The sequence below is a fragment of the Colwellia sp. MB3u-45 genome (assembly GCF_014077005.1).
Lineage (GTDB): Bacteria > Pseudomonadota > Gammaproteobacteria > Enterobacterales > Alteromonadaceae > Cognaticolwellia.
In genome coordinates, this window is the sequence record NZ_JACGVC010000053.1 from 461,372 (window position 1) to 502,301 (window position 40,930).

The 40,930-nt window shown below is 39.5% G+C and carries 42 protein-coding genes (1 of these 42 only partly in view); 28 read left to right on the forward strand and 14 right to left on the reverse strand.

The genetic code is table 11. The features are described 5' to 3' along the window. Window positions 1-356 carry the beginning of an EAL domain-containing protein gene (locus H4J41_RS17210; protein ID WP_182137339.1) on the reverse strand. The gene continues 2,617 nt to the left of window position 1, outside the view, so only the first 356 of its 2,973 coding nucleotides appear in the window; the start codon lies at window positions 354-356; its stop codon lies off the left edge, out of view. Between the two features lie 322 nt (window positions 357-678). On the opposite strand from H4J41_RS17210, the gene H4J41_RS17215 reads away from it, so the two are divergent. Beyond that, window positions 679-1,296 (forward strand): HAD family hydrolase, encoded by a 618-nt coding sequence (locus H4J41_RS17215; protein WP_182137340.1) that lies wholly within the window; start codon window positions 679-681, stop codon window positions 1,294-1,296. A gap of 74 nt (window positions 1,297-1,370) precedes the next feature. Further along, a complete protein-coding gene (locus tag H4J41_RS17220; protein WP_259364477.1) occupies window positions 1,371-1,982 on the forward strand; it encodes a CIA30 family protein in 612 nt (203 codons plus the stop codon). Window positions 1,983-2,368: 386 nt separating this feature from the next. On the opposite strand, the gene H4J41_RS17225 is transcribed toward H4J41_RS17220, so the two are convergent. The 8 genes from H4J41_RS17225 to H4J41_RS17260 all read right to left on the reverse strand — a co-directional run bounded on the left by H4J41_RS17225 (window position 2,369) and on the right by H4J41_RS17260 (window position 10,479). Then, window positions 2,369-3,115, reverse strand: coding sequence for an SDR family NAD(P)-dependent oxidoreductase (locus tag H4J41_RS17225; protein ID WP_182137341.1), 747 nt, complete (start codon window positions 3,113-3,115; stop codon window positions 2,369-2,371). Further along, the gene (locus H4J41_RS17230) at window positions 3,078-3,503 is read right to left on the reverse strand and encodes a thiol-disulfide oxidoreductase DCC family protein (RefSeq protein WP_182137342.1); all 426 of its coding nucleotides are present in this window, start codon (window positions 3,501-3,503) and stop codon (window positions 3,078-3,080) included. The genes H4J41_RS17225 and H4J41_RS17230 overlap by 38 nt, the downstream gene beginning before the upstream one ends. 131 nt (window positions 3,504-3,634) lie before the next feature. Further along, window positions 3,635-4,294, reverse strand: coding sequence for a flavin reductase family protein (locus H4J41_RS17235; protein WP_182137343.1), 660 nt, complete (start codon window positions 4,292-4,294; stop codon window positions 3,635-3,637). Between the two features lie 221 nt (window positions 4,295-4,515). Continuing rightward, window positions 4,516-6,273 carry an alpha-amylase family glycosyl hydrolase gene (locus H4J41_RS17240; protein WP_182137344.1) on the reverse strand — a complete coding sequence of 586 codons (1,758 nt, stop codon included), beginning with the start codon at window positions 6,271-6,273 and terminating at the stop codon, window positions 4,516-4,518. Window positions 6,274-6,288: 15 nt separating this feature from the next. Continuing rightward, window positions 6,289-7,515, reverse strand: coding sequence for a glycosyl transferase (locus tag H4J41_RS17245; RefSeq protein WP_182137345.1), 1,227 nt, complete (start codon window positions 7,513-7,515; stop codon window positions 6,289-6,291). A gap of 13 nt (window positions 7,516-7,528) precedes the next feature. After that, the gene (locus H4J41_RS17250; protein WP_182137346.1) at window positions 7,529-8,371 is read right to left on the reverse strand and encodes a mannosyl-3-phosphoglycerate phosphatase; all 843 of its coding nucleotides are present in this window, start codon (window positions 8,369-8,371) and stop codon (window positions 7,529-7,531) included. After that, window positions 8,368-9,249, reverse strand: coding sequence for a kinase (locus H4J41_RS17255; RefSeq protein ID WP_182137347.1), 882 nt, complete (start codon window positions 9,247-9,249; stop codon window positions 8,368-8,370). The genes H4J41_RS17250 and H4J41_RS17255 overlap by 4 nt, the downstream gene beginning before the upstream one ends. Window positions 9,250-9,606: 357 nt before the next feature. Continuing rightward, window positions 9,607-10,479 (reverse strand): LysR family transcriptional regulator, encoded by an 873-nt coding sequence (locus H4J41_RS17260; protein ID WP_182137348.1) that lies wholly within the window; start codon window positions 10,477-10,479, stop codon window positions 9,607-9,609. 107 nt (window positions 10,480-10,586) lie between these two features. Between H4J41_RS17260 and H4J41_RS17265 the strand changes: the two genes are divergently transcribed. The 4 genes from H4J41_RS17265 (at window position 10,587) to H4J41_RS17280 (ending at window position 12,022) form a co-directional block, all read left to right on the forward strand. After that, the gene (locus H4J41_RS17265; protein WP_182137349.1) at window positions 10,587-11,090 is read left to right on the forward strand and encodes a lactoylglutathione lyase family protein; all 504 of its coding nucleotides are present in this window, start codon (window positions 10,587-10,589) and stop codon (window positions 11,088-11,090) included. 184 nt (window positions 11,091-11,274) lie between these two features. Further along, on the forward strand, window positions 11,275-11,544 hold the full coding sequence (locus tag H4J41_RS17270) for a DUF6482 family protein (protein ID WP_182137350.1): 270 nt from the start codon (window positions 11,275-11,277) through the stop codon (window positions 11,542-11,544). Continuing rightward, entirely contained in the window at window positions 11,544-11,810 is a 267-nt protein-coding gene (locus H4J41_RS17275; protein ID WP_259363392.1) for a DUF3081 domain-containing protein, read from the forward strand. The genes H4J41_RS17270 and H4J41_RS17275 overlap by 1 nt, the downstream gene beginning before the upstream one ends. After that, on the forward strand, window positions 11,807-12,022 hold the full coding sequence (locus H4J41_RS17280) for a TIGR02450 family Trp-rich protein (protein ID WP_182137351.1): 216 nt from the start codon (window positions 11,807-11,809) through the stop codon (window positions 12,020-12,022). Before H4J41_RS17275 ends, H4J41_RS17280 begins: the two co-directional genes overlap by 4 nt. A gap of 426 nt (window positions 12,023-12,448) precedes the next feature. Here the strand turns inward: H4J41_RS17280 and H4J41_RS17285 are convergent, their stop codons facing one another. Both H4J41_RS17285 and H4J41_RS17290 read right to left on the reverse strand, forming a co-directional pair. Then, a complete protein-coding gene (locus H4J41_RS17285) occupies window positions 12,449-13,465 on the reverse strand; it encodes a GGDEF domain-containing protein (protein WP_182137352.1) in 1,017 nt (338 codons plus the stop codon). 426 nt (window positions 13,466-13,891) lie between these two features. Further along, a complete protein-coding gene (locus H4J41_RS17290; RefSeq protein ID WP_182137353.1) occupies window positions 13,892-14,308 on the reverse strand; it encodes a DUF3429 domain-containing protein in 417 nt (138 codons plus the stop codon). Window positions 14,309-14,469: 161 nt separating this feature from the next. On the opposite strand from H4J41_RS17290, the gene H4J41_RS17295 reads away from it, so the two are divergent. The 16 genes from H4J41_RS17295 (at window position 14,470) to H4J41_RS17370 (ending at window position 30,504) form a co-directional block, all read left to right on the forward strand. After that, window positions 14,470-14,982, forward strand: a complete 513-nt coding sequence (locus H4J41_RS17295; protein WP_182137354.1) for a DUF2878 domain-containing protein — start codon at window positions 14,470-14,472, stop codon at window positions 14,980-14,982. Then, window positions 14,972-15,607 (forward strand): chalcone isomerase family protein, encoded by a 636-nt coding sequence (locus H4J41_RS17300; RefSeq protein ID WP_182137355.1) that lies wholly within the window; start codon window positions 14,972-14,974, stop codon window positions 15,605-15,607. Before H4J41_RS17295 ends, H4J41_RS17300 begins: the two co-directional genes overlap by 11 nt. After that, window positions 15,604-16,155 (forward strand): DUF3833 domain-containing protein, encoded by a 552-nt coding sequence (locus H4J41_RS17305; RefSeq protein ID WP_182137356.1) that lies wholly within the window; start codon window positions 15,604-15,606, stop codon window positions 16,153-16,155. The genes H4J41_RS17300 and H4J41_RS17305 overlap by 4 nt, the downstream gene beginning before the upstream one ends. Window positions 16,156-16,565: 410 nt before the next feature. Beyond that, the gene (locus H4J41_RS17310; RefSeq protein WP_182137357.1) at window positions 16,566-17,132 is read left to right on the forward strand and encodes an LON peptidase substrate-binding domain-containing protein; all 567 of its coding nucleotides are present in this window, start codon (window positions 16,566-16,568) and stop codon (window positions 17,130-17,132) included. 76 nt (window positions 17,133-17,208) lie between these two features. Continuing rightward, window positions 17,209-17,835, forward strand: coding sequence for a sigma-70 family RNA polymerase sigma factor (locus H4J41_RS17315; protein ID WP_182137358.1), 627 nt, complete (start codon window positions 17,209-17,211; stop codon window positions 17,833-17,835). Further along, window positions 17,828-18,517, forward strand: a complete 690-nt coding sequence (locus H4J41_RS17320) for a ChrR family anti-sigma-E factor (RefSeq protein WP_182137359.1) — start codon at window positions 17,828-17,830, stop codon at window positions 18,515-18,517. Before H4J41_RS17315 ends, H4J41_RS17320 begins: the two co-directional genes overlap by 8 nt. An 11-nt stretch (window positions 18,518-18,528) precedes the next feature. Beyond that, entirely contained in the window at window positions 18,529-19,488 is a 960-nt protein-coding gene (locus H4J41_RS17325; RefSeq protein ID WP_182137360.1) for a DUF523 and DUF1722 domain-containing protein, read from the forward strand. Window positions 19,489-19,675: 187 nt separating this feature from the next. Next, entirely contained in the window at window positions 19,676-21,076 is a 1,401-nt protein-coding gene (gene phrB, locus H4J41_RS17330; RefSeq protein ID WP_182137361.1) for a deoxyribodipyrimidine photo-lyase, read from the forward strand. 169 nt (window positions 21,077-21,245) lie between these two features. Then, window positions 21,246-21,725 carry a nuclear transport factor 2 family protein gene (locus H4J41_RS17335; RefSeq protein ID WP_182137362.1) on the forward strand — a complete coding sequence of 160 codons (480 nt, stop codon included), beginning with the start codon at window positions 21,246-21,248 and terminating at the stop codon, window positions 21,723-21,725. Further along, the gene (locus H4J41_RS17340; RefSeq protein ID WP_182137363.1) at window positions 21,722-22,519 is read left to right on the forward strand and encodes an SDR family NAD(P)-dependent oxidoreductase; all 798 of its coding nucleotides are present in this window, start codon (window positions 21,722-21,724) and stop codon (window positions 22,517-22,519) included. The genes H4J41_RS17335 and H4J41_RS17340 overlap by 4 nt, the downstream gene beginning before the upstream one ends. After that, complete coding sequence (locus H4J41_RS17345) at window positions 22,516-23,799, forward strand: NAD(P)/FAD-dependent oxidoreductase (protein WP_182137364.1); 1,284 nt, start codon at window positions 22,516-22,518, stop codon at window positions 23,797-23,799. The genes H4J41_RS17340 and H4J41_RS17345 overlap by 4 nt, the downstream gene beginning before the upstream one ends. Continuing rightward, complete coding sequence (locus H4J41_RS17350; RefSeq protein ID WP_182137365.1) at window positions 23,792-24,625, forward strand: DUF1365 domain-containing protein; 834 nt, start codon at window positions 23,792-23,794, stop codon at window positions 24,623-24,625. The genes H4J41_RS17345 and H4J41_RS17350 overlap by 8 nt, the downstream gene beginning before the upstream one ends. A 30-nt stretch (window positions 24,626-24,655) precedes the next feature. Continuing rightward, window positions 24,656-25,882 (forward strand): cyclopropane-fatty-acyl-phospholipid synthase family protein, encoded by a 1,227-nt coding sequence (locus tag H4J41_RS17355; protein ID WP_310649818.1) that lies wholly within the window; start codon window positions 24,656-24,658, stop codon window positions 25,880-25,882. Window positions 25,883-26,267: 385 nt separating this feature from the next. Next, window positions 26,268-27,851, forward strand: a complete 1,584-nt coding sequence (locus H4J41_RS17360) for an alkaline phosphatase (protein ID WP_182137366.1) — start codon at window positions 26,268-26,270, stop codon at window positions 27,849-27,851. Window positions 27,852-27,875: 24 nt separating this feature from the next. Then, a complete protein-coding gene (locus tag H4J41_RS17365) occupies window positions 27,876-29,699 on the forward strand; it encodes an alkaline phosphatase (protein ID WP_182137367.1) in 1,824 nt (607 codons plus the stop codon). Window positions 29,700-29,796: 97 nt separating this feature from the next. Further along, window positions 29,797-30,504: a hypothetical protein gene (locus H4J41_RS17370; protein ID WP_182137368.1), complete on the forward strand. Its 708-nt coding sequence runs from the start codon at window positions 29,797-29,799 to the stop codon at window positions 30,502-30,504. Between the two features lie 224 nt (window positions 30,505-30,728). Here H4J41_RS17370 and H4J41_RS17375 read toward each other — a convergent pair whose 3' ends face one another. Then, window positions 30,729-31,694, reverse strand: a complete 966-nt coding sequence (locus tag H4J41_RS17375) for an NAD(P)-dependent oxidoreductase (protein ID WP_182137369.1) — start codon at window positions 31,692-31,694, stop codon at window positions 30,729-30,731. A 67-nt stretch (window positions 31,695-31,761) separates the two neighbouring features. Next, window positions 31,762-32,244, reverse strand: a complete 483-nt coding sequence (locus H4J41_RS17380; protein ID WP_182137370.1) for a putative 4-hydroxy-4-methyl-2-oxoglutarate aldolase — start codon at window positions 32,242-32,244, stop codon at window positions 31,762-31,764. 691 nt (window positions 32,245-32,935) lie between these two features. On the opposite strand from H4J41_RS17380, the gene prmA reads away from it, so the two are divergent. The 6 genes from prmA to purD all read left to right on the forward strand — a co-directional run bounded on the left by prmA (window position 32,936) and on the right by purD (window position 39,507). Then, complete coding sequence (gene prmA / locus H4J41_RS17385; protein ID WP_182137405.1) at window positions 32,936-33,817, forward strand: 50S ribosomal protein L11 methyltransferase; 882 nt, start codon at window positions 32,936-32,938, stop codon at window positions 33,815-33,817. 207 nt (window positions 33,818-34,024) lie between these two features. Continuing rightward, the gene (dusB, locus tag H4J41_RS17390) at window positions 34,025-35,002 is read left to right on the forward strand and encodes a tRNA dihydrouridine synthase DusB (protein ID WP_182137371.1); all 978 of its coding nucleotides are present in this window, start codon (window positions 34,025-34,027) and stop codon (window positions 35,000-35,002) included. Window positions 35,003-35,007: 5 nt separating this feature from the next. Further along, window positions 35,008-35,295 carry a DNA-binding transcriptional regulator Fis gene (gene fis, locus H4J41_RS17395; protein WP_044832893.1) on the forward strand — a complete coding sequence of 96 codons (288 nt, stop codon included), beginning with the start codon at window positions 35,008-35,010 and terminating at the stop codon, window positions 35,293-35,295. A gap of 184 nt (window positions 35,296-35,479) precedes the next feature. Further along, window positions 35,480-37,093, forward strand: a complete 1,614-nt coding sequence (gene purH / locus H4J41_RS17400) for a bifunctional phosphoribosylaminoimidazolecarboxamide formyltransferase/IMP cyclohydrolase (RefSeq protein ID WP_182137372.1) — start codon at window positions 35,480-35,482, stop codon at window positions 37,091-37,093. Between the two features lie 229 nt (window positions 37,094-37,322). After that, window positions 37,323-38,150 carry a class I SAM-dependent methyltransferase gene (locus H4J41_RS17405; RefSeq protein WP_182137373.1) on the forward strand — a complete coding sequence of 276 codons (828 nt, stop codon included), beginning with the start codon at window positions 37,323-37,325 and terminating at the stop codon, window positions 38,148-38,150. A gap of 70 nt (window positions 38,151-38,220) precedes the next feature. After that, on the forward strand, window positions 38,221-39,507 hold the full coding sequence (gene purD / locus H4J41_RS17410) for a phosphoribosylamine--glycine ligase (RefSeq protein ID WP_182137374.1): 1,287 nt from the start codon (window positions 38,221-38,223) through the stop codon (window positions 39,505-39,507). 83 nt (window positions 39,508-39,590) lie between these two features. Here purD and H4J41_RS17415 read toward each other — a convergent pair whose 3' ends face one another. After that, complete coding sequence (locus H4J41_RS17415) at window positions 39,591-40,334, reverse strand: hypothetical protein (protein WP_182137375.1); 744 nt, start codon at window positions 40,332-40,334, stop codon at window positions 39,591-39,593. Window positions 40,335-40,930 lie beyond the last annotated feature (596 nt).

The following is a 40,930-nucleotide window of genomic DNA, read 5'->3' on the forward strand; positions in this document are numbered from 1 at the left end:
AATCGATAATAGCTAAATGTTTTTAGTGTCATCAACCACATAACAATACTAGAGGCAAACATTACCGGTAGAATAGACACCATAGTTGTGGCTAGGTCATAGCTAACCGGTATTGGAAATGTTAACGATACCATGGCAATAAAATGCATTGCCCAAATACCGACACTCATCATTAAAGCACCGAATAAATTCCATAATATTTTTTGACTTTGTTGGGAAGCGGACATACTTCGTTCAACTATGCCAAAGGCACTGAATGAGGCTAACATGGCAATTAGCATGGAGAGAACGACTAATTTGAGATCATAAGTGGTCGTGAGCGCTGCAACAGTTATACCGTTATAGTCGTGATTCATTGATATTAAACCCTAAGCATAGTGTGAATATTTAGCGAACTTTTTTTCTGCAATATACAGGGTCTACACGTCATTTGATACAGTTGTGAATACTTTTGATGCGGTATATAAGTTAGCTAAAAGACAGTTATATATTTTCTATTAAACGAGCGTTTATTAATTTTATCGGCTGAGTCACAGGCCTAAAGCAGGGACAGTTTGATCTTAATTTCATTTTGTTGCGTATTTAGCTCTAGTTAAATAGATACTCGTTAGCTAGAGCTAAAAGTTAATTCACCGTTCTGATGAATGGTTCTATAAGAAAAATAGGAGTGATTGAACATTGTTAGCAGAGAAATTGTTAGGCGTTATATTTGATTTAGATAATACTTTAGTTTCTTCATCTTTAAATTTTGAAGAAATAAGAGCGTCTTTAGGTTGCGCAAAAGATATCGACTTATTAGATTTTGTTGATGCTTTGCCCACAGAGCAGCAGATTCATGCCAATAACTCGTTAGTTGAATTTGAAGTTAGTGACGCGCTTAATGCGAAAAAACTGCTCGGCACTGACCAACTTATAGCGCTATTGTCTGAATTGGATATACCTTGTGCCATTGTTACGCGAAACTGTCGTCAAGCGGCTTTGATAAAAATGCAAAATAATAATATTGCTATTACCCTGCTATTAACTAGGGCCGATCACGAGGCTAAACCTGCTCCTGATGCTTTATTGCATTTAGCACAATTATGGCAAGCACCTGCTGAAAATTTATTATATGTTGGTGACTATTTATACGATCTACAAGCCGCACAAAATGCTAATACTATGTCATGTCTGGTGACGCATGGCGAAACGCCTGATTATGCCAATTTAGCGAATATTGTAGTGAACGAACTGACCGAGTTAAGTGAGGTTATTAGGCAAATTTTTATTCGTGAGGCTGCTGGTGTCTCGGGCTAAAGTTCATCACTCAACAGTCACTAGTCACCGTTCACCAGTTAACATTCACCAGTCAAGAATAGGAGCGCAAGCCAATGCGAGTGACTGTTTACGCACTTTTATTATCGACTGTTTTTGCTGGTTATAGCCTTGCTAGCACTGAGTTTCAAATACAGGCCAAGCAAAATAAACAGCTTGCTGGTATGGCCAAAAAAGAGTCTGCCCTTATGATTAATTTTACTGAGCAACAAAGCCTTGATAGTTGGCGCATTACTAATGACGGTGTCATGGGAGGCAAATCTCAAGGTCAGATTTCATTACAAGTAAACAAAGCAATATTTTCAGGTGATATATCACTAGCAAATAACGGTGGGTTCAGCTCAGTATTTCGCCCAATAGAGCCTTTAGCTAAAGCGCTTGAAAGCGTAACAATAGATATTGAAGGTGATGGACTGACTTATCAATTAAGATTGATTGTTAACCTTGACGGTTATCGTATGGCTTATAAACAGAGTTTTGATACGGTGGCAGGCCAACAAACACAACTAAGTTTTATACTGGCTGACTTTCAAGCATCATTTCGAGGCCGTGAAATACCCAATGCGCCGGTACTAACATCTGAAAATATTCGTGAAGTGGGTTTTTTAGTGACTAGCAAAGTCGCTGGCCCATTCTCTTTAATTATTGCTAGTGTGTTTTTTAAATAAACTAGCTTATGGCTTTGGGCTATAGGTTGTTTTCTGTTCTATCACTAGGGGCTAACTAGGTAGTTATAAACTTAACTTTACCCGCTAACGCTCAGTTTACAGTGTATTCTGGCTAAACTACTAGGTGTGTAACTACCATAGTTTGAGCGCTTTGAAAAATCAGTTAGATAAAACTATACATAAACTATTAATAAAAGATAACTAATTGCTCTATAAACAATTACTGATTAATTATTTATCAATGACTTAATGAAGTTTCCCTGTCGATTTTTAAAAATAAAGCTTGTTATAAGCCTTGTAGTAGCAGTGTTGAGTGTTGATCTCATTAAGCACAATGCCTAGCAATAATGCTATTGACTAGGCATTGTTATAGCATTTATTCAATACTACCAGTTGATAGATTCTCCCTGCCAATCGAGATAGCTTGCTGTTTGATCTAACGCAGTGTTCTCAACAATGTCTAGTAGCTGTTTAGCGACAAATTCTGGGGTGAAAAGCTTATTAGCCGGAACATTTTTTTGAAACGGCTTTGATAATGGCGTATCAGTAGTGCCCGGATGAAAAGCGATTAGCTTGATATTTTTTGCTCGACGGGCTAACTCTATTGATGCGGTTTTAACTATCATGTTTAATGCCGCCTTCGACGCCCGATAACTATACCAACCGCCTAAACGATTCTCACTAATACTGCCTACTCGGGCACTAAATAGCACGAATTTGCAGGGTGATTTCCCGGTCAATAAAGGGGTTAATTTTTGTATCCACAACATTGGTGTTAAAGAATTTGCGGTCATAATTTCAATAAAGGCTTGGGCATCAAAGTCTTCTAAACGTTTTTCTGGACGAATATGATCATTATGCAGTATGCCATTACAGACAAATACCCGCGTTATTGGCGCATGCTTATGCTGAGCTAATTCTGCGATCGCTTGGTCGATTGATTCTGCTTGGTAGTCTTTAAGACTAATTTTTGTCACATTAGCGCCTATCAAGTCACTAGCAACAGGATTAGGCTGTGCTAAGTCTCGACTAATCAGTATTAAGCCAGTGTTTTCTGAAGCTTGTATTTGCGCAGCAATGGCTTGGCCAATATCGCTATTTGCGCCGATGATCAGTGTTTGTTCGGTTATCATGACAAGTTCCTGAATTACAGTGAGTGGTTTTAATATTAAATAATTTGGCGAGCAGTGCTGAAATTGGATGACGATATTTAGCTAAGCCTAAATAGACCCAGTGGCTGATAGTTTTAATGACTGGCCAATTAAGTGGTGCAACCCAAAAACCTTTGCCAACTAAAGTCCATGCTCGGTGTGTAACGGCTAGGCCCAATAATACTTGGCCGTTGTAATGGCCATGCAATATTTTCATTGCGCCATCAAAACTGACGCTAGGGTGGAGCGTAGCAAAATTGTCTTGGTGGATATCGACCAAAGTTATTAAATCGTTTTGATCATGTTTTTTTAGCTGAGCCATTTCTGTGGCACATAATGGGCAGTTACCATCATAAAATATTGTTAACATTAAATTAGCCCTAAAAGTTACTATATACGGCAGTTAAGCCTTGGAAAAATCTCAAAAAATTAAGCGGGTATAGCGAGGTGATTTTTACTTTACCCTTAATGCGCTCAACGTCAGATTAATGCTTAGCTCGATTACTTTTCTGCTTGGCCATCGACTGAAAGTTTTTGCTGCGATTCATCAGGTTTTGCATAACTTACACGCGATAACCGTTTACTGGTGTGATAGCTGTCGAGCCCAGAAACCATGACGGTATTTAATGACTCAATATCGATATAACCGTCACTTTTTATTGCGTCTTGTTCACAAAGAATATCCGTTATTTCGCCAATCACTAATACGGTGTTATTAAGTTGTATTGGTACTATTTCTTTTAGCGTTAAGGCATATTTAAGTCGACTTTCTTGCACAAATGGCGCATTAACTGCGTCGATAAAATGTGGCGTTAATCCAGTTTGTTTAAATTCACACTCATCATTGCCGTAGCGCGCAGAGGTTTGATGAGCTGCTTGCCAAAAGCTTTCATTGACTTGGTTAATCGTAAATTGTTTGGTTTGCTGAATATTGCGTAACGTATGTCGGTCAACACTGTCGGGGCGTGAAATAAAACCCACTAAAGCCGGTGAAGCACCCAGGTGAAATACCGAGCTAAACATGGCCAAGTTATTGATATTTTGCTCGTCGCGGGTGCCAATAAGATTAGCACTTTTAAAACCAGATAAGCTGTTGATAACCTGAGCTCTATAGCGAGGTTCCATATTAACCAGTTCGTCGTGATTGATAATATATTGCATTTAAGTGCTGTCATATAAGTTGACTTGTGTACCTAGTATACGTAATTAGCTGGGTTTACGATCACTTAACGTACTTAAACTTATCGATTTTTGTTGGTTAATAGCTAGGTTTATTTGTGGTTATAAGCTTTATTTGCCTGTAAAAAAGCTATTGTCAGTATAGCCTGATAGCCCAGAGCATTAATAACACAGAGCCATACCTGCTTGCACAAAATGGCGCGTTATATACGCTCTGCTTTGTTAGCTATCCATACGGTTTGATAAGGAGATAATATTATCTCTTGGCTTAACTCGGTAATGTTTTCCCCCGTGATTAATTCTACCCAAGTTTGGGTAACGATCAAATTAAGTTCGCTTAACGGCAAGGCGACAGCTTGGTCTGAGACGTTACTGACACAAAATATACTTTGTTTTCTGTTTTGGCTTTGTCGCCAAAAACCAAATAATTGTAAGCCTAAATGTAAAGTAAATTGGGTGGCGTTGGGATGAAATGCGGGTTGTTTAATACGAATATTTAACAATGTTTTTAAGCTTGAAAGCACTTTTGCGTGATGTAAACTACTATCAGCCAATGCGGCCTCTAGAGCCTCTTCATGCCAACAATGGCGATTGATTGAGCGGTTATTATGCGTGTTGGCCAATTTTTTATAGTCGTTTTGTGTTCCTAGCATGCTGTGAATATAAATTCCGGGTATACCTTCAAGGGCAAACATGACGGCATGTGCACAAATAAAACGTTCAAAGTTCCAGTGGTCTTTACCTGCAACCGTACCTTGTAGCGCATCATAAAGGGCAATATTCATTTCATAAGCTTTTTGCTCGCCAGTGTTTGAGGTTCGCCATGAAATTTTACCGCCAAAGCTCTCAATAGTATGAATTAAACTATCAAGCTCAGTGTCACTTAATAATCCTTCTGCTGGACGCAGACCAATGCCGTCATGTGAGGCAATAAAGTTGAAATACAGGGTACCGTCTTGTGAAGGTGGCATGCTCATTAGCCAGCGTTTTAAATATAAACAATTACCGGTCAGTAAAGTGTTTATGAGTAAGGGTGGCAATGAAAAGTTATAGATACCGTGGGCTTCATTAGCGTTACCAAAGTAGGTAAGGTTTTGGGTGTTAGGAATATTGGTTTCAGTAATGATAATCGCTTGCGGGTCTGCAGATTCAATTAAGGTGCGTAATAAGCGCACAATTTCATGAGTTTGAGGTAGGTTAATACTATCGCGGCCAACAATTTTCCAGATAAAGGCAATGGCATCAAACCTAAATATTTTCACCCCGCTATCAAGATATTGTCGAATAATTGCAGCAAATGCTTTTAATACTTCGGGGTTACGAAAGTCAAAATCGACTTGGTCGTGACTAAAAGTACACCAGACAAATTTTTGCCCTTTGCCGGTGTTCACTTCCTTTAGTAAGGGTGATGTCCGTGGTCTTACCACCGCAGAAAAATCATCGTCTAACTGCGCGGTAAAGAAAAAATCATGCCCTATTCCTTCGCCTTTGATGAAGTTATCAAACCAAGCACTGCGGCTTGAGCAATGATTAATCACCAGATCTGACATCAGTTGATAAGCTTGACTTATTTCAGTGATATCTTGCCATGTTCCCAGTGATTCATTAACCGATGAGTAGTCAATAACCGAAAAACCATCGTCAGAGCTATACGGAAAAAAGGGTAATATATGTACACTGTTGATGGTGTTTTTTAGATGATTATCTAAAAATACTTTTAAAGTGTGTAACGGTGGCTGAGCTGCTTTTATGATGCTATCACCATAGGTAATTAAGACAATGTCTGCTTCTGACCAATGATTGCTAAAAGGTGTTGGCGCCAGTACTTCGCTTGGTAAGCGCATAATATCAATCAGCGCATCGGCAATATCATCCGTTGCTTGCTCAAGTGCTACCTCGTGATAAATAGTTGAAAGCTGTTGAATTAACTTGTTTTTTAACGGTTCAATTTGTGCGGGCATCGGCGATATCTTCCTTTATTTTTGATTAAACTCTTCGTTGTCTAACTCTACGGCGGTTTTTAATTGAGATAAAATATCGGGAATAGCACTCACCACACGGTTCCAAGAGGGAATAAAAGGCGTTTCCATTGGGTTTGCTAAGAAAGTGTTGCCTGCAGTTAAAATATTTTGCGCGAACATTTCTACTGCTTTTTCTTCATTATGAATATCAAGTTCCAGTCCATTCATCATCGCGTCATTGCGATAGGTTTCAACATAATCTAAAGCAATGCGATAGTAAGTTGCTTTTAAGGTTCTAAACTTTTCAGCGCTGAAGGTTTCACCTTGAGTGGCAAGTTTACGAATGAAAGCTTTGCTGATATCAATCGACATTTTTGATAGACCACCCGCGGTATTATCTAACGATAAGTCTTGATGCTTATGATCATAAGTGGCGGCAATATCCACTTGGCATAAGCGGTTTGGTGAATAGTTGCGATACATTTCAGATAATACGCCAATCTCTAACCCCCAATCACTTGGAATACGAATGTCATTTAATACATCGCGTCGAAAAGAGAATTCACCCGCTAAGGGATACAAAAAACTGTCCATATATTCTAGGTAGTCGCAATGGCCAACCGTTTTTTTCAGCGCTTTGATCAAAGGGGTGACCAACAAGCGAGAAACCCGGCCATTTATTTTTCCGTCAGCAACACGAGCATAAAACCCCTTGGCAAATTCATAGTTAAATAATGGGTTGGCCACGGGATACAGCAGTCGGTCGAGTAACTCTGTTTCATAAGTGAGAATGTCACAGTCATGAAGGGCGATGGACTCGGCTTTACCTGAGGATAAAATATAGCCCATGCAATACCAAACATTGCGGCCTTTGCCGAGCTCTTTTGGTGCTAAACCTAAGGCCTGTAATTTTGCATCTATTGCTTGTAATCTGGGGCCATCATTCCATAACACTCGATGGTGTTGAGGTAGCTGAGAAAAAAATGATAACGCGTGTTGGTATTGCGCTAAATCTGCTCGGTCTAAGCCGATAACAATTTCAGATAGATACTTTACCTGTTTTATTTTATGAATAATATCGGGTAAAGCTTTACCCTCTAGCTCGGAAAACAGCGAGGGTAAAATGAGCCCTAATGAACGTTTTTTTGAAAACGCTAGTAACTCAGCGGCCATATTTTCTGGCTCGCGCTGGGCCAAGTTATGTAATGTTGTCACCGTACCATTTTGATAGAAGTCAGCCATGATTTACCTCAGATTAAGTTGCTTGTGAACCTAGTTGTTTTGCTAATAGTTGTTGAATCGCTTCTGCCCAGCCTTCGGGGCCATATAACTGGGTTTGACTGGTTTTGTATTGTCGATACAGCGGCGGAAAATCGTGCACCGGTGAGCGTATTTGCACGGCAATATCTGCGGCTTCTAACATGGGTGTGTCGTTTTCACCGTCGCCTAGGGCAATGGTGTAAACCGTGTGGCGGCTAAAATATTCGCGATATTGTTGGGTTAACCAAATAAGCGCTTGGCCTTTATCACAGTAACCACCGACATGAATAAAGCGTCCTCCTTGGACAACGCTGGCGCCTAATGCCACTAAATGTTCGATAAAGGCTTTTTTTGTGCTGTTATCACCTATCCATTGCACGGGTTCACTATAGTGTCGCTGTTTTGCCCGCTCAGCTTGCGCTAAATCTAAGCCCGTTATTTTGCCCACGGCGGCGGCTGAGAGGGTTGAAAAACCGTGGAAATATGGCTGAAATTTTTCACTGTGCTCGTTCAGTAACTTTAGCCAATATTGTCTTGGTAAACAGAATGATTTTACCCAATAGTTACCGATGAGTTCAGTCTCTGCCGGTTGGGTAATAAAGGTATTAATAGGGATGTAAACGGCAGCGCCATTTTCGATAATAAAGGGCGTATCAAGCTTAAGTTCAGCGCGAATAATCTCTAATTCAGCCAGTGTTTTACTGCTATTTAAGATCACCGGAATCTTGGCTTTGCTTAACTGTTGCAGTGTTTGACTTGCCGGCGTTGACTGATAGCTATAATGGTCAAGCAGCGTGCCGTCGAGGTCACTGAAAATAATGGTTTTTGTCGCACTCATAGATCTTCCATAAAGGGCGTTTTGGAAATATTTCTCGCGTAATCTAAGTAAAAAATAGCATCAGCAGTCTGTGAAATGCTCAGGCATGCTTGCACACTCAATCGTTGAAAATATTGCGTGAAATTTAAGATACCAGCAGATTTCATTATTTTTGAATTCGGTAAACCCATATTCTTGTCTTGCAATTTTTGCTCTTGCTCTAAGCGCCATTGGTAAACACAGTCGAATGACGGTGCTTGCAGTGCTAACCAGAAATTCATTGTTTTATATAAAGGTTGATAGTTATTTTTAAGTTGTTGATTAACATAATGGCGCCATTCACCCTTGCTGTCATGCTTGAGCTCAAGTTCATTAACCGGGGCTTTTAATTGCTCGTCAGTTTGTGGCTTTACGCCCCAACACCAGCCTTCTAGTAAAATAATGTCTGCTGGCTTGTTAACTATTGGCCACTGTTCTGCAGGGTATGGTTCGTCAGTGGCTTTATTAAACCTTGGGATAGCAAAGCCTGTTTGCTGGGCTTTTAACTTTGTTAAGGTACTTGCTAGCATTGTCATGTCGTGCGTGCCAGGCACACCACGAGTTGCTAATAACGGGTGAATGTCATTAGCAAGCTGCTGGCGTTTTTCACCGGTGAAATAAAAGTCATCTAACGACATCACTACAATGGTTAATTGATAGGTGGTGGCCAAATATTCAGCGATAAAATCAGTCAGTGTTGATTTACCGCTGCCTTGACAGCCATTAATACCGACAAAATAAGCGCCATTATTTTTCGTAAACTGACTGAATATTTGCTCGGCGAGCGGTTGGTAGTGCTCTTGTGCTGTTAGTTTAAAATTTTCTGGCAGTTTGTGGTGTTTAATAAAATTTGAGAGCATAATTTTTACTTTAGCTAAATAGTAATATAATTATACTTACAACTCTTATGCCATTAATTTAGTCACTGAATTTAGGGTGTAATCTATTGTAAAATAATGATTATTTTATTTTTGGTGCTGAATGTTAAAAAATGACAACACGGCGTAAAGGGCAGTAAATGAACAATTTGCTTTATTTTGGTGCAATTAGCTATTGTGCTTAACCATTGTGGCTAGCGAGTATATTCGTTAAGCGCGGCATTAAATATCACCTGGTTCACTGACCTAATTTCATCAGTTAGCATTTCATTAGTTAGTAGTGCATCACTGATAGCGGCTTTGTTTCAATAACTAAGAAAACTAAGATAATTAAGATAGCTAAGCGATAAAGTCAATAATGGCGCTTTTGATATATTTGCTGCGGTTGTTTTCAAGTGAGTGTCGGTTCTGACATAAATACAGGGTTTCATTCACCGAATGTGCTAATAAATGCATCTTTATTTTTTCTGGTTTACTAAAGGCTTTTACAGCATATAAGGGTAAAACGGTAAAACCAAGTCCGCGGCTAACCGGTTCAAGAATTAAGTTAATTTGATTAGAAAACCCTTGGTGCTCAAATTGGCTAATGTGTTCAAATTGAGCATAGTTTTTACTGAGCAGCGCTTGTGCATGGTGCTCACCGTCAGGATGGTCAATAAAGCCTAGTGTGGTTAGTGTTTGCCAAGTGATGGTACTAACCGTATTTGGAGTGACTAGCACCAGTGGCTCAACCGCGACTTTTTGGCTGATAATAGTGGCCGCCTTACTTAGCTCAGTGACCAAGCCAATATCGATTTTACGCTCAGTTAAGTCTTGCTCAATATTTTTATTCGGCGCAAATTTGTAGTTGATGGCTAATTGCCTGTGCTGTTGTTGAATATCGAGCATATAAGGATAGAGCTTTAAGCCAATACTGCCCGGCGAGGCAATTTTTACTGTACCTATGTAAGGATCATCTTGTTGGATTGCTTTTTCTAACTCTGCTGAACTTTGCAATAAGCTTTGTCCTTGTTGATGCAATTTTATGCCGGCGTCGGTAAGCGAAAAAGACTTGCCTTCGCGCATCACTAACAAGGTGTTTAGCTGCTGTTCTAGCTTTTTTACTTGTTGACTAACCCCAGACTGGGTCATAAAAAGCTGGTCAGCCGTTCTAGTGAAGTGGCCAACATCAACCAGTGTGCAAAAAGTTTTTAACCAAACAAGATTTATCATAACAAAACGTACTTAACTTCATAACTAATGATAATTTTTTATAATTTATAACATTGTCTATACTTTGTCCATCACATTAAAAAAAGTTATTAAAAGAGGTTATTAACATGAGCAAAGCCTATCCAAGAACATTTTCACATATTGGTATTTCAGTACCGAGCGTAGAAAAAGCGGTTAAGTTTTATACTGAGGTTTTAGGTTGGTATTTAATTATGGCGCCGACAGAAGTTATTGAAGACGACAGCGCCATTGGCGTAATGTGCACTGATGTTTTTGGTGCTAATTGGGATAAATTCAAAATTGCCCATATGTCGACTGGCGATCGTATTGGCGTGGAGTTATTTGAATTTAAAAATCAGCAAAATCCAGAAAATAACTTTGAATATTGGAAAACGGGTATCTTTCACTTTTGCGTGCAAGATCCAAATCTTGAAGAGTTAGTTGAGAAAATAGTCGCTGCCGGTGGTAAAAAACGTATGGCAGAGCCACGTTACTATTACCCAGGTGAAAAACCTTACCGTATGATTTATATGGAAGACCCCTTTGGTAATATCCTTGAAATTTACAGCCATAGTTATGAATTAACTTATGCTCAAGGCGCCTATCAATAATCAGTGTTTCTAGTGTATAGCCTTTCACTTCTAGCTTAGCTCCCTGTCGGCAAGCCGAGAAAGGGGCATTTTGAAGTGGAACGGTTATATAAGGTCAATCATATTGAACTTTATGTCTATTTAACTCGTATATGTTGTTAATAAAGGTATACGATTAATACGAGAAATAGACCAATGGAGGTTTATGATACAATCAAGTTCAATACCTTCTTCAGAGCCCATTATTATCGCTGTTGCAGGTGCTACCCATTATTTAGTAGGGGTTATCGACTCAAGTGATAACTTTGTTGGATTAGGAGAAGACTCGGTAGAAGTTGTTAATTCTATCGTCGAAGCAAAAGCGTATTTAAGAGGCAACAATATATTTTCTGCACTGCTTGAGATAGACAGTGCTTTTGATGAAATGTGTGGCCAATCAAAGAAAAGCCGTTACCGTCAGAGGATCTTGTGCTAATGATGAAAAATAATACTGTCGCCTTAAGTGATTTATTACAGGTGTTTAATTTAGTCACCACCCAAGGTAGCAAAACTGAGGGTAACTATGAGTATCAAGGTATAACCGCTTGGCATGACTTCGATGGTTATACCTGTTTTTTAGGCTATAAAGACTTAACCTTAACCTTGTTGTTTCATGGTCGTTATACTTTTGATTTCGAGCAGCAAGAAACTTTAGATGTGTTCTTATCTAAGGTAAATAAACTATTGCTTGCAAAAGCATGAACAGAGTAAATCCAAAAGTATTGCTGCATAGTAAGTGGACCAAGGTGAGTGTTGAAAACCGAGAAAAGCATTTTGTTATCACTGAGGTAGAATTTGATGAGCAGAAAAATGTTATTGAGTGTCTTATCACCGCGGTTATTAATCATAATGAATACTCAATAAACTGGCGAGATTTAAAACAGCCTACGCTCTGGCGCTTTGGCTGGCAGTAAGTCTTGGCAGACAGATGAGTTGAAGCTTTATTTTTTCATTTTTACCTATATAAATAAGATCTTAAAGCCAAAAAAACATTAAATCAACAAGATGAATTACTCATCTGATTAAGCGAGTGATAACAATACCAATATCCGCTAATCACCGCCAGTAGCGTCGCCTTCATCATTTGCACTCAAGTCTATTGCTAGCTTTAGTATTTCACTATATTGACGGAGCGCTGGTATTAATATGATTAATCTATCTAGATTTCTCTTATTTTGAATGAGAAATAGATATTACTACCCAGCATTGCTTTGCCAGCACATATTCATCGGAGTAAAAATGTGCTCAAAGATAAATATCCACTTTGATAGTCCTATAACAAATTTTTATGCCGGGCATAAAAGTTAAGTGACGCTTATTTATCTTTTTTTAAATGTTGTTTAAAAAAAGTCTACGCTACCGCCTTGAATGTCAGATTTTTTAGCTATTCCTTGACTCAGCATATTTTCAAAAAAAGTAATTTGATTTTTACCACTTTTTTTACTTTTATATAAAGCCTGATCTGCATAATCGATAGACGTTATATGAAAGGTTTCTTTCTTAAGTTCAACTACGCCGATACTAACAGTTACTGTATCTAAATTTGGAAATTGATATTCTTCCACATTACGTCTAAAACGTTCTAGAATTTGCATGCATTCCATTTGGTTATCAGCACTCAATAGAATAACAAACTCTTCTCCTCCAAAACGGAATTGTAAATCTTCGTTTCTAAAGTTTGAGCGAATAATTTGTGCTAAATGAATTAATATTTCATCACCATAAAGGTGTCCAAATCGATCGTTAACATGTTTAAAATCGTCGATATCAACCATCACTAACCAATATTTATGGCTCTCTTGAATTCGTCTGTCACGTTCTACTTTTTTGTACTCTTGGGGCCGCGTGTTAAAAATATTTGAAATAGCAGAGTCAAATGTTTTTCTGTTGGCAAGCCCGGTTAATTCATCCGTTTGAGATTCATTTAACAGTTTAATAAAGTTACTGTATATGCTGAGAAGACCTGAGAGGATATAGTCACTTTCTTTGGCCATTTTTTCTTCTAAATTAATGATTAAGAATTGCTCGCTTTTCCTATCATGATGCAGTAGATGTATTACGGAGTAACCGGTTTTAGTTTTTACGGTCAAGGTTGCCAGAGAAGAATCATGCATGTGCTCAAAACTACGTCTTAAAGCACTCTCTACCTCAATAGAGCTGTCATTAACAGTGTAATGACTGTTCTCAAAGAAGATATGAGCTCTAATATCTCCCTTTTTATTAACAGTAATTATCCTTGTTGATAAGCAACTTATCATGCTATTAACGCTTTTCAACAGACTAAAAGCCAATAGCTCTGTGTTACGCTGAGAAGTGAAATTAGCTATGTGGTTGATAATTGTGCTCGATTGATACATTTAAATACTACTTTTGGTTAATGCAAATTAAAAGAAATATTTTTCATATCTCTAACAAGGACTCTAATAATATTGTCTTGGTGTAAAGTCCAATTGTCTAATTATTACTCTGAATTTATAGGCTGAGAAAAGTAGTAGTCCTGTACTAGATTAAATATACCTTTGCGATGAGTCGTGTTGATAGCTTTAACGATAAACTGCTTCATTGCGCATGTGTTCACTAAATATTTACTACCATGGTGAGCAAGTTTTTATATTCATTGTAGCATTTTATGGTTTAACCCACCAATCAGCGGCATGGCTGACTTAGAAGAGTAGCGGATACTTTCACCGATTATTAATGGCAAATTTTAAAGTTAAATTAAAGTTTATTTAATAGCGGCGTAAAGTCTTATTTTCATTTCTGAGCCTATACATCTGACTCGGCTAAGTACACCACAAGAGAACCGCAATAATATGCATTATTACCACTAGCGTAGTCAGTTTCAGCCGCATGCGTAAATAAGACTTGTGTTCATTTTTAGCAGTATCAAAGTAGTATTCACAGCATAAAATCGCTGGGTAACTCACCGCCAATATTACCAGTGCTAGATAGTTGGGTAATAACAGAGCAAAAAAAGCAAGTAAACTGAATATGTTACTGCAGAGCTGTAATTTAATACTTAATTTATCATTGTGCTTGCGCCACAGTGTGCCAGCAATAAAGCTTAAGATGATGGCGCTGTAAAATATAAATACCTGCTCGGCGGCGATATTTAATAATGTAGGACTGAACTTTTCAAATACCAGTGCGAGGACGAAGGGAGCTAATCCTAAATAACCTAAGATTTGTTGCATTTGCATAGTAAGATCTTTTCAATATTTATTGTTCAGCATACGAAATTTTTTAGCATATAGATCATAAAAAACCTGAGCAGACTAATCTTGTTTACAGTTTATTACGTACAATTGACTAAGTTTGCATAAAGGCACGTTATGAGAATAAAGTTATGGTGAATAAAGTGATGAAAATTAAATCTCCACTATGGAATTTAGTCGCGTTCAATGTCGCTTGGTTTGGCTTGGTTTTTATTGGCGATTTATTTGTTCCGATTGCAGCCATTTTGTTTGGCGCACAGCTTTGGTATTTTAAGAGCACTACAAACGAAATATTATTAATCTGCTCAGTGGCAGCGCTTGGTATTTGCTTAGACCTTGCTTTAGTTTATTCAGGTGTTTTTATTTTTCCAGGTACCGAGGGTATTCCTTTTTGGCTTATTACTTTGTGGATTGTTTTCGCTAGTACCATACGCCATAGTTTAGCTTTTCTAGCCAATTCTAAGTTACTGCAGTTTGTTGTTGGCGCCATATCAGCACCATTAAGTTATCTGGCCGGAGCAAAATTAGCCGTGGTTGATTTAGGGCTATCAGTAGGGTCTAGTTATTTATTACTGGCCTGTTTGTGGGGGCCGTTCATGGTATTTATGTTTGCGCTAAGTGGTTGGTTACTGGTAAAGGAAAAAAGTTATGTTGGTTAATGTCAATCTTATGTCTACGCTTACACTATTAATTGGGCTATTTTCTTTCAATGCCCTAGCGAATAACCCGATTGAAAGTGTTACCCCTAGTGAAGTGGCAGTCGTCAGTGATGAAGGTTTGATGAAGTGTCAAGCTTCTGAACAAGTGTCTATTATCGCTAACGACTTAACAAAGTTGACTACCGAGCAGCACTTTACCTTATTGGGTAAAGCCAAGTTCTCAGTTTTGTTTTGGGATATTTATGAAAGCTCGTTATTCACTACCGATGGCCAACGACCCTTTAGTAACCTATGTCAGCATGCCTTGTTTGAAATACATTACTTACGCGACATCAGTAAAAAAGAATTAATAGATAACACCGTATCGCAATGGCAACATTTATCGCTTAATGAAAATGAATATTTAGCTTTTTTGCCTTTACTAGAAAAAATATGGCGAGATATTAATGCTGGAGATCGCTTGTCGATGTTAAGCCAAAAAGGTATAAGCGTATTCTATTTGAATAGGCAAAAAATAGGTGAAATTGAAAGTTTAACTTTTGCCAAAACATTTCTTCGTATTTGGTTAGATGAAAACACCAGCGAGCCTAAACTACGACAACAGCTATTAGGGAATAATATATGAGTAAACATGCGAAATTGGCGGCACTTTTTTGCTTAGTCTTTGTACTTTCAAGCTGTACAACAAAATTAGAAGATTATCAGGCTACTGCTCCTCAACTCGATATACAGCAATATTTTTCTGGCAAGTCGATAGCCTGGGGCATGGTACAAGATTACAGCAGTAAAGTGACTCGGCGTTTTTGTGTTGAGCTTGATGGCCAATGGCAAGGTGACGAAGGTGTGTTAAAAGAAGTATTTTACTTCGCTGATGGCGAAGTTACTTTTCGTAATTGGCAGCTAACCAAGTTAAAAGAAGGTAAATACTTGGGTAGTGCTGGAGATGTTGTTGGTAAAGCTGTCGGTCAACAAATGGGTTTTGCCTTTCAATGGCAATATGAGTTATTGGTACCAATAGACGGTGAAGAAGTGCAATTGTCACTTGACGATTGGATGTATCGAATTGATGAGTACCGAGTATTTAACCGCACAAAAATGAAGAAATTTGGTGTTACTGTGGCTGAAATTACTTTATTTTTTGATAAAGAATTGCCGGTAAAAAGCTGTCAATAAGGCCTTGAATTCATCGTTCTAGCTGGCATTGACTATCTGAACCAAATTACTGTCTGACCCTTTGCCCTTGTTAGGGCTTTTTTTTGCTGATTGCTGTGATCGTTTTTTGTTTTTACCACGTATAACTCTTCAATATTGTTAAAGATTATTGCTTGTTGTATTTCCTGTTTGACTCTTTGCCCCTCTGACTCTTGATGGGGCTTTTTTTTGCTCATTGCTGTGATCGTTTTTTGTTTTTACCACGTATAAATCTTCAATATTATTAAAGATTATTGCTCGTTGTATTCCCTGTTTGACTCTTTGCCTCATCTGACTCTTGATGGGGCTTTTTTTTGCTCATTGCTTTGATCGTCTTTTGCTTTCAACACGTATAACTAATATCAATCCATTAAGATTAGTTATTGTAAACTATGCCAACTATTAATTTGCCTATTTTCCCATTGCCAATATTTTTGTTACCTCGAGGGGTAACTCGACTGCGTATTTTTGAAGCGCGTTATTTAAAAATGGTCTCGCTAGCAATGAAAAACCAAGGCTTTGTTATTTTTTCGCATGACAGAGATGAAAAAGCTAAACCTATGTCAGTCGGCAGCTGGGTCGAAATTATTAACTTTGACCAAGGTGAAGACGGGGTATTACTGATTGACGTACGCTGTAAATGCTTAGTCGATATCAAGGCGATTACCCAAGACACTGATAAACTGCATCACGGCGTTGTCACCGCTAAAATCCATTGGCCTGATATCAGTCTAGATAAAACCACCGATAAACTGGCTAAGTCATTAGGTAAAGTTTTTATCGACAATGCTGAGTTAAATGCCTTATATCCAAAGCAACATTTTGATCAAGGCGATTGGGTGGTAGCGCGCTGGTTAGAATTGATACCGGTTAAACTTGCTGAAAAAAGTTTGTTTGTCGACAAAGATTCGTATAGCCAAGCGAAAGAACTGTTACAACGTATTATTTTATCTGAGTAGAAAAGGTAAAATAATGTGATCTAGATCTATTTTTGTTGCGTATATAAAAATATATGTCAAAAAATGGGTAAGAATTATGCTGTCAGTGCATTCAGTGTTGCCAAGTCATAAGGCAAATGCTACATCTAATAACATGACTAATAAAATCAATCATCCAGAACTCTGTCAATGGCTGAAATCAATCGCTATTGATAGAGACAAACAAGCATTTACTCAAGTGTTTAAGTTTTTTGCACCCAAAATACAGCGTATTGCGCAAAGTAAAATCAATAGTGAAGCACTCGCTGCAGAAGTTGTTCAAGACACTATGAGCAATGTCTGGCGCAAGGCGCACTTATTTGATGATAGTAAAGGGGCTGCTACTACTTGGGTTTATACTATCATGCGTAACGTTACCTTTGATCTATTACGTAAAATGAAAGCCAATAAAGAAGACAACCTCAGTGACGACATATGGCCGCTTGCTGAATTGGCAAACACTGAAGAAGAGGTGTTTACTGACCATATTCAAAGTCGAAATTTACAAGGCATAATTGCCACGCTACCTGAAAACCAACAACAGGTAGTGAAAGGTTTCTATTTTATGGAAATGTCACAAGAGCAGCTTGCTGTTCATCTTGATTTACCACTTGGCACAATAAAATCACGACTTCGGCTTGCACTTGGCAAACTTAAGTTAAAAATAGGAGACCACAATGATTAAACACCACCCTAAATTTGAATTGTTACAAGGTTTTGTGGATGGTGACTTACCCGCTTCACTTGCTGCCGGTATAGCGATACATACTAACATGTGTGCTTCTTGCCAACAGAAAGTAAGCCAACTAACAGAACAAGTTGCAGAGGCCAGTTTTGAGCAGAGTTTTCATCATAAAGTTATTGTTAATGATGAGGAAAACTTAACGGAAATCGCCGAAATGGACTTTGATGATATGATTAATCAGATTACCGCTTCTGATGACGTTGCACCAACAAAAGCCTTCTATGATGAACGTTCAATTAACTTTAAAGGTATGCAGTACACTTTACCCAGTGCCTTGCGCAATATTGAGTTAGGTAAAACTGCACAAATAGGTAAATTATCACGCGCACGGTTAAATTTAGGCGAAGGTGAAATTCATACTAATTTATTGCATATAGGGCCTGGGGGTTCGATACCTGAACACACCCATAAAGGTTTTGAGCTCACACTCTTACTAGCTGGTACCTTTGCTGATGCACAAGGTCAATATGTGGCAGGCGATTTTATTATGCTTGATAAACGCGATCAGCATCAGCCAGCTACCGAAGATGGTTGTCTTTGTTATACCGTGGCTAATGATGCACTGCACTTTACCCAAGGTATAAATAAGTTACTGAACCCTATTGGTGCTTTCATTTACTAATTGAGCTGGCTATGTATAAAGAATTCGAAAAAGCAGATGTTATTATTGGCATTAGTGCATGCTTAATAGGTGAAAAAGTCAGGTTTGATGCCAGTAACAAACCGTCAAATTTTTGCATAAAAGAACTTGGTCAGCATGTTACTTTTAAAGCCTACTGCCCTGAAGTGGCGGTTGGCCTACCCGTACCTAGGCCCACTATACGTTTGATTAAAGATGATCAAATGATAAAAGTGTCGCGTCCAGATGGCTCGGGCGATGTAACGAGCGCCATAAAAGCTTACGGTAAAAAAATAGCCTCCCTGTCTAAAAACCTCAGTGGTTATGTGTTTTGTGCTAAAAGTCCAACTTGCGGCATGGAACGCGTTAAAGTGTATTCACCTACCGGCAATCAGCTACAAGTCCAAGGTGTTGGGGTTTTTTCACGAGAGATCATGAAAGCAAATCCGCTGCTACCTTGCGAAGAAAATGGTCGCTTGAATGATCCCATTATCAGAGAAAACTTTGTTGCACGGGTATTCGCTTATCGCCATTGGTTAGCATTGGTTGAATCTGGCATCACTAAGCATAAATTGACCAGTTTTCATGCCCAATATAAATATACCTTGATGAGTCATGACTTTGTTGCGAGCAAGCAATTAGGGCGTTTGTTAGCCAGTGCTGATATGGCGCTGGAGCAAATGGCTGAGCAATATATCTCTGGCTTAATGGCCGCATTAACGCTAAAAGCAACCCGTAAAAACCATGCTAATACGCTATCGCACATTCAAGGCTATTTTTCTACGCACTTGGACAGAATGCAACGCAAAGAGTTATCCGAACAAATTGATGCTTACCGTTCAGGCTTAATGCCATTAGTGGTGCCACTGACCTTGATTAAGCATTATTTATTAGCGCACCCTAATTCTTATTTAGCTCAACAGTCATATTTGAATCCTTATCCTGAGTCGTTAAAACTCAGATACGGTTATTAATACCCATTTCATTCATTAGGTGGTCTACTTTATACGCAGGAAAAATGGCCAAATATAAGGCATTTATTTAATAGCTAGTTGTGCTAATTATTAAATAAATAACGCCGTAGTTGATTATTTTAACCAGTAAAAATGATCAGATAATGAGTGAGATTGGTATAACATAGTTAATTATTAAGGAACGTCCTTGTTACTTTGGTTTCGCAACGATATAAGAATTCACGATAATCCCGCCTTAGATTATTTTCTTGAACAACATAAGGGGGTTGACCCCGCTCAGGCGATATTTTTTGTCAGTGAAAAACAGTGGTTAGCTCATGATTGGTCAACAATAAAAATTGATTTTATAAAACGTCATGTCAATGCACTCGCCGAGCAGCTGTTAGCTTTAAATGTTAGTTTACAGGTTGTTCATTGTGATGATTTTTCTGAGCAAGTTTCATTTTTAAAAAATTATTGCCAGCAACATAATGTTAGCGAAGTGGTGGCTAATAAAGAGTTAGAAGTTAATGAAAACCAACGCGATAAGTCTTGTCTTGAGCAAGGTATTCCACTACGCATGTTTGAAAGTGATGTTATCGTTGAAAAAGGTAAAGTGCTAAATAAAAGTGGTGAAATGTATAAGGTGTTTACCCCGTTTAAACGCGCTTGGTTAACTTATGTAAAACAGCATAGTTTTCCTTACCTTGGTAAGCCTAGCCCTAAAGATTCAACCACGCCAAACAGCCAAGCAGCGCTGACATTAAACACGCCTTTACACTGTTCTAATGAATCGGCGGCATGGCCTTTGGCTGAACAAGTTGAACAAGAAGTTATTCCTGACTTTTACCGATATAAAGTGGCGGGTTACGGACAAAAACGTGATTTTCCTGCCATTAAAGCAACCTCTGGCTTATCACCTTATTTAGCGATAGGTGCGATTAGTCCACGCTATTTACTGCTGTTATTTATCCAACGTTTTCCTGATATTTTAGTCGCGTCAGACAGTGAGGAATTTACTTGGCTAAATGAGCTAATATGGCGAGAGTTTTATCGAAATTTAGTTTTTCATCAACAGAGTTTATCTAAACATCAATGCTTTAATCCTAAATACCGCACTATGATTTGGCCTAATGACCCCGAGTTATTCCAGGCATGGTGTCAAGGAAAAACCGGCTACCCTTTGGTTGATGCTGCCATGAGGCAACTTAATCAAACAGGCTGGATGCATAATCGACTGCGTATGGTGGTAGCGAGCTTTTTGACTAAGCATTTACTTATTGATTGGCGCTGGGGAGAAAAATACTTCATGCAGCAGCTTATTGATGGTGATCTTGCATCTAATAACGGTGGTTGGCAATGGGCGGCAAGTACCGGTTGTGATGCACAGCCTTATTTTCGTGTATTTAACCCGATTAGACAAAGCGAAAGGTTTGATCCAAAAGGCACCTTTATTCGTAAATATATGCCAGAGCTGGCGAAATTACCTGATAAAGAGATCCATTTTCCACACCAATACATGGCTAAAGAAAAGTTATCATCTTATTGGCCAGCCATAGTAGATCACAAGCAAGCTAGGTTAGCTGCTCTTGAGTTTTATAGGGTGTGATCGTCATTAGGTATTAATGTTCAGTCTTGAGCAATACAAATGTGTTGTTGAAATTTTAGCCTGATTACTTATGCTGAAATAAAGCTGAGGCATTAATTTAGCCTAAGTAATCCAATAGCTATTATTTTTCGCATAAGGGACTAATGTGACGATAAAATAAAGAGTATTTATGTCAAATAAAAATGTTACGCAAGCGGCTAAATTTAGTGCTCAACCCCAAGATGCAGTGTGGTTAGCTAAATTTATTGATACCTACCAAAAGCTCTCAACTGATAATTTGCAGTTGCTAGCTGACGTTTACCACCAAGACATTGTATTTATTGACCCGATGCACCAACTAACAGGCTTTAAGCAGTTAGAAAAATACTTTAAGCAACTTTATCAAAAGCTGAGTTATTGTGAGTTTACAATTGAACACGTTATAGCGCATGACTCTGAGGCGGCTATTTACTGGCAAATGAGTTACCAACACCCGCGCTTAAATTCAGGTGACATTGTCACTGTGCAAGGTAGTTCACATCTTAAAGGCGTTGGCGATAAGGTTGTTTATCATCGAGATTACCTGGATTTAGGTGCTATGCTTTACGAGCAATTACCTTTGTTGGGTCGGATTATTCGCTCGCTTAAAAATAGGGCTGCAAACGCATGAATATAAAACCTACCATTCTGATCACAGGCGCTACTTCTGGCATAGGCGAGTCATTGTTACAGCACTATTTAGCCCATGACTATCAAGTTATTGCTTGTGGCCGTAATCAAGAAAAGCTTAAACAATTAGCCACTGATAATGCCAATGTTGTTCCTATTGCTTTTGATATCACTGATAAAGAACAGATCCGTGCCGCAGCAAATAAAATTAGCGCTATAGAGCGCATTGATATTTTAATGCTTAATGCGGGTGATTGTCGTTATATTGATAATGCTAAAGCCTTTGATGGTGAATTGTTTGCTAGCGTTATAGCGACAAACCTGCAATCTCTGGGCTATTTGCTCGAGTACTTTTTGCCAAAAGTTAACGCGGGTGGGCAAGTCGTATTTGTCAGTTCTAGTGCAACGTTATTGCCCTTTCCACGGGCAGAGGCTTATGGCGCTTCTAAGGCTGGAATTGATTATTTAGCCAAAAGCTTACGGCTGGATTTAAAAGCAGAAAATATAGCAGTTACCCTAGTTCATCCTGGATTTATTAAAACGCCATTAACCGATAAAAATGACTTTGCTATGCCGTTTTTATTGACCAGTGAGCAAGCGGCCAGTCGTATTTACCAAGGTGTTAGTGCCCGGAAAAGCTACCTGCATTTCCCTAAAAGGTTAACCTTGACCATGAAATTATTCGCACTGCTGCCAGATTTTATTTGGCAAAGTATTGCTTTAAAAAATGAGAAAGCTTTAAGCAATGAAAAAGCCTTAAAGCAAGAGAAAGAGTTAAGGAATGACAAAAAATGAAACGTATCGCCATTATAGGTGCCGGTGTCTCGGGTTTAACCACAGCTTATTTATTATCAAAAAAGCATCAAGTCAGTGTTTTTGAAAAGTCTGCTCATATTGGCGGACATACCGCGACAGTTGATGTTGAGTTGGAAGGTCAGTCTTATGCCATTGATACTGGGTTTATTGTCTTTAATAATAAAACCTACCCAAATTATTTAGCATTACTAGACGAAATTGGTGTCGGTAAGCAAGAAACAGAAATGAGTTTCTCAGTGCATAACTCAGCGACAGGCATGGAATACAATGGCCATAATCTCGATACCTTGTTTGCTCAACGCCGTAATATATTCAACCCTAAGTTTTGGTGGTTAGTTAAAGAAATTCTCCGATTTAATAAGCTGTGTAAGCAAAGTTATCAAGCGAAAAACTATCAGGACAGCCTAACCTTAGGTGAGTTTTTACAAGCAAATAAATTCAGTGACTACTTCGCTGAACACTATGTTTTACCTATGGGAGCGGCTATTTGGTCTAGCTCTTTGGCGCAGATGCAAGTATTGCAATTTCATTTTTTTGTTAAGTTTTTTCATAATCATGGTTTATTGAATATCGCTGATCGTCCACAGTGGTATGTAGTGCCCAAAGGTTCAAGAAGTTACTTAGCGCCACTGTGTAAGCCCTTTGCTGACAATATCCACCTTAATGCGGATATTACCGCGGTGACTCGGGAAAACAACGCAGTGCAGTTACATTTTGCCAATGGTGAAAGTCAAACCTTCGATGAAGTGGTTTTAGCCTGTCATTCAGATCAAGCTTTGGCATTACTCGCTGATGCTAGTGAGCAAGAGCAAAAAATACTAGCTGCTATACCCTATAGCGCAAACTCAGTGGTGTTACATACCGATATTAATTTATTACCAAAAAGAAAAAAAGCTTGGGCGAGTTGGAACTATCAATTGAGTGCTAACAGAACTAAACCCGCTAGTGTTACTTACAATATGAATATTTTGCAGGGCTTGAACGCCAAGCACACGTTTTGCGTCACCTTAAATCAGCGTGAAGATATTGATCCAAGTAAAATTTTACGCGAATTTACTTATCACCATCCGGTGTTCTCAACCAGCTCTATTAACGCCCAAGAGCAACGCTCAGCAATATGTGGTAAGCAAAACACTCATTTTGCTGGTGCCTATTGGTATAGCGGCTTTCATGAAGACGGAGTTAGAAGTGCGGTAGATGTTGGGCAGCGATTTGATTGTTATTTACAAAAGAATCAGCCGGAACATCACGATGGTTAAGCCTTCAACACATAATCACATTTATCGTGGCCAGATAACTCATCGACGATTCACACCAAAGTCGCACAGCTTTAGTTACCAACTATATATGCTGGCACTAGACGTTGATGAGATGCAAGCTAAGCAAAGTCCAAAAGGTATTTTTGGCTTTTCTTGGTTTAATCTCTTGAGGTTTAAAGAAAATGATTACCTTAGAGATGAACCAGAATGCCTTAAGCAGCGTATAGTGAATAAAGTACATGCTTTATCCAGTGGTGAAGCATCTTGTGATGCAGATATAAGTCGCATCACCATGTTAGTTCAAGTTAGGTGTTTAGGGCTATATTTTAGTCCGGCAAATTTTTATTTTTGTTATAACGCTGATGAAGTTTGTACGCAAGTGTTGGTCGAAGTCAGTAATACACCATGGAATGAAAGGCATTATTATTTAGTGCCGCTAGCAAGTAGTGATATTAACGTCCCAGATTTAGCGCCACATGTAACGGATAAAAACTTCCAAGTATCGCCTTTTATGGATTTAAATATGTGCTATAAATGGCTGATTAAGCCGCCAATGGCCGATAGCTCAACATTATTAGTGCATATAGAGAATCACAGTAACACTGTTAATGATAATGGCAGTGAGGTAAGTACGGGCGAAAAAATATTTGATGTAACCATGAAATTAACCAAAGCGCCTTTTTCGAGGGCGTCGTTATGGCAACTCTGGTTTAATATGCCCGTGATGACCTTAAAAATAGTGTTGGGCATATATTGGCAAGCCATGAAGCTCTTCTGGAAACGTATACCCTTTATTGGTTATCAACAAGGTAAGCCGAAAAGGTAAACCAAAAAAACTTAAAGCAGGAGTTTAGTGGTGGAACAAGTGTCAGGACTGAAAATTAAAAAGCCAGCAAACTGGTTAGATAAACGCTGTCGTAGTTTAGTGTTGTCGGTTTTTGCAAAACTGAAAGTTGACCAAATTGAATTAGTCGACAATGGTGAGCATTTTCTTTTTCCCGAGGTTGTTCCAAGCAACGCCTTAATGGGCCGAATGAATATACATGACCATAGTGCGTATCGTGATTTTGTTAAAGGTGGCTCTATTGGCGTAGCAGAAGCTTATATTGCTGGAAAATGGAGTAGTCCAAATTTAACCACAGTCGTGCGTATATTTGCTCGTGCCCAGCAAGAAACTGATGCACTTGAAAAGCAAAGACCTTGGCTATCAAAGATTAAACATACCTTGTTCCACCGTCGTAATGGAAACAGCCAGTCAGGTTCAAAAAAGAATATTTTGGCTCATTATGATTTAGGTAACGAACTTTATTCACGTTTTCTTGATCCTGAAATGATGTATTCATCAGCTATTTATCCAGATCAACAAGCGAGTTTGGCGCAAGCACAACTGCATAAAATGTCGACTATTTGTCAACGCTTAGAGCTAACAGCCGATGACCATTTATTAGAAATAGGGACAGGTTGGGGTGGTTTAGCTATTTATGCCGCACAGCAATATGGTTGCAAGGTTACCACGACAACAATTTCTGATGCGCAGCATGAATATGCCAAAGAGCGCATTGAGCAGTTAGGGCTAGCAGACAAAATAACCTTGTTAAAAGAAGATTATCGCGACTTAACCGGTGAATATGACAAGTTAGTTTCAATCGAAATGATAGAAGCGGTTGGTTTTGAATATTTACCCAGCTTTTTTAAGCAGTGTAATGCCAGATTAAAACCAGGTGGTAAATTGTTGATACAGTCAATTACCATTGCCGATCAGCGTTTCGATTATTACAAACAGAATGTTGACTTTATTCAGCACTATATTTTCCCTGGTGGCTTTTTACCTTCTATTACTGTACTTACCGGGCACTTGACTGAATATACCGATTTAGTGACTGAATCGATTAGTGACATAGGCTTAGATTATGCAAAAACCCTAGCCCATTGGCGTGAAGCCTTTTTAAACTCTTGGCCTGAGCTCAAACCTTTTGGCTATGATGAAGAGTTTAAAAAACTTTGGCTTTATTATTTCGCCTACTGCGAAGGTGCGTTTCTTGAGCGCGCCACCAGTACAGTACATTTAGTCGCGAGAAAATAACGGCTATTGCTTCATTGCTTAAAGCAGAAACAGTAACTATTCAAGTTGTTGTTTCTGTTTTTTTTTATTAAACACACTTGCACTTCGTTTTACCTCCTACAACATAAATTACAGCCAATAAATCATAGCTAACAGCATAAGTTACAGCAAATTTTATATCGCTACTTTACCTTTAAGCGCATTGTTATTGTGTTGTGTAGGCTAAGTTATTCTGTATTTTTTGCTGCTTATCTCATCTGTTGTCACACTTACGTTATAAAACCTTCATCGTTCGGTCATTTTTCTTTTACCTTACTGTCATTTTTACTGCTTAGCATGCTAGTGGTGTTAATGCATCGGCATTAACAAACTCACTTTAACTAAAAATAACACCAAAGGAAGCATTATGAACTCGACATGGGTTTCACTTTCAGCTTTGTCATCTTTTTTACTCTCTAGCGTCGCTGTTGCTGGGGTTTTACCAAACGTACAAAAAGACAGTCAGTGGTTTGTTGATGGTCAGCAAGCAGTGATGGCTAAAACCAAACTAATAACACGTAATAAAGCTAAAAATGTCATTTTATTTGTCGGTGACGGCATGGGCTTGTCAACCTTAACCGCTGCCCGAATTTTAGCCGGGCAAAACGAAGGAAGAACGGGCGAGGAAGGCTACTTAAGTTTTGAAAAGTTTCCTTATTCTGCGCAAGTTAAAACCTATAATGTTGACGCACAAACGCCAGATTCTGCCGGCACAATGACCGCGATGATGTCAGGTGTGAAAACAGATGTTGGTGTGATTGGTGTTGATGAAGATATTGAACGTGGTGATTGTGCAACGGTGAAGGGGAATGAATTAGTCACGTCATTAGAAGCGGCTGAAATTAAAGGCTTATCAACAGGCATTATTTCAACGGCACGTATTACCCATGCGACACCCGCGGCAACCTTTGCAAAATCAGCGGATCGAAATTGGGAAGATATTTCTGATATGCCAGCAGCAGCGGTAGCGGCTGGTTGTGTCGATATTGCAACCCAACTTATTGATTTTGAAAAAAATCTAGAGCAACGTTTCCCAGGCGTTGACGTTGATGGTATTGAAGTGGCATTTGGCGGAGGTCGTCGACACTTTCTACCGAAAGATGCCAGCTTTAACAGTGCAGATGCCAGTAGTACCGTTGAAGGCGATCGCACCGATGGTGTTAATTTAACCGCCAAATGGCAGGCACAATATCAAACCGGTCAGTATATTATCGATCAAGCAGGCTTCGACGCCATTGACGCGAGTAGCACTGAGCGGGTGTTGGGACTATTTAATGAGTCGCATATGCAATACGAAGGCGATCGCAGTAATGATATTGCGGGTGAACCTTCGTTAACTGAACTTACCAGTAAAGCCATTGATATTCTTGATAATAACGACAAAGGCTTTTTTCTTGTTGTGGAGTCAGGGCGAATTGATCATGGTCATCATGCGGGCTCTGCTTATAATGCCTTAACTGATACCATCGAGTTCTCTAACGCAGTACAAGCCGCCATCAATAATACCAATCCTGAAGAAACATTAATTTTAGTCACGGCGGATCATAGCCATGTATTTACCATTGCCGGTTACCCAAAACGTGGCAATCCAATATTAGGTAAGGTGGTTAATGTTGGCGCAACTGAACCGGCTCTAGCAAGTGACGGTCTGCCGTATACCACAGTAGGTTATACCAATGGTAAAGGCTTTAGAAACTTGGTCAATGAAACCAATGCAGACGTAACCTATAACGATGATGCACTTGCTGGTCGTCAAGATCTAAGCACAGTAGACACCACCACCACAGGATTTCATCAAGAGGCTACCGTGCCACTGAGCTCTGAAACCCATGCAGGTGAAGATATTAGTTTACATGCATCAGGACCTGGAGCGCACTTGGCACAAGGCGTTATCGAACAAAGTGTTGTGTTTCATATCATCAATCAATCGCTTGGCTTAATTGCTAACTAACTGGCTAATCGAAAGGAATTAATCATGAAAACAGTAAAAAATTTATCATTAGCCGTGTTGGCTGTATTAGCAGGTTGTGGCGGAGATGACGGTTCAAATGGTAGTAATGGTATTGACGGCGAAAGTGCTTTCAATAGTCTGGTTAGCCAAACCTTATTAAATGTTGGCCATGCACAATGCCTTAATGGTGGGGTAAAAATTGATTCAGGTGTTGATGATGATAGCTCTGGCGTATTGGATACTAATGAAGTCGATGCAACAGAATTTGTTTGTTCACCGACACTAACGCAAACACAAGGTTCGGCATTGACCGCCACCACTCATAATTTATGGTATGAGCAAGGCCAAAGTGTTTTAGCGCAAGCCGCAATCAATACTCAGTCATTGGTTAATACTAAAGGCAAAGCGAAAAATATTATTTTGTTTGTTGGTGATGGTATGGGTATTTCTACTGTGACGGCAACGCGCATTTTAGCAGGCCAACAGTTAGGTAAATTGGGTGAAGAACATCAATTAAGTTTTGATAAGTTCCCTTTTTCTGGTTTTGCTAAAACCTATAATGTTGATGCACAAACGCCAGATTCTGCGGGCACCATGACCGCGATGATGTCAGGGGTTAAAACCGATGCAGGTGTTATTGGTGTAAACGAAGCCATTAGTCGCGGCGACTGTGCTTCAGTCTCCGGAAATGAGCTAGTAACCGCATTAGAATTAGCAGAAATTGCCGGCAAATCAACAGGTATTATTTCTACTGCACGTATTACGCATGCTACGCCAGCGGCAACTTATGCTAAATCGGCAGAGAGAAATTGGGAAGATAATTCTGATATGCCAGCTGCTGCTGTGGCCGCGGGCTGTGTTGATATTGCCTCACAATTGATTAGTTTTGAAGATGATATGCAAAGCCGATTTTCTGGCGCAAAAGTTAACGGCATAGAAGTAGTAATGGGCGGAGGAAGACGACACTTTTTACCAAAAGATGCGGCCTTTAATAGTACCGATGCAGCCAGTGCTATAGAGGGTGATAGAACCGATGGCCGAGATTTAACCGCAGAATGGCAAGCACAGTATCCAGCGGGCAGTTTCGTTACCGACCAAGCGGGCTTTGATGCGGTTGATGCTAATACCACGCCGCGGCTGTTTGGTTTATTTAATGAATCGCACATGCAGTATGAAGTCGATCGCGGTAATGACATTGCCGGTGAGCCGTCTTTACGCGAGATGACCAATAAAGCGATTGATATACTTGATAATAACGAGCAAGGGTTTTTCTTAATGGTGGAAGCTGGCAGGATTGATCATGGTCATCATGCGGGTAGTGCACATGGCGCTTTAACAGATGCAATTGCTTTTGCTGATGCAGTGCAGGCTGCGGTTGAGGCGACCAATCCAGAAGAAACCTTAATTATTGTTACCGCGGATCATAGTCATGTCTTTACGATGGCAGGCTATCCCAAACGCGGTAACCCTATTTTAGGTAAAGTGGTGAGTGTGGGTAGCACAGAACCAAGCCTAGCAAGTGACGGTATGCCATACACAACATTAGGTTATACCAATGGCAAAGGCTTTAGAGATTTAGGTGCAGAAACTAATGCCGATGCGAGTTATAGCGCTGACGCCGTCACTGGCCGTCAAGATCTTAGTATGGTGGATACCCAGTCTACGGGCTTTCATCAAGAAGCCTTAGTGCCCACAAGTTCGGAAACCCATGCGGGTGAAGATGTGGGTATTTACGCCCAGGGTCCTGGTGCGCATTTAATTACCGGTACCAATGAGCAAAGTGTGATTTTCCACGTGATGGATTATGCCGCAGACCTTGTTGTAAAAGCTGAGCAAGCGCTAAATTAACTCGTGCTTTAGCAAATGCTGTAGCAGGGAAGTTGTCAGATTAAACATGGCAACTTCCTTTTATTTATTGACCTATTTACCCTGAGTTGGTTTTATTATGAAAATTATTTCAGCATTATTATGCCTTTTGTCTTTGAGCATTAGCGCCAGTGAGTGCCATATTTCACCTAATGTGATTAGTGCTTATTATCAACTAAGTACTCAAGCGGCTAACAGCGAGCGGATGACAAAGCCAGTTCAGCAATTGTTTGAACTACACCGCAATAATAATACCGTGCTGCAACGAAATGTCAGCGCAGGTATTAACGATATTTGGTTGTTGAACGGTAATCGATTATCGCTAAACCGAGCATTTGAAAAGTATCAACACACCATAGAATATCAACCTAATGAATTGAGACATCAACCGCAGTGGCAAGATGCTTTTCAGTTGGTTATGACACCCGAACTGAGTCAGATGCAGCTGGTAGAGCAGAAAAAATCCGGTTGTTTACTTGAGCAACACTTTGTACTGAAAGATAAACACAGAGAATATCAGTTAACTTGGTTACCTAAATTACAGTTAGTAAAATTCTTTCAAGTAAGAGGTGTCGAGTTAACACGACAATGGCAGTTGACAAAATTTCAACCTGATGCGGAAAAAACAGTACCACTACTTAAGCAATACAGGAATTATCAGAGCACAGATTATGCTGATATCGGCGATAATGAAGGTATCCCGTTTTTAGCCACCATGATTAACCAAGGTTTTTCAATGCCGGTGCATAATCGCCCAGCTTTGGCCAACAAGGCGCATCAACATTAAGGCACCTGATCTGCAGAATAGATAAATTATTGCGTTAGCGGCAAGGGTATTGGTTTTTTATTAGCGATTTAAAACCGTGAGCTCTTTGTTAGAGCCCACGGCTAGTGGTATTACTTTATTTTGCTGTGATGTCGTTGTGGGAGTAACTTTACTTCAGTATTCGAATAGTCATTATCTTAGGCGTTAGGCGTTAGGCGTTAGTCAACTCAACTCAACTCAAGGCATTAGTTGCCACTATATATATGCTTGGTGATAATAGCGCTTTCTGCCAAGGTTTTATTCTCAGGCAAGTCGACAGCGCCACTGAGTAAGTAAATCACTTTTTCACCTTGGTCGGCTAAATCTAATGCGTGTTGAACATTAATTAAAATGCTTGAGGCGATTGCTTGAGGAAACTTGCTGGCGTCACGTCGAATATATTCTATCAGGTCGATATTAACCGCTTGGTCGTAAAAAACCGCATCGGCAAATTGCATTTCTCGATGGGCATTAAGGGTTAAATGGTCGGGATTACCGTCACGGGTATGGATAAAAACAATTTCACCACTGGGTGGTGGCGCTTGTGTTTGTAAGCTGGCAATTAACTGTTGTTCAGCTGAAGTGGTTTTACCATCTAAAATGGCTTGTCCGATACTGCCGCGTAAAGTGCGCTCCCAAAAAATGCGACGCTCGCGTAAACTTTTCACGCGCGCTTTTACGTGGTCTCTAAATTTAAAAGAAAAGTCAGCTAATTTCCCATAGCCATTAGGTAATGTTTTTTCAATTTGCTCGCGTAACATCCGCAGTAAAATAGGTGCGCTTCCAGAACTCGACATGGAAATTATGATGGGGCTTCGGTCAATAATAGCCGGGGTTATATAGGTGCACAGTTCAGGTTGGTCAACGACATTGGTCAGTAGTTTTAACTGAGTGCTTTCTGTGGCCACCGCGCTATTAACTTCAACACTGTCGGTGGCAGCAATGACAATATTACTCTTGCTCAGGTGCCCGGGTTGATAATTATGCTTGAGCCAATTTAATTGGTGCAAATTCACCAAACGCTCAACACTGCTATTCAGTGTTTCAGACATAATAGAAATGTTAGTTGTCGATTTTAATAACAGCTCTATTTTACGTGCTGCTACCTCGCCGCCACCTATAATCATAGCGTTAATATGTTTGGCATCTAGATATATAGGAAAATACTTCATTATTTCACTCTACTTTTTGGCTTTATTTACCCGCTTAGCGACACTGTGCTGACTAAGCGGGCAATCATTAAAAGGGGATTAATACTTTGCTAATGGCTAAGCCATTAGCGTCACCATAAATATATTCACCAGGATTAAAGCTTAAGTCGGCAAAGTGAATAACCTGGTTAATTTCACCTTTACCCAATTTCTCGGTTTTTATCGGGCAGCAGCCAAGGGCTTTTACCGCAATGGGTAAAGTGGCAATAGTACCCGCGTCACGTATACAGCCATTAATAACAATGGCTTGCCAGCCATTTTTTACGGCTAGCTCAGCTAGCATGTCACCGAGTAAGGCGTTAGTCATACTCGCTTTGCCATCAACCACCATCACTTTGTTGGTACCGTCGGTGGCTACCAACTCTTTGACTTTGGAATTGTCATTATGACAGCTAACAGTCACTATTTCGCCAGAGAAGATAGTGTGACCACCATAGTCGTTAAAAATCGGCTGAGCTAAAGAAAGCTGTTCGCTATGATCATCAAATAAATCGGGTAGTAGATCTAACATTTTTATCCCTAAGGTATGCACGCTAGTATATTGAGTATAAATGAAGTTTTACTTTATCAGAACAGGCAATGTATATCTGCGCAGCGTAAGTAATATTGAGTATAAAGCTAAGTTATTTTCCTTGCTGGTAAAGCGCTATTCATTTTTTTCATTGGCTTAAAGTCATTGGGTTAAATCATTTGGTAACCTGCATTAGCCTTGATATTACCTAAGGCCTTTGTTCATACGAACATAATAGCGTTTTAGATTTTTTAATCTTACGGCACTATATAAGTCGGTTGCATAAGTCATTGGCAAAGTTAGCTACTTGAGGTTGAGTTTCAGTGAGTTGGGAACAAGGTCCAGGAGAGAATTTTATCTTGGCAATTTGGTGCGCAGCTATTCGTGTTACTTCAATTATATCGAGCCTCATGTCGCTAGCCTGACTTTTTCTATTAAGCAGTTGTTATACACTAGCCTCTTTACTGACAATGTTGAGTGGTTAAGCGCAAGCTAATACAGCTGTAAACCTCAAACGTCATGATATTATTTTTAGCATTTTGATAACGTTTATTTTGCTATTACTCTAGCAATGACGAAAGGCTATCAATCGCCAAATTATCTGTAGTTATTGCTCGAGTATATGGCTAAAGTAACTATTTTGTCGCGGTAGAGGGTGATAAACTAGCAAAAAATTTTAATGAGAAAAAACATGCCTTGGATCCAGCTTAGATTAAGTGCCAATGAAGAGACAGCTGAAAAATATAGCGATTGGTTGAGTGCTTGTGGCGCACAAGCGGTGACCTTTATTGACGCTAAAGATACACCTATATATGAGCCGCTTCCGGGTGATGAAGTTATTTACTGGAATAATACTGTGGTAATGGGCTTATATGATGCCAGTCATGATATGGACAAGGTGTTGAATTATTTAAAATCTATCCATCCAGACAAAGCTAAAATGGTTTACAAGCTTGAACAGTTGGAAGACAAAGATTGGGAACGTGAATGGATGGACAATTTCCATCCGATGAAATTTGGCCAACGTTTATGGATTTGTCCAAGCTGGCGTGATGTTCCTGACCCTAGTGCGGTGAATGTTATGCTTGACCCCGGCCTAGCATTTGGTACGGGCACCCACCCAACAACCGCTTTATGTTTAACTTGGCTGGACGGTTTAGACTTAGTCGGCAAAACCGTGGTTGATTTTGGTTGTGGCTCAGGTATTTTGTCATTAGCCGCGCTTAAATTAGGCGCAAAAAAAGTGATTGGTATTGATATCGATCCTCAGGCGTTACAAGCGAGTTTAGAAAACGCTAAACGCAATCACTGTGAAGACCGTTTGGCATTATTTTTACCGAAAGACCAACCTGAATTTAAAGCTGATGTGGTGGTGGCAAATATCTTAGCCGGACCATTACGTGAACTTGCTCCAGTTATTATTAACTATCTAGCGAGCAATGGTGTGCTTGCTTTGTCTGGTGTTTTAGAAGAGCAAGCCGAACAATTACAAACTCAGTATGCTGAATTTTGTCAGATGGACGCTATTGCTGTTCAAGACGAATGGGTGCGTTTATCTGGTGTTCGTTATTAGTTTATTATTAGTTAGCGATTAATGGCCTAAAAATGAGCAGCTTTTGTTATCAAATCGTACAGAAACTGCTCGCATCAACACTTTAGAAAATGTCAACATGAAAAACGTGAAAAAAAGCGCGTTTTGTTCAATTTATATCCTTTTCAATCCCAAAAAAAACACGTAAACTTAGCGCCCTTTTGACTAGTAGCTCAAAAAAACAGCAGCGTGAAGATAGGTCCATACACTTTAGCAAGCAATACTATGCTTGCACCCATGGCGGGTATTACCGATCAACCATTTAGACAACTATGTTGTCAGATGGGGGCAGGCTTAGCGGTATCTGAAATGATGTCATCTAATCCAAAAGTGTGGAATACCGGTAAATCTCAGCGTCGAATGTTGCATAGCGAAGAAGCAGGTATTCGTTCCGTACAAATCGCGGGCTCGGATCCTGAAGAATTAGCATTTGCAGCTAAGCATAATGCTGATAATGGCGCACAAATTATTGATATCAATATGGGCTGCCCAGCAAAAAAGGTAAATAAAAAATTAGCAGGTTCAGCGTTACTGAAAGAGCCCGCATTAGTCGAGCAAATTATTAAAGCTGTGGTTAATGCGGTGGATATTCCAGTCACGTTAAAAATTCGAACCGGCTGGTGTGAAAACACTCGCAATGGTATTGAAATAGCCAATATTGCTGAGCATAACGGCATACAATCACTTGCGGTGCATGGCCGTACTCGTAATGACTTTTATAAAGGCAATGCAGAGTACGACACCATTAAAGCAATCAAGCAAGCGGTGAGTATTCCAGTTGTTGCTAATGGCGATATTACTTGTGCCGAAAAAGCGGAGCAAGTGCTGAATTACACTGGGGCTGACGCTATTATGGTTGGTCGTGGTGCCCAAGGGAGACCTTGGATTTTTCAAGAAATTAATTATTTCTTGAAAACGGGTAGGCATTTGCCTGCTCCTTCAACGGATGAAGTACGCACAATTTTGATTGGGCATGTAATGGAATTACACAAATTTTACGGTGAATTTATGGGTTTACGTTTTGCCCGTAAACATGTTTCTTGGTACATGCAAACGCATGAACAAGGAAAATCGTTTCGTTCTATTTTTAATGCACTCGAGTCAGTTACTGAACAACTTGACGCATTAACTATGTATTTTGATAATTTAACTTTAGAAAGAGTCTGAACTTTATGTTTGAACAAAATATTTCCTCTCCATTTATTACCGGTGATCTACAAACTCAGACAAAGGCCTCGCCTTTACGCACACAAGCAAAAGTAGCCATTAAAAACTACTTGTCTCAGTTAAACGGTAATGACGTTGATGATATGTACGACCTTGTACTTTCAGAAATTGAAGCGCCAATGCTTGAAGAAGTCATGCAATATACGCGCGGTAACCAAACCCGCGCCGCTAACTTATTAGGCATCAACCGTGGTACTTTACGTAAAAAGTTAAAAAAATACGGCATGAACTAAGAAGTACGACAGGCTAGCCTGTCAATTAGAAGCACCCTCGGGTGCTTTTTTGCTTTTAGAGAGATAAAAGTTATCCAAGTAGTCAACTTTTATGCCATTTAAGAATTATCACATATCAATAATGTAAAACAGATATGTGTCATAGGCCAGACAACCATTTTAATTTATAGGTAATTAGAAAACCATGGATACACCACGCCCAATCAAACGTGCACTATTAAGTGTTTCAGATAAAACCGGTATTGTTGAATTTGCTCGCTCGTTATCACAAAAAGGTGTCGACCTTTTATCAACTGGCGGTACCGCTAAGTTATTGGCGGAAAATGGCATTAAAGTCACTGAAGTATCTGATTACACCGGGCATCCAGAAATTATGGATGGTCGAGTTAAAACCTTACACCCGAAAGTGCATGGCGGTATTTTAGCACGTCGTGGTATCGACGAAACTGTTATGGTTGAAAACGACATCAGTGCGATAGATTTGGTGGTGGTAAATCTTTACCCATTTGCCAATGCCGTTGCTGATGAAAATTGTTCATTAGAAAATGCCATTGAAAACATCGATATTGGTGGCCCAACTATGGTGCGCGCAGCCGCTAAAAATCATAAAGACGTCACCATAGTAGTCAATGCCCATGATTACGACCGTGTTTTAGCCGAAATGGCGACAAATAATAATTCTTTGGTTTATCAAACACGTTTTGATTTGGCTATTGCTGCCTATGAGCACACGGCAGCTTACGACGGTATGATTGCTAACTACTTTGGTAAAATGTTACCCGCGTATGGCGCAACTGAATCTGCAGCATCTGTTGACTCATCAGTAGGTGAAAAAGTTAAATTTCCACGCACCTTTAACAGCCAGTTTATTAAAACTCAAGATTTACGTTATGGTGAAAACTCGCATCAAGAAGCAGCTTTTTACAAAGAAGCGCATCCTGAAGCAGCGTCAGTTTCTACGGCAACTCAATTGCAAGGCAAAGCCTTATCTTATAACAACATTGCTGATACGGATGCGGCATTAGAATGTGTTAAAGAATTTGACGAACCCGCTTGCGTTATTGTTAAGCATGCAAACCCATGTGGTGTTGCTATTGGCGATAATATTTTAGCGGCTTATGAAGGCGCTTATAAGACGGATCCAACGTCTGCGTTTGGTGGCATCATAGCGTTTAACCGTGAGTTAGATGCAGATACTGCGCAAGCAATCGTATCTCGTCAATTTGTTGAAGTTATTATCGCACCTAGCGTGTCAGATGCAGCTGCAAAAATTGTTGCCACTAAAGCTAACCTGCGTTTATTAGTCTGTGGTCAATGGACAAGTAAAACTACTGGTTTTGATTTTAAACGCGTTAACGGTGGTTTATTAGTTCAAGACACGGATCAAGGTAGCGTAACAAGTGACGACTTAACGGTAGTGACTAAACGCCAACCCACGGACGAAGAGATGCGTGATTTACAATTTTGTTGGAAAGTAGCAAAATTTGTTAAGTCGAACGCAATTGTTTACGTTAAAAATAGTGCAACTATCGGGGTGGGTGCAGGCCAAATGAGCCGAGTTTACTCAGCAAAAGTAGCGGGTATTAAAGCGGCAGATGAAAACCTTGAAGTTAAAGGCTCTGTGATGGCATCAGATGCATTCTTCCCATTTCGTGATGGTTTGGACGCTGCTGCTGAAGCAGGCATTACTGCGGTAATTCAGCCGGGTGGCTCTATGCGTGATAATGAAGTTATTGCTGCTGCAGATGAGCATAATATCGCCATGGTATTCACTGGTATGCGTCACTTTCGTCATTAAGTCAAAATGGTAAAATAAAAATGCTCAGATAGAGTTAATTATTCTGAGCATTTTTATTGCAGAAATCATGCTGAGTAGTGTCTGGGTAATAAAATTAATCATTACACACACTCAATTAAGTTCAAATGCTGTTTTTTGTCGATAAGATATGAGTAACAGCACTGATCATCTGAACGAAATCTGCTATAACTAGCCTGTATAAAAATTCACTAGTTAATGGAAGATAACAATGCATACAACAGCTCAAACTCTCAAAAAAGTTTTTACCGCGTCAATCGTGTCTGCAACTTTATTATGTTCTGGTTTTGTTAACGCTCATCAGGATGCTCATCAGCAAAGTCAGCTTGAAAAAGCTATCGCTGGCGAACATCGTTCAGCAAAAAATAAAGCGCGTGATGAATACCGTCATCCGCTACAAACTTTAGCATTTTTTGGTTTTGATCCGTCAATGACTGTGGTTGAAATTACCCCAGGCGGTGGTTGGTATACTGAAATTTTAGCCCCAGCAGTAAAAGGTAAAGGTAAACTTTACGGTGCTCATTATCCCGATACTGGCGAAGATAACTATTATAGTAATTCACGTAAAAAGCTAGTTGAAAAATTAGCCAGTGACGACGTATTTAGCGAAGTAGAGTTAACTAACTTTATTCCGCGTCAAGCAAGTGAACTTGCACCGGCAGGTACAGCCGATTTGGTACTGACTTTTCGTAATTTACACAACTGGCGCGATGAAGGTGTAGAACAAGCTTTTAAAGACGCTTACAAAGCATTGAAAAAAGGTGGCGTGTTAGGTGTGGTAGAACATCGTTTACCTGAAGGCGTCGACGCTGAAAAAGCAAAGGGTTATGTATCGCAAAGCAAAACTATTGCACAAGCCAAAGCGGCAGGGTTTACTTTAGTAGCAAGCAGTGAAATCAACGCTAATGCTAAAGATATGGCCATCTATCCAAAAGGTGTATGGACCTTACCGCCAGTATTACGTTTAGGCGAACAAGATAAAGCAAAATATATAGCGATTGGCGAAAGCGATCGTATGACATTAAAATTTGTAAAATAACATAATTGAGCTGCTATAACTTGATCTCTGCAGGTTATAGCAATTTTAAAAATATTAGGAATGTAAGTAAATGAATGTTTTGGTCATTGGTAATGGCGGTCGTGAGCACGCATTAGCGTGGAAAGCTGCACAATCATCTTCAGTAACAAAAGTATTTGTTGCACCGGGTAATGCAGGAACGGCTACAGAAGCCAAGTTGGAAAATATTGCAATATCAGCTGGCGACATTCCAGCCTTAGTCGACTTTGCCAAAAGCAACGAGATCGTGCTAACTATTGTTGGGCCTGAACAGCCTTTAGTAGATGGCATTGTTGATGCTTTTCAAGCAGAAGGTTTAATGATTTTCGGACCTAGCGCAAAAGCGGCACAACTTGAAGGTTCAAAATCATTTACTAAAGACTTTTTAGCAAGAAATAATATTCCAACCGGTAGTTATCAAACCTTCACTGAAATCGAGCCAGCACTTGCGTATGTTCGTGCACAAGGTGCGCCAATTGTTGTTAAAGCCGATGGCCTTGCCGCTGGCAAAGGCGTTATTGTTGCGATGACATTAAAAGAAGCTGAAGACGGTATTAAAGATATGCTTGCCGGCAATGCTTTTGGTGATGCGGGTCATCGTGTGGTGATTGAAGAATTCTTAGCAGGTGAAGAAGCTAGCTTTATTGTGATGGTTGACGGCAAAAATGTTTTAGCCTTTGCTACCAGCCAAGATCATAAGCGTGCCTATAATGGTGATAAAGGGCCAAACACTGGTGGTATGGGCGCTTATTCTCCAGCACCTGTTGTGACACCAGAGATCCATCAACGCGCTATGAATGAAGTTATCATGCCAACCGTTGAGGGCATGGCGAGAGAAGGTGCACCTTATACCGGCTTTTTATACGCGGGCTTGATGATTGACACTGATGGTACCCCAAAAGTTATTGAATACAATTGTCGTTTTGGTGACCCTGAAACTCAGCCAATCATGATGCGATTAAAATCTGATCTGGTTGAGTTGTGTATCATGGCTTGTCGTGGTGAGTTAGACCAAGCAACAATCGATTTTGATCCTCGCCCTGCAGTAGGCGTGGTAATGGCGGCAGCTAATTATCCTGCTAGTTATCCCAAAGGCGATGTTATTTCTGGTCTAGAGACAAATACTGTCACTGATCGAAAAATATTCCATGCAGGTACAGCTGAAAAAGATGGTGCAATAGTTACCGCAGGCGGTCGTGTCTTGTGTGCAACAGCATTAGGTAATAATGTCACTCAAGCGCAGCAATCAGCCTATGAATTATTAAAACAAATTTCTTGGCAAGGTGTTGAGTATCGTACTGATATCGCTTATCGAGCGATCGAGCGTGAACAAAGTTAGCTTAGCGCAATCACAACCGTATAATATAATCGTATAAAAAAGCCCAGTAATTACTGGGCTTTTTTTATATAACAATTAACGGCTTAGTTATTAAGTTTTGCTAAGGTTTCTTGTTTTGCACCACCGGCTATTGCAGCAGCAATTGCTGAATCTCTATCAAACCCTAAATCGATAGCAGCTTTAACAATAGCATTATTATGATTATCAGTGCTTTGATTAACCGCGGTGGTAATTACTCGGTCGGCTTCACCAGGAAATAAAGCTAATATATCTTTAACTATGTTACTTGCCTGTTCTGGTATGGCCGTAATAGCGGCTGTTAAAATATTCAATATCTGGCTAGGGTAATTTGATGCGGTGTTGTTAACTATGTTACTAACGTCGTAAGGTTCAGTCCTGATGGCAACTCGGACAATATTTTCTATTTCACTTGGATTAAATTTAACCGCAGTATTAACTATTTCTTGAGCATAAGCGGGTTCTGCAGTAATAGCTATTTCAACCAGCTCAGTACTAGGGGCAACTTTAGCTTTAATCGAATTTTGTATAACATCGCAGGCCAAAACAGGCTGCGCAGATAAAGCACCCAACATAATTTCACGATATTTTTCTGGGTATCGGGCAAAAGCCACGGCCATAACAACATCCACTTTCTCTGGATAGCGTGAAAGTATGGCATGGACACTACTTTGAATTGATCTCTGTTTCTTTACTTGTTGGTTTAATATCTTAGCAATCAAACGTTCATGTTTATATTCGGCAACATCCTTCGCCACAACTGTACTACTAATGCCAGCAAGCATTAACAAGATGATAAGTTTTTTCATTTGTTATGCTCTCTGTACAAACACCGTGGTGAAACCCACTTTATCTGTAGTTTGTTATTATTATTATGCGCAAATACAATATAGAGCATAAAATACATTATATCTCCTGTTTATTTGTACATAAAAATATGGGTTTTGGAAAAACTGCTAGCCAAATCTTGCTAACTACGTAGTGATTAGTCCGTAAAATAGCCGAATAGTTCAATTAAAAAGCAAACAAACATTTAATCGCAATTTAATGACAATTAGGTGTTGACGTGAAGCCAGAAATCTCTAGAATGCGCTCCAGTTCCAAGGGGTAACCCAAACGAACGGTTTTAATGAGTTATCTAACTCGGTCTAGGCTGATTAAGTTAACTTAACGTTTTAAAAGTGAGTTTGACTCTTCTGAAAAGAAAGTTTAAAAAATCTAAATAAAACGTTGACATTAAAACTCAGGTGCGTAGAATGCGCATCTCGCTTCAGGCAAGTCCTGCAGCAACGAATTACTTTACGGTATAGAGCGAATGAGATTCTGTATCGGTTAGTTATCTTCTTTGAAGAAACTAACTTTCTTTAACAATTAGTTATCATGCAATTTGTGTGGACACTCACAT

Excerpts from the sequence above, each read along its gene's own strand:
- H4J41_RS17220 (WP_259364477.1), top strand. The coding sequence starts at position 1,371 with ATGCGAGTGACTGTTTACGCACTTTTATTATCGACTGTTTTTGCTGGT.
- H4J41_RS17225 (WP_182137341.1), bottom strand. The coding sequence starts at position 3,115 with ATGATAACCGAACAAACACTGATCATCGGCGCAAATAGCGATATTGGC.
- H4J41_RS17230 (WP_182137342.1), bottom strand. The coding sequence starts at position 3,503 with ATGTTAACAATATTTTATGATGGTAACTGCCCATTATGTGCCACAGAA.
- H4J41_RS17235 (WP_182137343.1), bottom strand. The coding sequence starts at position 4,294 with ATGCAATATATTATCAATCACGACGAACTGGTTAATATGGAACCTCGC.
- H4J41_RS17240 (WP_182137344.1), bottom strand. The coding sequence starts at position 6,273 with ATGCCCGCACAAATTGAACCGTTAAAAAACAAGTTAATTCAACAGCTT.
- H4J41_RS17245 (WP_182137345.1), bottom strand. The coding sequence starts at position 7,515 with ATGGCTGACTTCTATCAAAATGGTACGGTGACAACATTACATAACTTG.
- H4J41_RS17250 (WP_182137346.1), bottom strand. The coding sequence starts at position 8,371 with ATGAGTGCGACAAAAACCATTATTTTCAGTGACCTCGACGGCACGCTG.
- H4J41_RS17255 (WP_182137347.1), bottom strand. The coding sequence starts at position 9,249 with ATGCTCTCAAATTTTATTAAACACCACAAACTGCCAGAAAATTTTAAA.
- H4J41_RS17260 (WP_182137348.1), bottom strand. The coding sequence starts at position 10,479 with ATGATAAATCTTGTTTGGTTAAAAACTTTTTGCACACTGGTTGATGTT.
- H4J41_RS17265 (WP_182137349.1), top strand. The coding sequence starts at position 10,587 with ATGAGCAAAGCCTATCCAAGAACATTTTCACATATTGGTATTTCAGTA.
- H4J41_RS17270 (WP_182137350.1), top strand. The coding sequence starts at position 11,275 with ATGATACAATCAAGTTCAATACCTTCTTCAGAGCCCATTATTATCGCT.
- H4J41_RS17275 (WP_259363392.1), top strand. The coding sequence starts at position 11,544 with ATGATGAAAAATAATACTGTCGCCTTAAGTGATTTATTACAGGTGTTT.
- H4J41_RS17280 (WP_182137351.1), top strand. The coding sequence starts at position 11,807 with ATGAACAGAGTAAATCCAAAAGTATTGCTGCATAGTAAGTGGACCAAG.
- H4J41_RS17285 (WP_182137352.1), bottom strand. The coding sequence starts at position 13,465 with ATGTATCAATCGAGCACAATTATCAACCACATAGCTAATTTCACTTCT.
- H4J41_RS17290 (WP_182137353.1), bottom strand. The coding sequence starts at position 14,308 with ATGCAAATGCAACAAATCTTAGGTTATTTAGGATTAGCTCCCTTCGTC.
- H4J41_RS17295 (WP_182137354.1), top strand. The coding sequence starts at position 14,470 with ATGAAAATTAAATCTCCACTATGGAATTTAGTCGCGTTCAATGTCGCT.
- H4J41_RS17300 (WP_182137355.1), top strand. The coding sequence starts at position 14,972 with ATGTTGGTTAATGTCAATCTTATGTCTACGCTTACACTATTAATTGGG.
- H4J41_RS17305 (WP_182137356.1), top strand. The coding sequence starts at position 15,604 with ATGAGTAAACATGCGAAATTGGCGGCACTTTTTTGCTTAGTCTTTGTA.
- H4J41_RS17310 (WP_182137357.1), top strand. The coding sequence starts at position 16,566 with ATGCCAACTATTAATTTGCCTATTTTCCCATTGCCAATATTTTTGTTA.
- H4J41_RS17315 (WP_182137358.1), top strand. The coding sequence starts at position 17,209 with ATGCTGTCAGTGCATTCAGTGTTGCCAAGTCATAAGGCAAATGCTACA.
- H4J41_RS17320 (WP_182137359.1), top strand. The coding sequence starts at position 17,828 with ATGATTAAACACCACCCTAAATTTGAATTGTTACAAGGTTTTGTGGAT.
- H4J41_RS17325 (WP_182137360.1), top strand. The coding sequence starts at position 18,529 with ATGTATAAAGAATTCGAAAAAGCAGATGTTATTATTGGCATTAGTGCA.
- H4J41_RS17335 (WP_182137362.1), top strand. The coding sequence starts at position 21,246 with ATGTCAAATAAAAATGTTACGCAAGCGGCTAAATTTAGTGCTCAACCC.
- H4J41_RS17340 (WP_182137363.1), top strand. The coding sequence starts at position 21,722 with ATGAATATAAAACCTACCATTCTGATCACAGGCGCTACTTCTGGCATA.
- H4J41_RS17345 (WP_182137364.1), top strand. The coding sequence starts at position 22,516 with ATGAAACGTATCGCCATTATAGGTGCCGGTGTCTCGGGTTTAACCACA.
- H4J41_RS17350 (WP_182137365.1), top strand. The coding sequence starts at position 23,792 with ATGGTTAAGCCTTCAACACATAATCACATTTATCGTGGCCAGATAACT.
- H4J41_RS17360 (WP_182137366.1), top strand. The coding sequence starts at position 26,268 with ATGAACTCGACATGGGTTTCACTTTCAGCTTTGTCATCTTTTTTACTC.
- H4J41_RS17365 (WP_182137367.1), top strand. The coding sequence starts at position 27,876 with ATGAAAACAGTAAAAAATTTATCATTAGCCGTGTTGGCTGTATTAGCA.
- H4J41_RS17370 (WP_182137368.1), top strand. The coding sequence starts at position 29,797 with ATGAAAATTATTTCAGCATTATTATGCCTTTTGTCTTTGAGCATTAGC.
- H4J41_RS17375 (WP_182137369.1), bottom strand. The coding sequence starts at position 31,694 with ATGAAGTATTTTCCTATATATCTAGATGCCAAACATATTAACGCTATG.
- H4J41_RS17380 (WP_182137370.1), bottom strand. The coding sequence starts at position 32,244 with ATGTTAGATCTACTACCCGATTTATTTGATGATCATAGCGAACAGCTT.
- prmA (WP_182137405.1), top strand. The coding sequence starts at position 32,936 with ATGCCTTGGATCCAGCTTAGATTAAGTGCCAATGAAGAGACAGCTGAA.
- fis (WP_044832893.1), top strand. The coding sequence starts at position 35,008 with ATGTTTGAACAAAATATTTCCTCTCCATTTATTACCGGTGATCTACAA.
- purH (WP_182137372.1), top strand. The coding sequence starts at position 35,480 with ATGGATACACCACGCCCAATCAAACGTGCACTATTAAGTGTTTCAGAT.
- H4J41_RS17405 (WP_182137373.1), top strand. The coding sequence starts at position 37,323 with ATGCATACAACAGCTCAAACTCTCAAAAAAGTTTTTACCGCGTCAATC.
- purD (WP_182137374.1), top strand. The coding sequence starts at position 38,221 with ATGAATGTTTTGGTCATTGGTAATGGCGGTCGTGAGCACGCATTAGCG.
- H4J41_RS17415 (WP_182137375.1), bottom strand. The coding sequence starts at position 40,334 with ATGAAAAAACTTATCATCTTGTTAATGCTTGCTGGCATTAGTAGTACA.